The 57,671-nt window shown below is 42.7% G+C and carries 53 protein-coding genes (2 of these 53 cut by a window edge); 22 read left to right on the top strand and 31 right to left on the bottom strand.

Annotated features, from left to right (window positions below):
• From F0227_RS08800 to F0227_RS08790, 3 genes are all read left to right on the top strand, one after another.
• Positions 1–682, top strand: the 3' portion of a protein-coding gene (locus F0227_RS08800; RefSeq protein ID WP_171752822.1) for a fimbria/pilus periplasmic chaperone. It extends 77 nt beyond the left edge of the window; only the last 682 of its 759 coding nucleotides appear in the window; the start codon falls outside the window, past its left edge; its stop codon occupies positions 680–682.
• A gap of 83 nt (positions 683–765) precedes the next feature.
• Complete coding sequence (locus F0227_RS08795) at positions 766–2,355, top strand: fimbrial protein (protein WP_171752821.1); 1,590 nt, start codon at positions 766–768, stop codon at positions 2,353–2,355.
• Between the two features lie 10 nt (positions 2,356–2,365).
• Positions 2,366–3,250, top strand: coding sequence for a hypothetical protein (locus F0227_RS08790; RefSeq protein ID WP_171752820.1), 885 nt, complete (start codon positions 2,366–2,368; stop codon positions 3,248–3,250).
• Between the two features lie 205 nt (positions 3,251–3,455).
• Here F0227_RS08790 and F0227_RS08785 read toward each other — a convergent pair whose 3' ends face one another.
• A complete protein-coding gene (locus F0227_RS08785; RefSeq protein ID WP_171752819.1) occupies positions 3,456–4,382 on the bottom strand; it encodes a D-2-hydroxyacid dehydrogenase in 927 nt (308 codons plus the stop codon).
• Between the two features lie 70 nt (positions 4,383–4,452).
• Between F0227_RS08785 and F0227_RS08780 the strand changes: the two genes are divergently transcribed.
• Positions 4,453–5,040: a DUF416 family protein gene (locus tag F0227_RS08780; RefSeq protein WP_171752818.1), complete on the top strand. Its 588-nt coding sequence runs from the start codon at positions 4,453–4,455 to the stop codon at positions 5,038–5,040.
• 241 nt (positions 5,041–5,281) lie between these two features.
• Positions 5,282–6,247: a transposase gene (locus tag F0227_RS08775; protein ID WP_171752817.1), complete on the top strand. Its 966-nt coding sequence runs from the start codon at positions 5,282–5,284 to the stop codon at positions 6,245–6,247.
• 277 nt (positions 6,248–6,524) lie between these two features.
• On the opposite strand, the gene F0227_RS08770 is transcribed toward F0227_RS08775, so the two are convergent.
• Positions 6,525–7,574, bottom strand: coding sequence for a hemolysin family protein (locus F0227_RS08770; RefSeq protein ID WP_171752816.1), 1,050 nt, complete (start codon positions 7,572–7,574; stop codon positions 6,525–6,527).
• 268 nt (positions 7,575–7,842) lie between these two features.
• Between F0227_RS08770 and hupA the strand changes: the two genes are divergently transcribed.
• Entirely contained in the window at positions 7,843–8,115 is a 273-nt protein-coding gene (gene hupA / locus F0227_RS08765) for a nucleoid-associated protein HU-alpha (protein WP_171752815.1), read from the top strand.
• A gap of 48 nt (positions 8,116–8,163) precedes the next feature.
• Entirely contained in the window at positions 8,164–8,865 is a 702-nt protein-coding gene (locus F0227_RS08760; protein WP_171752814.1) for a DUF1481 domain-containing protein, read from the top strand.
• 88 nt (positions 8,866–8,953) lie between these two features.
• Here F0227_RS08760 and purD read toward each other — a convergent pair whose 3' ends face one another.
• Positions 8,954–10,249, bottom strand: a complete 1,296-nt coding sequence (gene purD, locus F0227_RS08755) for a phosphoribosylamine--glycine ligase (protein ID WP_171752813.1) — start codon at positions 10,247–10,249, stop codon at positions 8,954–8,956.
• Positions 10,250–10,408: 159 nt separating this feature from the next.
• Positions 10,409–12,001: a bifunctional phosphoribosylaminoimidazolecarboxamide formyltransferase/IMP cyclohydrolase gene (gene purH, locus F0227_RS08750; RefSeq protein ID WP_171752812.1), complete on the bottom strand. Its 1,593-nt coding sequence runs from the start codon at positions 11,999–12,001 to the stop codon at positions 10,409–10,411.
• Positions 12,002–12,399: 398 nt separating this feature from the next.
• Between purH and zntR the strand changes: the two genes are divergently transcribed.
• The 3 genes from zntR (at position 12,400) to F0227_RS08735 (ending at position 14,392) form a co-directional block, all read left to right on the top strand.
• The gene (zntR, locus tag F0227_RS08745) at positions 12,400–12,798 is read left to right on the top strand and encodes a Zn(2+)-responsive transcriptional regulator (protein WP_171752811.1); all 399 of its coding nucleotides are present in this window, start codon (positions 12,400–12,402) and stop codon (positions 12,796–12,798) included.
• A gap of 102 nt (positions 12,799–12,900) precedes the next feature.
• Complete coding sequence (locus F0227_RS08740) at positions 12,901–13,692, top strand: helix-turn-helix domain-containing protein (RefSeq protein WP_171752810.1); 792 nt, start codon at positions 12,901–12,903, stop codon at positions 13,690–13,692.
• Positions 13,613–14,392 (top strand): hypothetical protein, encoded by a 780-nt coding sequence (locus tag F0227_RS08735; RefSeq protein WP_171752839.1) that lies wholly within the window; start codon positions 13,613–13,615, stop codon positions 14,390–14,392. Before F0227_RS08740 ends, F0227_RS08735 begins: the two co-directional genes overlap by 80 nt.
• Positions 14,393–14,529: 137 nt before the next feature.
• Here F0227_RS08735 and F0227_RS08730 read toward each other — a convergent pair whose 3' ends face one another.
• Together F0227_RS08730 and F0227_RS08725 are read right to left on the bottom strand one after the other, a co-directional pair.
• Positions 14,530–16,506 (bottom strand): GGDEF domain-containing phosphodiesterase, encoded by a 1,977-nt coding sequence (locus F0227_RS08730; RefSeq protein WP_171752809.1) that lies wholly within the window; start codon positions 16,504–16,506, stop codon positions 14,530–14,532.
• Between the two features lie 176 nt (positions 16,507–16,682).
• Positions 16,683–16,892: a hypothetical protein gene (locus F0227_RS08725; protein WP_171752808.1), complete on the bottom strand. Its 210-nt coding sequence runs from the start codon at positions 16,890–16,892 to the stop codon at positions 16,683–16,685.
• Between the two features lie 206 nt (positions 16,893–17,098).
• Between F0227_RS08725 and F0227_RS08720 the strand changes: the two genes are divergently transcribed.
• The 4 genes from F0227_RS08720 (at position 17,099) to F0227_RS08705 (ending at position 18,947) form a co-directional block, all read left to right on the top strand.
• Complete coding sequence (locus F0227_RS08720) at positions 17,099–17,365, top strand: DUF5062 family protein (protein WP_171752807.1); 267 nt, start codon at positions 17,099–17,101, stop codon at positions 17,363–17,365.
• Between the two features lie 120 nt (positions 17,366–17,485).
• Positions 17,486–18,016 carry a Crp/Fnr family transcriptional regulator gene (locus tag F0227_RS08715; RefSeq protein WP_171752806.1) on the top strand — a complete coding sequence of 177 codons (531 nt, stop codon included), beginning with the start codon at positions 17,486–17,488 and terminating at the stop codon, positions 18,014–18,016.
• Between the two features lie 84 nt (positions 18,017–18,100).
• On the top strand, positions 18,101–18,715 hold the full coding sequence (locus F0227_RS08710; protein WP_171752805.1) for an NAD(P)H-dependent oxidoreductase: 615 nt from the start codon (positions 18,101–18,103) through the stop codon (positions 18,713–18,715).
• 19 nt (positions 18,716–18,734) lie between these two features.
• On the top strand, positions 18,735–18,947 hold the full coding sequence (locus F0227_RS08705; protein ID WP_171752804.1) for a hypothetical protein: 213 nt from the start codon (positions 18,735–18,737) through the stop codon (positions 18,945–18,947).
• Between the two features lie 114 nt (positions 18,948–19,061).
• Here F0227_RS08705 and F0227_RS08700 read toward each other — a convergent pair whose 3' ends face one another.
• The 5 genes from F0227_RS08700 to prmA all read right to left on the bottom strand — a co-directional run bounded on the left by F0227_RS08700 (position 19,062) and on the right by prmA (position 23,233).
• Complete coding sequence (locus tag F0227_RS08700) at positions 19,062–19,226, bottom strand: hypothetical protein (RefSeq protein ID WP_171752803.1); 165 nt, start codon at positions 19,224–19,226, stop codon at positions 19,062–19,064.
• A 341-nt stretch (positions 19,227–19,567) separates the two neighbouring features.
• Entirely contained in the window at positions 19,568–20,710 is a 1,143-nt protein-coding gene (locus tag F0227_RS08695; protein ID WP_171752802.1) for a GGDEF domain-containing protein, read from the bottom strand.
• Between the two features lie 213 nt (positions 20,711–20,923).
• Complete coding sequence (gene fis / locus F0227_RS08690) at positions 20,924–21,220, bottom strand: DNA-binding transcriptional regulator Fis (RefSeq protein WP_171752801.1); 297 nt, start codon at positions 21,218–21,220, stop codon at positions 20,924–20,926.
• A gap of 24 nt (positions 21,221–21,244) precedes the next feature.
• A complete protein-coding gene (dusB, locus tag F0227_RS08685) occupies positions 21,245–22,213 on the bottom strand; it encodes a tRNA dihydrouridine synthase DusB (protein WP_171752800.1) in 969 nt (322 codons plus the stop codon).
• 132 nt (positions 22,214–22,345) lie between these two features.
• Entirely contained in the window at positions 22,346–23,233 is an 888-nt protein-coding gene (gene prmA, locus F0227_RS08680) for a 50S ribosomal protein L11 methyltransferase (protein WP_171752799.1), read from the bottom strand.
• A 200-nt stretch (positions 23,234–23,433) separates the two neighbouring features.
• Between prmA and greB the strand changes: the two genes are divergently transcribed.
• A complete protein-coding gene (gene greB, locus F0227_RS08675) occupies positions 23,434–23,910 on the top strand; it encodes a transcription elongation factor GreB (RefSeq protein WP_171752798.1) in 477 nt (158 codons plus the stop codon).
• Positions 23,911–23,977: 67 nt separating this feature from the next.
• On the opposite strand, the gene F0227_RS08670 is transcribed toward greB, so the two are convergent.
• Entirely contained in the window at positions 23,978–25,255 is a 1,278-nt protein-coding gene (locus F0227_RS08670) for an LssY C-terminal domain-containing protein (protein WP_345775799.1), read from the bottom strand.
• A gap of 218 nt (positions 25,256–25,473) precedes the next feature.
• On the opposite strand from F0227_RS08670, the gene ompR reads away from it, so the two are divergent.
• Positions 25,474–26,193 (top strand): two-component system response regulator OmpR, encoded by a 720-nt coding sequence (ompR, locus tag F0227_RS08665; RefSeq protein WP_171752797.1) that lies wholly within the window; start codon positions 25,474–25,476, stop codon positions 26,191–26,193.
• A gap of 54 nt (positions 26,194–26,247) precedes the next feature.
• Entirely contained in the window at positions 26,248–27,558 is a 1,311-nt protein-coding gene (gene envZ, locus F0227_RS08660; RefSeq protein ID WP_171752796.1) for a two-component system sensor histidine kinase EnvZ, read from the top strand.
• Between the two features lie 84 nt (positions 27,559–27,642).
• Here envZ and recG read toward each other — a convergent pair whose 3' ends face one another.
• Positions 27,643–29,721: an ATP-dependent DNA helicase RecG gene (recG, locus tag F0227_RS08655; protein WP_171752795.1), complete on the bottom strand. Its 2,079-nt coding sequence runs from the start codon at positions 29,719–29,721 to the stop codon at positions 27,643–27,645.
• A 237-nt stretch (positions 29,722–29,958) separates the two neighbouring features.
• Between recG and queD the strand changes: the two genes are divergently transcribed.
• Complete coding sequence (gene queD, locus F0227_RS08650) at positions 29,959–30,318, top strand: 6-carboxytetrahydropterin synthase QueD (RefSeq protein ID WP_171752794.1); 360 nt, start codon at positions 29,959–29,961, stop codon at positions 30,316–30,318.
• A complete protein-coding gene (queE, locus tag F0227_RS08645) occupies positions 30,312–31,007 on the top strand; it encodes a 7-carboxy-7-deazaguanine synthase QueE (RefSeq protein WP_171752793.1) in 696 nt (231 codons plus the stop codon). Before queD ends, queE begins: the two co-directional genes overlap by 7 nt.
• 73 nt (positions 31,008–31,080) lie before the next feature.
• On the opposite strand, the gene accC is transcribed toward queE, so the two are convergent.
• The 6 genes from accC to F0227_RS08615 all read right to left on the bottom strand — a co-directional run bounded on the left by accC (position 31,081) and on the right by F0227_RS08615 (position 38,380).
• Positions 31,081–32,424 (bottom strand): acetyl-CoA carboxylase biotin carboxylase subunit, encoded by a 1,344-nt coding sequence (gene accC, locus F0227_RS08640; RefSeq protein ID WP_171752792.1) that lies wholly within the window; start codon positions 32,422–32,424, stop codon positions 31,081–31,083.
• 15 nt (positions 32,425–32,439) lie between these two features.
• Positions 32,440–32,892 carry an acetyl-CoA carboxylase biotin carboxyl carrier protein gene (gene accB / locus F0227_RS08635; RefSeq protein WP_171752791.1) on the bottom strand — a complete coding sequence of 151 codons (453 nt, stop codon included), beginning with the start codon at positions 32,890–32,892 and terminating at the stop codon, positions 32,440–32,442.
• 67 nt (positions 32,893–32,959) lie between these two features.
• Positions 32,960–33,412 carry a type II 3-dehydroquinate dehydratase gene (aroQ, locus tag F0227_RS08630; RefSeq protein WP_171752790.1) on the bottom strand — a complete coding sequence of 151 codons (453 nt, stop codon included), beginning with the start codon at positions 33,410–33,412 and terminating at the stop codon, positions 32,960–32,962.
• A gap of 339 nt (positions 33,413–33,751) precedes the next feature.
• Positions 33,752–35,692, bottom strand: a complete 1,941-nt coding sequence (acs, locus tag F0227_RS08625; RefSeq protein WP_171752789.1) for an acetate--CoA ligase — start codon at positions 35,690–35,692, stop codon at positions 33,752–33,754.
• Between the two features lie 201 nt (positions 35,693–35,893).
• On the bottom strand, positions 35,894–36,529 hold the full coding sequence (locus F0227_RS08620) for a 3'-5' exonuclease (protein ID WP_171752788.1): 636 nt from the start codon (positions 36,527–36,529) through the stop codon (positions 35,894–35,896).
• 24 nt (positions 36,530–36,553) lie between these two features.
• A complete protein-coding gene (locus tag F0227_RS08615; RefSeq protein ID WP_171752787.1) occupies positions 36,554–38,380 on the bottom strand; it encodes a DUF294 nucleotidyltransferase-like domain-containing protein in 1,827 nt (608 codons plus the stop codon).
• 210 nt (positions 38,381–38,590) lie between these two features.
• On the opposite strand from F0227_RS08615, the gene F0227_RS08610 reads away from it, so the two are divergent.
• Together F0227_RS08610 and F0227_RS08605 are read left to right on the top strand one after the other, a co-directional pair.
• On the top strand, positions 38,591–39,757 hold the full coding sequence (locus F0227_RS08610) for a 3-phenylpropionate MFS transporter (RefSeq protein WP_171752786.1): 1,167 nt from the start codon (positions 38,591–38,593) through the stop codon (positions 39,755–39,757).
• A 238-nt stretch (positions 39,758–39,995) separates the two neighbouring features.
• Positions 39,996–43,427 carry a PAS domain-containing hybrid sensor histidine kinase/response regulator gene (locus F0227_RS08605; protein ID WP_171752785.1) on the top strand — a complete coding sequence of 1,144 codons (3,432 nt, stop codon included), beginning with the start codon at positions 39,996–39,998 and terminating at the stop codon, positions 43,425–43,427.
• Between the two features lie 25 nt (positions 43,428–43,452).
• Here the strand turns inward: F0227_RS08605 and F0227_RS08600 are convergent, their stop codons facing one another.
• The 9 genes from F0227_RS08600 to aspA form a co-directional block, all read right to left on the bottom strand.
• Positions 43,453–43,602, bottom strand: coding sequence for a hypothetical protein (locus F0227_RS08600; RefSeq protein WP_171752784.1), 150 nt, complete (start codon positions 43,600–43,602; stop codon positions 43,453–43,455).
• 129 nt (positions 43,603–43,731) lie between these two features.
• The gene (locus tag F0227_RS08595; protein ID WP_171752783.1) at positions 43,732–44,751 is read right to left on the bottom strand and encodes a hypothetical protein; all 1,020 of its coding nucleotides are present in this window, start codon (positions 44,749–44,751) and stop codon (positions 43,732–43,734) included.
• 69 nt (positions 44,752–44,820) lie between these two features.
• Positions 44,821–45,903, bottom strand: coding sequence for an OmpA family protein (locus F0227_RS08590; protein WP_171752782.1), 1,083 nt, complete (start codon positions 45,901–45,903; stop codon positions 44,821–44,823).
• A gap of 331 nt (positions 45,904–46,234) precedes the next feature.
• Positions 46,235–47,938, bottom strand: a complete 1,704-nt coding sequence (locus F0227_RS08585; protein ID WP_171752781.1) for a sodium:solute symporter family protein — start codon at positions 47,936–47,938, stop codon at positions 46,235–46,237.
• A 12-nt stretch (positions 47,939–47,950) separates the two neighbouring features.
• The gene (locus F0227_RS08580) at positions 47,951–48,217 is read right to left on the bottom strand and encodes a DUF4212 domain-containing protein (protein WP_171752780.1); all 267 of its coding nucleotides are present in this window, start codon (positions 48,215–48,217) and stop codon (positions 47,951–47,953) included.
• A gap of 188 nt (positions 48,218–48,405) precedes the next feature.
• Positions 48,406–49,041 carry a response regulator transcription factor gene (locus F0227_RS08575; RefSeq protein WP_171752779.1) on the bottom strand — a complete coding sequence of 212 codons (636 nt, stop codon included), beginning with the start codon at positions 49,039–49,041 and terminating at the stop codon, positions 48,406–48,408.
• A gap of 189 nt (positions 49,042–49,230) precedes the next feature.
• The gene (locus F0227_RS08570) at positions 49,231–51,030 is read right to left on the bottom strand and encodes a protein-disulfide reductase DsbD (RefSeq protein ID WP_171752778.1); all 1,800 of its coding nucleotides are present in this window, start codon (positions 51,028–51,030) and stop codon (positions 49,231–49,233) included.
• A 219-nt stretch (positions 51,031–51,249) separates the two neighbouring features.
• Positions 51,250–52,551 (bottom strand): anaerobic C4-dicarboxylate transporter, encoded by a 1,302-nt coding sequence (locus F0227_RS08565; protein WP_171752777.1) that lies wholly within the window; start codon positions 52,549–52,551, stop codon positions 51,250–51,252.
• A gap of 120 nt (positions 52,552–52,671) precedes the next feature.
• Positions 52,672–54,117, bottom strand: coding sequence for an aspartate ammonia-lyase (aspA, locus tag F0227_RS08560; protein ID WP_171752776.1), 1,446 nt, complete (start codon positions 54,115–54,117; stop codon positions 52,672–52,674).
• 347 nt (positions 54,118–54,464) lie between these two features.
• On the opposite strand from aspA, the gene F0227_RS08555 reads away from it, so the two are divergent.
• Positions 54,465–54,998 carry an FxsA family protein gene (locus tag F0227_RS08555; protein ID WP_171752775.1) on the top strand — a complete coding sequence of 178 codons (534 nt, stop codon included), beginning with the start codon at positions 54,465–54,467 and terminating at the stop codon, positions 54,996–54,998.
• Between the two features lie 22 nt (positions 54,999–55,020).
• Here F0227_RS08555 and trmL read toward each other — a convergent pair whose 3' ends face one another.
• The 3 genes from trmL to F0227_RS08540 all read right to left on the bottom strand — a co-directional run.
• Positions 55,021–55,500 carry a tRNA (uridine(34)/cytosine(34)/5-carboxymethylaminomethyluridine(34)-2'-O)-methyltransferase TrmL gene (gene trmL, locus F0227_RS08550; protein ID WP_171752774.1) on the bottom strand — a complete coding sequence of 160 codons (480 nt, stop codon included), beginning with the start codon at positions 55,498–55,500 and terminating at the stop codon, positions 55,021–55,023.
• Positions 55,501–55,626: 126 nt separating this feature from the next.
• Complete coding sequence (gene cpxA / locus F0227_RS08545; protein ID WP_171752773.1) at positions 55,627–57,006, bottom strand: envelope stress sensor histidine kinase CpxA; 1,380 nt, start codon at positions 57,004–57,006, stop codon at positions 55,627–55,629.
• Positions 57,006–57,671, bottom strand: the 3' portion of a protein-coding gene (locus F0227_RS08540) for a response regulator (RefSeq protein WP_171752772.1). It continues 27 nt past the right edge of the window; the window shows 666 of its 693 coding nt (coding positions 28–693); the start codon falls outside the window, past its right edge; its stop codon occupies positions 57,006–57,008. The genes cpxA and F0227_RS08540 overlap by 1 nt, the downstream gene beginning before the upstream one ends.

The raw sequence follows: 57,671 nt of genomic DNA, 5'->3' as shown, positions 1-57,671 counted from the left end.
AAATGTACACGCTGCCGTGAATATTGAGCGTACAAGAGTGGTTATAAATAACGAGCAAAAACAGAATAGTTTCCGTTTGGTCAACGAAGGAGAAGATGAAGTGGTTGTTCAGTTATGGACCGACTATGGCGATGTTACCGCCTCTCCATCTTTGGTGAAAACCCCAGTATTTCTACAACCACCAATTTTTCGCTTGCAACCGGGAGAAATTCGTAGTGTACGTGCGATTGTAGATCGAAGCCAGTTGGCAAAAAATCATAACGAACAACTTTATTGGATCAATATTTATCAGGTTCCTCAGTCGCTGTTTAATGATAATGATAGCTCGCAAGATCGCTTACAGCTTCCATTGAGGCTAAGGGTCAAATTGTTGGTACGTCCAGACGGCGTTGAGAAACTTGAAAAAGCTTCGGCAGAAAAACTGTTGTTTGCCATCTCTCCTAGCGCTAACGCTGATTTGAGTAACAAAAAAACACAATATGACTTGTTGATCAGTAATCCAACTCAGTGGTACATCACTTTTTCGTATTTAGCTTTAGATGGCAAAGAAGTGGTTGCTCCTTTTATTGCCCCTGGGGAACAGATAGCCGTGCCCGATGTGCCGTTGGATGTGAGCAAAGTGAGTTACGCCATTATCAACGATAATGGCAATAGCTGGCAGTACCAACAGGTTATTAACTGAACAATCAGTCATCAGTCACTCGATAACCAGCCAAGATTTTTTATCACAGTAAGGTTATCTGACTAATTAATTAGAGTATATCTATGAAAAACCATCTTACATACTTGATGATCATTGCGAGCTTACTTTTGCTGCCAAAAGAAGCACTTGCACGTTGTGGTTATAGGATATCCGAGTCAAATATTTTTTCTATTACTTTGCCTGTAGAGAGCGCCCTTGACGTTAACTATGCGATCAATCCTGGTGGAGATCTCGGTACTACATACGGATATAGAGCGCCAGCTAGAGGACGTGGGGCAACAGCGGGTGCTCATTATCCCGCTTCTACATCAATCACGGTAAACCTTAATGAAAATTTCCAAAGAATAGGGAGCGTAATTGGCCGTATTAATCTCAGTTATACCCAAGGGAAAGGGTTTGACAAAGCGTGGGGTGGGACGGTGAGAGATTTTGGTTACAACAGTAAACACCTGTTATTTGAATGCCGAACTGCTCACACCTTATCTGGTATCTGGAAATGGCCAAGCCTGTATGAATACTATGCGCTTAATACGGGGTGGACAGGTACAACGTTTGTTAAACCTGTACCTCGCAGTCAAGCAGGAGGACTGGATGGGGTATATTACACCCGCTATAAATATCTAGGAATTAGAGTGGTAAACAGTAAGGATGGTAAGCCTTATAGACACACATGGCAGAAACGATCACTAGCAAAAAGTGATCTTGTTTGTGCCAGATCTTTTTTTCCAATTATAAATACATACGCTAAAAAAAGTTGTTATGCCACTCAAGATGCGTGGAGCCGTGTGTTTACTCCAGCATCGGCTTTTAGTGGCGTTACCATCGAATTTATTCGCGTTAATAACCCCGATAAGAATGCAATTACCAGTGAGAGTTTCACCTACACAGGTGTTAATAATCGACAGCCTATCGCTTACACGCTTTTTCAAAATGACAGCCATGGTAATCCTGGACGCCCGCTTTTTAATGGCTCAAGAGATGGCTATGCCAATAAAAGGGTAGGAGCAAAAGCTGATTTTTCAGATCTATCTGGTAAGGGTGTCATCGCGAAAAGTAATTCGCACTACCTAAATTACCCAATGGTATGGCGACCAACTGTCAATATTACTCGTATTAATAGTTGCCGCATTACCGACTATACCAAGACGGTGGACTTTGGTTCGATTGGTGCGGTTGAGTTACGAGACGGTGCGGTTAGGGAAAAAGATTTTAGTATTACCGTGGCCTGTGCTGATAACGTAGGTGGTTCAGGAACTATGAGTAATCAAGTCGCGATGGGGTTATTGGTAAAAGGTGATACCGCAACAAGAAAAGCTCAACAACTGGGTTTGAAAACCTCAGGAGGAGGATTAACTTATCTACTGGATAATGAATATGGTCGTTCGGGTGTCGCGCAAGGGGTCGGAATTCAAGTAAAAAAAATCGGGTCGTCTAATTATTTAAACCTTCTCGCAGACAATAGTATAGGCGGTGGTAACAATAAAGGCTGGTATGGTTATCGGGATCTATTACCTAGCCCTAATGGAACCACTTCTGACGGCATTAAAATGTACAGCGGTAAGTTTTCTGCAGAACTAAAAAGAATAGCTAGCCAATCTGTTATTGCTGGATCTGTTAATGCTCAATTAGAAATTATTCTTGCTTTGCAGTAAGCGATAGCAAATGTTGAAAAAAACAATGCATAAGTATCTCGCAAACAGTCGCTGGTGGCTTGTGATAGGTGTCATTCTGATTTCGTGGGGGTACTTACCTGTAGTAGTTGCTAATTCGTGCACTGTTTTTCAAAGAAATGGTGTGATGGTCTTTTCTGACGAATGCAATATAGATCTAAGAAGACCTTCAGGCTCCACATCCATAGTACTTCAATTTAAGTTTGTTGACAGTTCGTTCGATGTAGCCATTGAAGAGTTGACTAGAGTAAAAACAAAGACAGACATAAATGTAGCAATGCAATCTATAAAAGGAGGTTATAGGCTCTTTGCTGGGCCTATACAACCTAAGTACAGGTCTCAGTATAAAACGCAATTAAGAAAGCTGGGCTATCAGGACTCACTGATAAAGTGGCTTCCCTTTATTTTCAAAAATAATATAGATGAAGTGAATCACCCAACGACACAGCCCCAAAAAGATGATACTTCACTGGCAAAAGCAAAAGCGGTAGCAGAACAAAAAACAGCAGCAGTATCGCCCTCAGTCGCGAATAATCAAAACAAAAAAGTGTGGTTTAAAGGCGTGGGTTCGTCAGGCGAGCGACACTTTTACTTGCCTATGTCGAGTTTGGAGACACTCTCTAAACTGAGTTTTGAACGAGCCAAATGGTTCTGCGGTAGCCTTTCCGACAAAAGTCGTATTGCCAATCAACAAGAGTATGTGGCGCTTCTCTCTTCCGATTTTTTCATCAATGAACTGAAAGGCAGCATCGCTTCACCATTGTGGCTGAACGAGCAAATTGTAGTGACACGAGTCGGCAACCAGGTAGAAACCCGACCATCTCATTATGGTGTCAATTACCCCACCGTTTGCACCGCAGACATCATCGCAGGCTAGCTCTTACTATAAGGACACACACCTAACTAAGTAAAAGTTTCCTATTAAGGTCACACACCCGAGCCACTCAAAAAATTTTTGCTATCGAACTGAATTATCGACAATTTATCAAGGACACACGCCTCAATTTATAAAGAATTTATAAAGGACACACACCGTATCTCATGAGTTAAATTTTATTCGGAAAACATTCATTCGACGTTAATTAATATCCTTTGTCGAAGTCGATTCGGTTGTTAAGCTGAAAACCATCCCGCCATAGCAAGTAATTTTGTATAAATATTTCAAACACCAACTCGGGAAAACTGTTGGCAGCGATATGTGGCGTGACAGTGACGGATGGGTGGTGCCAATAAGGACATTGTTGTGAGATAGGTTCATTTATGAAAACATCCAAATAGGCATGTTGAATTGCCCCATTATCTAGTGCCGCGAGGAGATCTTCTGTGACCACAGCATCGCCTCGACCAACATTGAAGAACAGTGCTTTGGTACAGTTTTCAAAGAGAGACTGATTAAATAGCCCTGTTGTAGCTGTAGTTTTAGGTAAGGTTGAGACAATAATATCAGCTCGCTTAAGTTGTTCATTTACCTGCTCAATATGAACGACTTCGTTAAATGCTGATTCCTTTGGTGGTATTCCTGTACGGTTTACACCAATAGTATGAACACCAAAGGCGGCCGCAGTCTTGGCTAGATGATTACCAATAGAACCCGTCCCAAAAATAAACATTTGTTTTCCGCTTATGGTTCGATATCGATGAGGTTGCCATACTTTTTCACTCTGTTGTTGGCGATATAGATCCCAGTGACGAAAATGCTCAATGGTATAGCCCAACACATACTCTGCGATCTGAGGGCCAAAGATGCCCTTAACATTAGTGAGTAGGTAGTCAGGATCCTGAGAGGAGTGAGTAAGTGCATCAACTCCCGCGTACATTGATTGAACCCATTCTAGTTGTGGGAAAGAGTCCAGAATAGAAGCAATTTTAGGAGGGGAGGCCAGTAAAATATTAGCTTCACTATTTTCCTCGGTGATAGCTAAGTCAGGTAGATCCGCTTGAGAAATCAAGGTGTGGAACTCTTGGTCGTATTCGGTAATTATTTTTACTTTATTGGTGAAATTATCCATATGCTTTCTTTTCCCCTCTCCCTTTATCAAGTACACTTCTGCTGTCTGAAAATTCAACGTTAGAGCTCTTATGTTACAGAATCCTATTCAAGTTCGCCTTGAAAAATTTGAACCATGGCAACAGATTACTTTTATGGTTTCTTTATGTGAACGCATGTACCCAAACTATGCAGCGTTTTGTGAAACAACAGAGTATGCCGATGCTAGGGTTTACCGAGATATTCTCGATAGTATCTGGGAGTTGCTTACCGTTAAAAAAGCGAAAATTAATTTTGAACGCCAATTAGAGAAACTCGAAGAGCTAATACCCGTTTCTGATGAATTTGACTTTTATGGTGTCTACCCAGCCATTGATGCTTGTGTTGCATTATCGACCTTATTGCATGGTTTGTTAGATAGAGATTATCTATTTGAAAATATGCAAGAAATTAGTCAGATTTCTGTAGTAACAGTGGCACAGCTCGAAGAAGCACAAACAGGTGATCTCATTGATAATGACAATCAAAAAGATAACGAAGCTGTGTGTGCTGAATGGGATGTACAATGGGCTATTTATCGTCCACTACGCGAAGCCGAAGAGCGCGATATAGACTTAATCAAAGACTTAAGAGCAGAACTCCGTGATGAAGCTGTCAGCAATATCGGGATAGAAGCATAATCTATATTCGGACAAACCTTAATACGGACACACACCTCAACATTCACGTCGAGTCCCTCTTTTTGAGGGACACACACTTCAATATTTCAATGTAGACACATATCGCAAAGTATATTTTAGGACCTGTTAGGTCTTAGTTACTTTTGTCGTATTGGTCTAAAAAAATATTGTTTCTCGTTAAGCCGAACAAAATGCCACATTACTCTTCTTTTTATCTTTACAACTTAAAAGGTGAGAAGTGATGACAACAGCTCGAAAACAATTGGTGTCAGTCGAATCAACTCCCTATTATCATTGTGTTTCAAGGTGTGTTCGGCGTAGTTTTCTTTGCGGTACGGACCCTCATACAAAACAGAGCTATCAGCATAGAAGAGACTGGATCGAAAATAAGATTTATTCCTTGGCGAAATCTTACTGTATCGATATTTGTGCCTATGCCATCATGAGTAATCATTACCATTTAGTCGTGCATATCAACAAGAACAAAGCCCTTACGCTCTCTGACCGTGAAGTCGTTGAACGTTGGATGCAAAATCATAAATTGCCCTTTTTGGTTCAACGTTGGTTCTCTGAACAGCCGTTGAGTAAAGTAGAGACGCAAATGTGTTTGTCCATTATCGAAAAATGGAGGAATCGACTTTGGAGCCTTAGTTGGTTCATGAAAGAGCTCAATTTCGATATTGCTCTCAAAGCTAACCAAGAAGACCAATGCTCTGGACATTTTTGGGAAAGCCGTTTTAAAAGCCAAGCGCTACTGGATGAAAAAGCATTAGCTGCAGCAATGGTATATGTCGATTTAAATCCAGTAAGAGCGGGAATCTCAACACAGCCGGAGCAATCTCAATACACGTCAATTAAAGCCCGATTTAGAGCTCTGAAAGAGCAAAAGCAAACCGCGCCATTATTGTTTCCGTTTATTGGAAATGTAAGTAACAAAGAGTATGTGCAAGGAATCCCTCTGCGATTGCAGGACTACTTAGAGCTGGTTGATTCTACTGCGAGACAATATCGAGCAGAGAAAGCGACACTAAGTGCTGATTCTCTCTCAATATTACAAAAGCTGACTATTAGTCAGCAAAGTTGGTTTAATGTTTGTACTTATATGGAGCGCCGTAGAGTTAGCGCGATTGGTGATATTAGTCGACTTGAGCATGCTAAGCGATATTTGCATAAATCAAGAATTCACCTATTCAAATTGGATGGCTGACCAAGAAATCAGATACTCCAGACTACATGCCCAAAGCTTGCGTTGGTAAGCTCTTCCTGCTGCGCCATTATTAACTATTATCTATAGAAATTAATATTAATCGTACAATATCTAACGCTAACTCTTGTTAAGTCCTCAAACTCATTACTTTTATTTATCTATCTGCTTAAACTAAGCTCTTAGAGTTATTGCATTCTACTTTTAGGCGACTGTCCCTATTTCCAGTTTTAAGAGACTGTCCCCAGATAAAAGTGTGTGTCCTTAAAGCAGAACGATCTTACTCATCACTCTGCTTAACGTCGTGAGTTTTCTTCCAAATTTCCCATCGTTGGTAGGCGAGTTGCTGCATGTCAGTGGTTTTGTCGGCCTCATCAATGATCTCTTCTCCTAATAGATGCTCGAAGATATCCTCTAATGTCACTATACCTTGAATAGTTCCGTATTCGTCCACCACCAGAACCAATTGCAAGCGGTTTTTCATCATGTGATCAAATGCTTTGGGTAAAGCCATGTTGTTTAAAAGCACATTGATTGGCCGCATTACCGCACCAAGCTGCTTCTCGCCACACCCCATTTGCTGCAATTTAAATAGTTCCAACCTATGTACAAAACCGATGATGTTGTCTTTTTGTTGGCTATAAATAAGCGGACGCGAGAAGGGAATGTCCTTATGACGATCCAAGAACTCATTTATGCTCTGCTCCGCTTCAACCCGGAAAACTACCGGTCTTGGTGTCATCACTTGAGTGATGGGAACATCGCTGATAGAGAGTAGATTACTCAGTATTTTTGATTCACCTTCGTAAAATTCGCCGCTTTCGTGTGCCAATAACGCCATTGCTGAGATTTCATCTCGTAGTTTTGGTGGTGTGTGTCCTTTGGCTAGTCGCTTGGTTATTTGCTCAGATACCCAAACAAATGGGGTGAGTCCCCAAACCATCCATTTTAGTATGTTTGCTGCCATAGGAGCGAGTTGACGCCAGTAGGTCGCACCAATGGTTTTTGGTACGATTTCAGACAACAGCAAAATACCTAAAGTCAGCACGGCAGAAAAGACACCTAACCATTGGTTGCCAAATATTTGTGCGGCTTGAGCACCAGCACCGGCGGCACCAATAGTATGAGCAATGGTATTTAGCGTCAAAATCGATGCCAGAGGGCGATCAATGTCGTTCTTTAGTTGGGTGAGTTTTTCCGCAGAAGGGTGACCACTCTGCTTTAACTGAGCAAGATAGCTCGGCGTTATGCTGAGCAAAATAGCTTCCAGTACCGAGCAAATAAATGATACGCCAATAGACAATGAGATGTAGATAGTTAAAAGCAGCATGAATTTGTGACAAATTTCCTGTTTAGAGTCCGAACTTGGATATATTTATGACATCTATATTACCTCTTAGTTACGGTAATTACAGGCTTTATAGGTAAACTTACTGTCATTTTTATATCGTATAAAGCAACAAATTGTGAGTTATTACTCATATTCTGTCTAAATATGGTTGTTTTAAGAAAAAGTTTACAGACAACCCTTTGCCAGACGGGGGGTTTATGCTTTAGAGTGGGTTCAGATTTCGATAACACATGAGAAGGGAAACCTAATGAACAAGACCCAATTAATCGACTTTATCGCTGAAAAAGCGGATCTATCAAAAGCTCAAGCTAAATCTGCTCTAGAAGCGACACTTGAAAGTGTGACTGATACACTTAAAGAAGGTGACCAAGTTCAACTAATTGGCTTCGGTACTTTTAAAGTAAATCACCGTGCTGCTCGTACTGGTCGTAACCCTAAGACTGGTGATGAGATTCAAATTGCTGCTGCAAATGTACCTGCATTTGTTGCTGGTAAAGCACTGAAAGATTCAGTGAAGTAATTTAGATACGCCGGATACAGATATTGTATCCGGCGTGGCTTTATCTCTATGAAAAAATTCCTCTTACCTACGCTCCTCACCGCTGTTCTTTTAGGCTGCTCCTCCGACCCTTCCATCGATAGTTCAACGCGACTAGTTACCAATATGACGGGTGGTCAATCGTTAGGAGATAGCGTTAGTTATTTTTGGTACACCGAACAATATAACTTTCCTCTTTCAGCGGCAGATTTTGTGACTTCAGGAGATTATGGTTGGTACAAATCCGATTATCGCTGGAGACGTGATGGTGTAATTCGAGAAGTCGTCCGAGAGGGAGAACAGTTGAAACTCAATAAAGGCTTAATACCTTATAAATTGCATTTGCGGTTTAATGATAAAGGTGAGGCGGTTTACCAACAATACCGAGTTGATGGTAAGGTGCTTCCTATTCCACAAGAAGACATCGCGTTTGTAATCAATAATGCTGATACGCTTCGTGAAACCGTGTTAGAACAAAATAGTAATGGGCAGAAGCTAGTTCAAGGCTACTGGGACGGCAAAGTGTTTACTACCTGTTCAGGTAAGGAATATGCTCGATTTGAGATAAATCAGGCTTTGCCTAATTTTGTAATTAATCGTCTTGCCAGTCTTGATAGTTATGCTGCATTTTTAGCGGCTACCACGCCTTCTACATTGACAGTAATAGATATGTATAATTTAGCGGACGATAGCTTTGATTGTGTAGAAAGACCAAATTTGATCAAAGACTAAGACAAGCATCATTATTCAATAATATGATGGATATGAGAAAGGCACTTATTACAGTGCCTTTTTTAATGGTCGTTATATTGCAGCGAGGTTAGCCTTGCTGTTCCTGCTCCCGCGCTATCGCTCTATAGCCAATATCATTGCGATAGAATGCACCGTTCCAGCTTACCTGCTTTGTCAGCTTGTAAGCACGTTGCTGAGCTTGTGAAACGGTCTCACCAAGGGCTGTTGCACACAGTACTCGGCCACCATTCGTCGTTACCTTACCTGCTTCTTCTCGGGTTCCGGCATGGAAGATTTTTTCACCTTCGATTTCGTCAGTCGGTAAACCGGAGATGACATCTCCTTTTGCGTAATCGGCAGGGTAGCCACCTGCGGCTAATACTATGCCAACTGCAGCTCTTGGATCCCAGAAGGATTCACAGCTATCAAGTCTCTCTTCAATCGCATCTAAGCAGAGATCCACCAAGTCTGATTCCATTCTCATCATGATCGGTTGTGTTTCTGGATCACCAAAACGACAATTGTACTCAATTACCTTAGGAGTACCGTGCTCATCTATCATCAAACCTGCGTACAAAAAGCCAGTATAAGGGTTGCCTTCTTCGTACATCCCTTTCACCGTCGGGTAAATCACTTCTTCCAAGATTCTATTGTGAATATCAGCAGTGACGACCGGCGCAGGTGAATAAGCTCCCATTCCACCAGTATTAGGCCCTGTATCGCCATCTCCAACACGTTTATGGTCTTGGCTGGTGGCCATAGGAAGTACAGAGGTGCCATCGACCATAACAATGAAGCTGGCCTCTTCACCTTGCAAAAATTCTTCAATGACGACGCGACTACCAGCTTCGCCAAATACGTTATCAGCCAACATATCTTTAATGGCGGCTTCCGCTTCTTCCAGAGTCATTGCGACAATAACCCCTTTTCCAGCGGCTAATCCGTCTGCCTTGACGACAATTGGCGCACCTTGCTGGCGAACATACTCAATGGCAGGGTCGATCTCAGTAAAATTAGCATACGCACCGGTAGGAATGTTATGACGAGCGAGAAAGTCTTTAGTGAATGCTTTCGAGCCTTCTAACTGAGCCGCTGCTTTGGTTGGTCCAAAGATAGCAAGCCCTGCTTCACGAAAGGCGTCGACCACTCCTATGACAAGCGGAGCCTCAGGGCCAACGATTGTTAAGCCTATATTTTTTTTCTGAGCAAATGCCACCAATGCCTCAATATCTTCTACACCGATGTCGACATTTTCAAGGTTCGCTTCTAATGCTGTACCTGCGTTTCCAGGGGCAATAAAAACTGTCTCAACGTCTGGGTTTTGCGCCGCTTTCCAACCAAGAGCGTGTTCACGGCCACCTGCACCTATAATTAATACGTCCATTTTTTAATCCTTACAGCAGCACCATTTTAAGTCATTTTGGTTGAGCACGCTTTCTACCATTTTTTGTTCGCGTGCTCTCCCTTTTATCTAAAAATGATTGGGCATCAATTGCTTAAAAAACTCTATTCATAACAACAATAAATAGAGATAAAGAGAAATCTAGTGACGGAAATGACGCATTCCGGTAAAGATCATCGCCATTCCATGTTCATCCGCCGCAGCAATGACTTCATCGTCTCGCATAGACCCGCCCGGTTGAATAACACATTTAATGCCTGCCTCTGCAGCCGCATCAATACCATCTCGGAATGGGAAAAAGGCGTCAGATGCCATAACACTACCTGCGACTTCTAAGCCTTCATCGGCCGCTTTTATACCCGCGATTTTCGCTGAGTAAACGCGACTCATCTGTCCTGCACCAACGCCAATAGTCATGTCACCTTTTGCATAGACAATCGCATTAGACTTAACGTATTTAGCCACTTTCCAGCAAAATAGTGCATCTTTTAGCTCTTCATCGCTAGGTTGACGCTTGGACACAATTTTTAGGTCATCAAGAGAAACCATACCCTGATCTCGGTCCTGAACCAGCAAGCCACCATTCACACGTTTAATATCAAATGCGGTTGTTTTGTTTGTCCATTCACCACACTCCAGTAAACGCACGTTCTTTTTGGTCGCAACAATCTCGATAGCTTGTTGAGAGACCTTAGGCGCGATGATTACTTCGACAAACTGACGTTCAACGATAGCTTGCGCAGTCTCGGCATCGAGTTCTTGGTTAAAGGCGATAATGCCGCCAAACGCTGAGGTTGGGTCCGTTTGATAAGCACGGTTATATGCCTCAAGAATATCTTTACCCAACGCAACACCACAAGGATTGGCATGTTTCACAATCACACAAGCGGGTTCGGAAAACTCTTTAACACACTCTAGAGCAGAGTCCGTATCGGCAATATTATTGTAAGAAAGGGCTTTACCTTGAATTTGCGAAGCGGTAGAAACAGAGGCTTCTTCAGGATTGCTTTCAACATAAAAAGCGGCAGCTTGATGACTGTTTTCGCCATAACGCATATCCTGTTTCTTCTCGAACTGTTGATTGAAAGTTCGTGGGAAAGGTGACTCTTCATCCCCTTCTTTGTTGGCGCCATAAGAAGGAACCATAGTGCCGAAATAGTTAGCAATCATTCCGTCGTAAGCGGCAGTATGCTCAAATGCGGCAATGGCAAGATCAAAGCGAGTATCTAGGGTAACAGACTGTTGGTTCGCATCCATCTCATTAATTACGCGTGTATAGTCTTTCGCATTGACGACAATTGTCACGTCTTTATGATTCTTCGCGGCACTTCTCACCATGGTCGGCCCGCCAATATCAATGTTCTCCACCGCGTCAGCTAAAGTGCAGCCTTCTTTTGCCACTGTCTGGGCAAATGGGTACAAGTTAACCACAACCATATCGATAGGGTTGATGCCATGCTGAGCCATAATGTCATCATCTTGTCCACGGCGACCTAATACACCACCATGAACTTTAGGGTGTAACGTTTTTACCCGGCCGTCCATCATTTCAGGAAAACCAGTGTAATCGGATACTTCAGTAACGGGGATTCCCTGCTCTGAGAGTAAGCGAGCGGTGCCGCCAGTAGACAATATGTCTACGCCTCGTTCAGAGAGTGATTTTGCAAACTCAACAATACCTGTCTTGTCTGATACGCTGATCAATGCGCGGCGAATAGGGCGAACATTATTCATTACTTCCATTTTCCTCAAGTTCTCCGAGTGAGTCGATATAAAGATATTTGCCAAATAGGGCTTAATTACTTCATTATATCCATCCAGTAGTGATGATACCTTTTTAAGCTGATATGCCAGCCTTGTCTAGGGTATTTATCGTTATTATTCATATAGCATCGCCATGAGAATCAAAGCGTTACTATATGGTATAAAATGACCTTACAGATTGTGGATAATCGTTAATAAGCACTTTTGGTAAAGACCTTATGAGTCAACTCATTTTCTATCGTCTATTTGATGGCGCGTATTCTAACTAATTTGGTTGTAAAATGCTCGCGCAATCGATTGCTTTTTTCGTGGTTTATTCAATTCAGTCTATCATTTGCAGTAAATAGTATGAAAAACAAGGCAGTAATATGTTGTTAATTGGAGAACTGGCTAAAACCGCAGGAGTGACGGTTGATACGCTTCGTTTTTACGAAAAAAACGGTTTAATTGAGCCAAAAGGCCGCAGTGAGTCGGGATATCGTCTTTATGATCAAAACAACATTGAACAGGTAAAGTTTGTATTGAATGCCAAACAACTTGGCTTAAGTTTAGAAGAGATCAAAGAGTTACTCGATATTCGACTGGAAGCGACGCAGCATAGTTGTGCGGAAGTAAAAGCAATAACCAGTGCAAAACTGACAGTAATTGATGAGAAAATAGCGGAGCTGACAAAAATCCGTACTGCGTTAAAAAAGATCAATGATGCCTGCTGTGGACACAATGATGATAATGCCAGCCATTGCTCAATATTAGAGGCGTTAAAATAAACTGGCTAAAAACGAGGAATTTGACCGAAGTGACTATAATTTACCTAGCGGTTAACTTAAGATCAGGCTTAATTAATTGCACCACTAACAGAGGCGCTGACTTTGAGTGCTAAATATAGCTACTTTGCGTGGCAAATGACGGTTTCTAATCCAACCGATAAGCTGATTTTATTGCTACTGGCGGATTATGCGAATGAAAATGGTTATAGCTCTATTTGTCTCAATGATGTATGTCATTTTTGTTCGTTAAGCGATATCGGTATGGCAACACACCTAACGTCATTAGCTGAGCAAGGATTCATTGAGAGAATTCGCCGTGACGGTCAAGGTAAGCAAGAGACGTTAACCTTTAAACTGAATATTGCATCACCGGTGGCTAACCAACAACCTGCTGTGTCAGATATGATGCCAGTACAGAGTGATAATAGCCTCTCTCAGCCTGCAATGGACAATAATCAAAGCTCGGCTATACCTGTGTATTCAATGCGAGAGACGAACAGTGGTGGATTTCCTGCCAGCTCTCAGTATGTGGGAAGTAAGCGTAGTGAAGGCAATGCCATCTCAACCTATGATTTAGATGAAAACAGCATTCCAACTTGGGCTGAACGTGCATTTCGTTTTTCTGGAATAGCAAATGATCACACTGTAGTGTGGCGGAATTTTGTTATGCACCATAAAGCGCGTGCGAATGAATTGATGACCATTTCTAGAGTGGAATCTAAGCTTCAGAACTGGCTAACCAATGAGAAAAGATATGAAAGGCAGCAAACCGGTCGATCAACACCTTCAGGAGATGGAGGAAAAGCTAAAGCAGCTGGGTATCAACAGAAGCTTAGCCCATCTGAGCGTTTCAGGCAGCAAGTCATCCAAAAAGGACACAAACCTAAGTTCTGATTCTTCTATACAGCAAGAAACAGATAGTGGGCACGCTTTGCAAGCAAGTGAAGTGCCCCCTGCGTCTTATCAAGGCGCAGCGAGTCAAGAGACATCTGTTCAGCCTGCTCAACAAACCAGCGTTGGGCAGCATTTTGATGCTGATAGTGGAGAGCTTACTGATTGGTGTATTAGCGTATTTGGAACGCTGTTTTCAATCTATGAGTCAAAATGGGAACACGTCCATGGTAGTGAGCCAAATATCAAATTCATCTTGTTTACTGAAGGGTTAACGGAAGAGGACTTTGATCGGCTATTGCGCCACTGTCGAGAACGCATTCAACGTGGAGAGTATTGGCCTCCATCCACTGGTGAACTGCAAGTTCTTAGTAAAGAGCTAACCACTGAAGAGAGAATGGATAGCCGCGTTAGGGTGTTAAACCGTGCACCAAGCAATGAGCTAGAAAAATGGTTAGTACAAAATAAACTGTATGAGTTAAAACGCGTGCCTGAGTACAAGCTTGATGAGTTGTTTAAACGTTACTATCTGGAGGCGAAAAGCCTTCAGGAACGCGGGATGCTAGTGACTGAACTGCCTCGCAACTTGTTGGCAGAACATTCAGTTAAGAACTTAAATGATCTAAAAAGAGAAGAGTTTGAAGCTAGCCATGGTAAGCAGCTTGACCCTCGAATTCAGCGAATCTTGGATGCTAAAAAGTAACCGTTAAAATCATAAAAAGCGCCAAATCATGATAGGTTTGGCGCTTTTTTATTTCTGTTTTTGTCTTTTTATTTTGAGTTAAAGTTAAGTAATAAACCATTCGAACGAACGGTTAGATCGACGTCGGCTGTCAATTTCTAGTACGCAGTCACGATACTATTTTCATTGGTACAGCAGGCCAAATTCTCTTTCTCAGAGTCGTGTTTACTTTTTACCTCGGTACACTCCTGCAAGAATATGCCCTTTGCAATTAACTGCGACATAAGTTCTGGACGAGAAAATAGATAACCTTGATATAACTGACAGCCACGTTGTTGCAAAAACAGTCGTTGCTGCTCCGTTTCGACCCCTTCGGCGATAACTTTAACCCCTAGAGCATCTGTCATCGCCAATATCGCATCTACAATGGCGGCATCGTGATGATCATGGAGAATATCCGAAATAAACGATCGATCTATTTTTAATGTATCAATAGGCAGCCGTTTAATATAACTAAGGGAGGAGTAACCAGTACCAAAATCATCAAGGGAAATGCCTATTCCCATCTGGCGCAATGTTTCCATTTTTCGAGAGACATCTTCGATATTTTGAATGACAACACTCTCTGTGACTTCTAAAACAAGATGAAAGTTCTCCTGATCGAAGGACTGAACAACTTGCAGAATTTGCTCGACAAAGTCCTCTTGCAAAAAATGGCTTGGACTAATATTGACCGCAATTTTTAGCACTTTGTCAGTAAAACATATGTCGTTAAAAGACATGTCATTAAAGGACAGACCCTTTTGTGCATTTAATGAGTGCGTATTTGAGGAGAGATCACTTTGGGGCTGTTCAGTTGGTAAACGAGAGGCGTGTGAATGAGTATTTTTCACTTGAGAGAACGCCTGTGAGCATTCAACAAGCGCTTGGCGTAACACATAAAGACCAATTTTATCGATGAGTCCTGCTTCTTCTGCAATAGGGATAAATTCATCTGGACCTATAAAATCACGAGTAGGGTGATCCCATCGAAGCAGAGCTTCAACCCCAAACACGTCTCCGTTACTATCAATTTGTGGTTGATAGTGGAGGTAAAATTGTTGCGACTCTAATGCCTCGTGCAACTCTTTGGCTAAATTTACTCTCTCTTCTATTCGTTTCTGCATATCATGGTGGAAGAAGCTAAAACGTCCCGAACCTAGAGATTTTGAATGGTATAGCGCGGTATCTGCTTGTCTTAAAATATCGCCGACAGACTCATTGCTCTGCTCCGGAAATAGTTTAATGCCAATACAGCTGGCTGCTTTTAGTTTATGTTCAGCAAGGTGTATTGGCTTATCTAATGTGTCGATAATATCTTGTGCAATAGTTTGTGCTTTTTGAATGGCACTCTCTTTATCTGAGCTTAACGCGGTTAAAACTAATACAAACTCATCGCCACCTAAACGGCCTAAAAAGTCTTTGTCGCGACGAATTTTCTCTAACCGATCACTGGTGATCTTTAAGACTTTGTCTCCGGTTTCGTGACCAAGTAAATCATTAATTTGTTTAAAATTGTCTAAGTCAAAAAATAACACCGCACTAAAATATTGTTGGCAGCTAGCGCGAGAAATTTCACAGTTTAAGAAGTCCATCAGTGCAGGACGGTTTGGTAACTGAGTTAAAGCGTCATGCAGGGCTTGATATTTTAGTTCTCGCTCTATTTCCCCACGTTGAACAATTTGTTGCTTTAGTTGGGTATTAGATTGCAGAAGCTCTAGTGAGCGCTCATTAACTCGTTGATCTAACTTAATGGTGAGTTGATCCAAAGACTCACGGGTTTCCACCAACTCGCGAATACTAGGAAGCCAGCGACGAAAGCCCATGGCGAGAATAATAAAGCCCAGTAGCGTTCCAAGTACTTTTTCAAGGAAAGCTTGAAACTCAGTATCACCAATAACAACTAGATAGTTTAGAGAAGGAAAGTTATCTGTAACATCAATAATTAGGCTAAATAGCAGCAACCCAAATCCAGCAACAACTAACTTAATGCCGGACTGCTGTTTAATTAAATTGTGGGTAGTTGCTTTTAAGATCGTAAAGAAAACCACTGTAGCAAAAAGTGCTGCAACGGTTTCTATAAAAATATCAAACATTTACTGTGTTACCTATCACTGCGTTAAAACGATATGTAGTTATTATTGTCGAGTGGATACTGACATATTTAATACATTTCGACTATTAAAACAGCAGTTTTTATTCTTCAAATTAATGAAAATGCTAATAGGTACGTATTTTTGCAAGAATTAGTGAACTGACGGACGCTATCTTGTTATTTATTCAGCTCTTTTTCAATATCATCGGCAACCTTAGACGTGCTTTCACCAACGGCTTTAACCGCGTCGCGAGAAGCGTGCCCGATCGATGTCGTGATCTCTTTGGTGGAGTGTCCAATGGTTTTTCCTGTCTCTTTAATTTCTGCACAGGCAGATACAAAAAGTACAGCGCTAAGGGCTAATACGGCTGTGCTTGCTGATTTCATAATGAAGCTTCCTAGTGAGCGTGATGTTCAATGACGACTGCGGGTAAAGATATCAGCATTTCGTAGAGATAGAAATAATAGAGGATATCGGATTTTCTATAGAAATATTAAAAGTACAACGCTTAGTATTTGCTATTAGTTTAAAAACAAAGCGCTTTTTTTAATATATACTCATTGAACAATTTGATGATATCTATGGTGAGCATGTGTCGAAAACGACCAAGATAATGAATGAAGATAAGCTGTTCAAAAAAGCATTAGAAGTGGGCAGTAAGATGGCGAAAATGCAAGGCTTTCAGCTGTTTGATGACGCAACTGCACAACCCATAAAAGCTAAGGCACTTTACTTGTTCTTAGTCGAAGTAAAGCAAATCACTCCTCTCCCAGCCGATAAAACCGACGGCAAAAATATTAAAAAACGACTGGCTCTGTGGATACACAGCGCATTGCCTGATAATGATCCGTTAAAGTAATGAACATTACACCCAAACCAGCTGATGGCGGGTTTGGGTGTGTCTCTTTCTATATTTTAATTTATTATTTTTAGTACAGACCCTGGCAGTAAAGTTAAATATCATTAATGGGGTAAGCCTATGAACACAGCCCGCGTTATCTGGTCGGCGTTAGAGCCCCATGCAGTAAAAACTGAACTCAGTAAAAAACAGACCATTATTGAAGAAGGTGTGGTATGTGATACCGTCTATTTTGTTGAAACTGGGTGTATTCGCTCTTGGTTCAACCAAGACGGAAAAGATATCTCCTTTCAGTTTTTTATGCAGGGCAGCATCATAACGGCTTGTGATAGCTTATTATTCAGCGAACCTAGCCCGTTTTCCTATCAAGCTCTGTTACCTACAACCTTACATTCCATGCCCATGGTGGATTTTAAGCAAATAATTTCTCAGTCTCCGCAGTTACAAGAAGCCGGGTTTAAACTCGTCAGTGAGAGGTTAAGGCACTACCAACGGCTTTTTCTATCCCGCATTAAAGATACGCCTCAGCAACGTTATCAAGAGTTACTTAAAACCCATCCTGAGATCATCCGTATGATCCCGCAACATTACATCGCGTCGTATTTGGGGATTACATCTGTGTCATTAAGCCGAATCCGATGTAGAAAATAGAGCAATTGATAACATATGTTATCGTTGCTGTGGCTCCTGCTGCTCTAAGATGTCTCGCGTCGCTGTTTTGTAAAAGAGGTATATATGCGAGTTCTTGTAGTGTTTAATCATCCTTACGAGGGAAGTTTCTGTAATGCCCTGTTAAATTCCGTTATGAATGGTTTAACCTCCGCCAATCATGACATTGATTTGATCCATTTAGATAAAGATAATTTTGACCCAGTGATGAGAGCAAAAGATCTGCAAGCTTTTGCGTTGGCACGAACTGAACCTGAGAAAGCACAACAACGTTTAGACCCTCAAGTACTTCAATATAAACAACGTATTGAGCAGGCTGATCATATTGTGTTTATCTTCCCGGTTTGGTGGGAGTTGATGCCAGCACTAATGAAAGGCTTTATAGATAAAGTCATTTTTCCGGGCATCGCATATCAATATAAAGATACTGGATTAGGGATGTATTCGCTTTTAGATAATCTAAAAGGAGTCACGATGATCACGACAATGAATACCCCCTCTTTTGCTTATCGTCTTCTGTTTGGTAACGCCATTAAAAAAGCCATGCTTCTTGGTACTTTTTGGAAGATTGGCGTGAAGAATCGAAAATGGATAAATTACGCGCAAGTAAAGCCTGCATCAGATAAAAAACGATCTCGCTGGCTTAACGAGTTAGAAAGCCATTTTTCATTAATTAAGTAACGCCAAATGGTGATAATAAATGAAAGAAGATAGTGATATCTTGTTCAGTGATAGCAAACCATGTCCATTTTGCGGAAGTTCAATACTATCTGAAGAGTGGGCGCTTCCTCCATGGGGAAGTAGGATTTTAGAAAAAACTATAGTATGTAATGATTGTGCCAGTTGCGCCCCTGAGTACATATGGAATAGAAGAGCCTCTATAAAGCAGCAAGAGCCAACCAAGGAAGAGTAAATGGCTATAGTTATTAGGCTCTAATCGTTTACCGTCACCCTCTAAAGTTCGTCGCCATTCTCCGAATGTATACTCGTCTCATACGATAAAACGCCCACAAGGGCGTTTAAATGTTTACGACTCATCTTGCTGTAATTGCGCTAACTCTTCTCTCTTATGGCTAGAGAGTAATGACAACAGAAACAGGGCAACCTCGGTATTGTTAGCATGATCCTCCGTTGAATTATCAGCGACCGCACAAAGAATAAAATCTTCAACTTGTTGGTAAAAATCGGACATAAATGCCTCCATCAATATCAATAGCGAACACCAGAAAGACTCCAGTCCTTGATATTTAACTGAACAAGGTTTTTATGTACGAAGTAGCCAGCTATAGTTGCCAGTTTAACTCACCAATATTTCATTACTACGGGTTAAAGAGCCCGAGCAAATTTTATAGGTGTGCTAACAACGCACATTAGATACTAGAGGTTGCTAGTGTTCATGTGCCCAGAAATGAATGCGAGGTCTCTAATCCCGACACTGGATGTTGCCAGTGCTTAGTAAGAGTATAAAAATGAAGAATAGTGTGCAATAAGAGTTTGATTTGTTAGGTTATCAAAGGTGCTGAAACTCGTTAGTTAGTGTTTAACTATACAATCACGTCCTTTGGTTTTCGCATCATATAAAGCATTATCCGCTCTGTTAACTAAGGAGCTCCAGTCATCACTATTCTGAGCCTTTGTTAAGCCAATGCTCACGGTGTATTGACCAGATGAGAGTTCTGCCTCTGAGCGATTTTTAGTGTAAACCTTAATTCTATCAGCTATTTGCATTGCTTGGGCTTCATTGGTATTCGGCAAAATAACAATAAACTCTTCTCCCCCGTAACGAAAACAAACGTCATTTTCTCTGCATGATTTTATAAGGATTTCACCAAAGTGTTTTATCACCTTATCTCCATAGTCATGACCAAACGTATCGTTAATCACCTTAAAGTGATCTATGTCAGCAAGAAGTATCGATATATTACTTTCATGTTCTTTATGGATAAAACGAGGAATAAGCTTTCGTAGACCTTTTCTATTATAAAGTCCCGTAAGTTCATCTGTGATAGAGGAGTAGTAGATCTGTTTTAATAATCGATCGGTTAACATCCAAAATACAGTAAATACCAAGCTGATAATGGTGATGGTGGTGATAACAAAGGACAATTTATGTATATCTGATGTTGAATAGTAATCTAAGATCTGCCCGTCTGATAAGGTTACTATGGCCCGAAAAGTCATGTACAAAGCATTTATGATTAAAGTCAGATTCAGTAGAAGCCTGGCCTTATCATTGTCTTTCCTTGTCCCTGAATGGTTTGCGTAAATAGTTAGTACACATATGGCAACAACTAAGACACTTCGCGTTTCAATCCTTGATGTAACAGAGGGAGAGAGAATGGTATTGTGAGCAAAGAAACCAATGGCAAAAATAGTCACTATAATCGACACTAAAAGTAGAGAGTGATTTGCCCCTCGCAATATTGTTATTCCTGCAAGTAATAAACAAAAAGCTATGGTGTATGTGCAGTTTGAGAAAAAAACCACATATGTTGAAGATTGAGTAAAACCTAGTGCTAGAGGAACAATGCTTAAGCCCAATAACAGGACAGCATAACCCACTTGATCAACTCCCACTGCTATCCCTGCAAACATGTATCTGTGAGTTATTAGCAGTGCACTAGCGACTATGATTGCTAATAAGGAGCTGTAGATTGCTAAGGTGTATATATCCATAAAGTCACCAACTACAATGAACTTAATCCTCTTTTAATCAGTATTACTTATTTTTTATTAACAAATCTATTTGTATTAACAATAATTGCTTGTTGGTTGAGGCAGATCAGTTTGTAAGTAAATGTGAGTAGAAGGTTTTTCTAGCAACAAAACAAAAAGCCTAAACAGCGGTGCTATTTAGGCTTTCAAAATCATTTTGTTAACTAATCTAGATTAGTTCATGCCGTATTTTTTCAGCTTCTTACGAAGAGTGCCACGGTTAATGCCCATCATGTTAGCTGCGCGAGTTTGGTTACCGCGAGTGTATTGCATAATGGTGTCTAGTAGCGGCTGTTCAACTTCTGCTAATACTAATTCGTAAAGCTCGCTCACGTCTTGACCATTTAACTGAGCAAGGTAGTTTTTCAAAGATGCTTTTACAGAGTCACGCAGAGGTTTCTGAGTGATTTGATCTTGTGAAGTTACAGTAGTTACTGTTAGTGGTTCGGAAGTCAAATTTTGTTCGAACATATTATGTCTAGCTCTTCTCGTAATTTATGATGCAAATTTTACAAAGTAACCTTCTAGCGCATCAAGCTGCTCATGAGCAACATCAATGGCATTGAAGGTACGGCGAAACTCACTGGCTTGCTCATGTTCTTTTAAGTACCACCCAACATGCTTACGAGCAATTCGGGGGCCAAGAAACTCACCATAAAATTGATGAAGCTCTTGAACATGACCAAGTAAAATTGCCTTTACTTCCTCTAAAGGGAGCGCGGGCATCGTGGTGCCGTTTTCCAAATAGTGTTGGATCTCTTTAAAAATCCAAGGACGACCTTGGGCAGGCCGACCAATCATTAAAGCGTCTGCACCGGTGTAATCCAGTACATATTTTGCCTTTTCAACACTGTCGATATCCCCATTGGCGATAACGGGTATTGAAATGGCGTTTTTTACCGCTTTAATACTGTTGTATTCTGCCTCGCCTTTGTACATGCAAGCTCTTGTTCTCCCATGGAGTGCCAAGGCTTGTATGCCACAGTCTTCGGCCATTTTTGCAATTTCTACACAGTTTTTATTGTCTGTGTCCCAGCCAGTACGGGTTTTCAGTGTGACTGGTACATCTACCGCATTAACCACCGCAGAGAGGATATTTTTAATCATCTCCGGATGCTGCAGTAGTGCTGAACCTGCAAGTTTCTTATTTACTTTTTTTGCAGGGCAACCCATATTGATATCGATAATTTGTGCACCATTATCAACATTAAACTGAGCGGCTTCTGCCATTAGCTGTGGATCTGACCCGGCAATTTGTACTGAGCGAATGCCCGATTCACCTTCATGCACCATGCGCTGTTGGGATTTTGACGTTTTCCATACACGCGGGTTAGACGACATCATTTCACTGACCGCCATGCCCGCGCCGTATCGAAGGCACAACTCACGAAAAGGTCGATCAGTAACTCCGGCCATCGGCGCGACGATCAAATTGTTCTTAAGTTGGTGTTTTCCGATTCTCAAAACGTCTTCACAGTTCTGTACCAGCAAGGGCGCGCATTTTACGCATTTTTTTGATGCGTGAAAAGACTAAATTTTGAGCATTTACATTTTGTTTTGTAAATTGTCTAAAATTCAATCAATTACTGGTGCTGTTTATTGGCTTTTTTTGCCAGAGATACGACACCACTCCTGCATTTCTGCAATTGGGTCGATGGCAAATTCATCTTTATAAAAATTTGCGACGTCTTCAGCTTGTGTATCTAATACACCTGACATGGCAATTTCACCGCCATTTTTGACTAATCCTTTGATTACTCCAGAGAGTTCTCTTAATGGTGCAGCCAAAATATTGGCGACAACCACATCGGCGATCAGTCCTTCTGGCTGGTCTTGAGGTAAGAAAAGTTGCAATTGGTCTGCCACGCCATTTCGCTCTGCGTTATCTTTAGAGGCGATGATGGCTTGAGGATCAATATCGACACCAATGACTTTCTCTGCCCCCAATTTTATGGCGGCAATAGCTAAAATTCCTGAACCACAACCAAAATCAATAACGGTCTTTCCTTTGAGGTCGGTTTTTTCTAACCATTCTAAACAGAGAGAGGTGGTTGGGTGGGTGCCAGTACCAAATGCTAAGCCGGGATCCAGCATAACGTTGATGGCGCTAGGGTCTGGCACTTCTTTCCAGCTTGGGCAAACCCACAGGCGCTCACCAAACTGCATTGGGTGGAAGTTATCCATCCATTCCCGTTCCCAGTCTTTATCTTCTAGTTGCTCAACCTTGTAAGCAAAGTCAGCGGTTAGCATATCTGAGGCTTTAACTTGTTCGATGACTTGGTTGGTATCTACTTCTGCATCATAAAGGGCAACGATGTCCGTTTCTCCCCATAGACGAGTTTCGCCCGGTAAGGGTTCAAAAATGGGATTGTCTTTGGCGTCCAAAAAGGTCACGGAAAGTGCGCCAGTTTCATCCATCAACATATCGCTGATGCGCTCAGCATTTTTATCAGTGGCGTTAAATTTTATTTGAATCCAAGGCATGGGAATGATTCTATGGGTAGCTTAAATTGCCATGGAGTTTAGCAGAAATCTGTTTAGCGTCCTCAATTAATCGTCATTAAAGTGTCTGTCCTCGATTCACTCGTTACAATAGGGGAAGAGAAAAAGCGGTTATCTTGGTACTATTTTGGTAAGTGCTCGATAAACATAAAACGAAGATACGTATATAAATTAAGGTAAGTATGAAAACCAAGCTAATTACTCGTGAAGGCTATAACAAGCTAAAAAAAGAGCACGACTATTTATGGCATGAACGGCGACCAGAGGTGACGAAGATAGTGACTTGGGCTGCAAGCTTAGGGGATCGTTCAGAAAATGCGGATTACACCTTTAACAAGCGATTGCTTCGACAGATCGATCGGCGGGTTCGTTTTTTAAGAAAGTTTTTGCCTGAGGTTACCATTGTGGATTATTCGCCTCAGCAAGAAGGCAAAGTCTTTTTTGGTGCTTGGGTTGAGATAGAAAATGAGGCGGGCGAAATAAAGAACTTTCGTATCGTTGGCCCTGAAGAGATTTATGGCGATGCTAAAGACTATATCTCTATCGACTCTCCAATGGCACGTGCTCTGTTAAAAAAAGAGGTGGACGACGAGTTTGTGGTTCGCACGCCAGAGGGTGAGAAAGAGTGGTTTATCAACTCAATTGATTACAAGCAGTAACACGGATTACCACGACTGGTATATCAAGCCGCTTAACCTAAACGGTTAGCCTGTTTACCTCCCCTATTTATTGGCTAAGGGCAAGGGAGGTGGACGTGTCATTTATTACCAGTATGTGGCCATCGGTAAAATAGTCGAGTTGTTGGCTTGGTGGTATAGGGTGCCCAATAGCAACCAACTCTGAAAAGTGAGTGGTTAGACTGGTTTTGATTTGCATAGCGAGTTTGTCGCGTTGTTCATCCACATCAGGATCAATACTGTGCAAAATAGTGAGCATGCCAAGGTAGGGAGTAATTTTAAGCCCATTGTCGTAGCTTATGGCCCCCAGCCATATTGGCTGGTTTGAAGTGGCATCAATCCCTGCATTCCACCAGCGAATATGGCTGCGATGTAATAAATTGCCGGGTAACTGATAGGCCAACTGTTGAGGTTGATCTTGCCAAAATAGGTCCGAAACAGGTGGGGTGTTTGCCATTAGTAGCGCAATGTAATCTGTCCATCCAATATCGTGCCGAGAGAAGGTTTTATTTTCTATCCAACCTAGTCTGTTCATCAATGGTGCAGGTGAGGCACCAATAAAAATAACATTGATCGCTTGTGCGTCATCATTTATTGATGGGGACGGGTAAGCCTTAAAGCTAATTTGTTCAGTTTGCAACGAGATCGTTGCGTTATTGCTGCTGGGTTGAAAGTCATCAGCAGACCAAAAAAAGTAGTTGTAGTTAGCGCTCAACATTCCAAGTAAAAAAATGGAGAAGCTTTTTAACGCAATATTGCGATACTTGTATTTTATGCCGACATAAAGAAACAGTCCGGCGGCGAATAGAGCGAGTAAACTATACTGGTGGGCGAGTAAAAATGTTTTAACCTTGCTTAACGCGGCAACATTATCTACTCCATAAGAGAGCAAATACCCCCATACAATAAACTGTCCCACACCAAGTATCAGACCTATAGAAGAATAAACGGTAAATCGTCGCCAGCGAATAGCATTGGTGCCTGCCATAAAAGGCACGACCCAAGCGACAGGGCCGAGTAGCCTTGCAAATAGGAGAACATAGTTACCTTTTTTGACCATTAACAGTCGGCATTTGGCCATGGTGCGGCGTAGTTTTGGTTGCCAGTTAATCAGTTTTTTACTGCCTTTTCGGCCGTATTTTTTACCTATTTGATAACTGAGTTGGTCACCTAAAAAACCACCTAACAGGACTGAGAATACCGCCAGATAACTGCCTTGATGCAATTGATAACCGGCAGCAATTAAAAATGGTTCTCCCGGTACAATTAAATTGGGTCCTATCAGCGCATCTAAAAATGCGCCTAGAAAAAGGCTAACTTGGCTCACAACAGTACTCTCAACAGTAAAGTAAGATATTTAGGATGCATTGGAAATAGGGTGAGTATAGTGGTGGCGACTTAATGGTTTATGAGCCACTTATTCAGTTTGAGTTCATAATTGACACAAATTTTAACAATTGTTTTCATGATTTTTACTAAACAAATGTGATATTTGAGTATGCTTTTTAGTGCTATAACCATTAACTGAGTGATGGAAGAGTTTGAATGCAAGAGAATAATAAAATTTTAGTTGTAGATGATGACGTAAGATTACGCTCATTACTTGAACGTTATTTTTCCGAGCAAGAGTTTCAGGTTCGGGGTGTGGCTAATGCAGAACAGATGGATCGCTTATTGCAGCGTGAAAATTTTAATTTGATGGTATTGGATTTAATGCTTCCCGGTGAAGATGGCTTATCAATCTGTCGGCGACTAAGAAAAGCAGGGAATACTATTCCTATTGTTATGCTGACTGCGAAAGGTGATGAAGCTGATCGTATTCTCGGCTTGGATCAGGGAGCAGATGATTACTTGCCTAAGCCATTCAACCCTAGAGAGTTGTTATCGAGAGTCAATGCTGTACTTCGTCGTCAAGTCGTCGAGGTGCCGGGTGCCCCAAGCAGTGATGGTGAGTATGTCGAGTTTGGTGATTTTCGGTTGGATCTTGGCACCAGAGAGATGTTCCGTGGTGATGAGGCTATGCCATTAACGTCTGGTGAGTATGCTGTTCTTAAAGCCTTGGTTAATAATCCGCGTGAAGCGATGTCCAGAGACAAGCTAATGAATATGGCCAGAGGACGAGAATATTCAGCAATGGAACGTTCCATTGATGTTCAAATCTCTCGATTACGCAGAATGGTAGAGGAAGATCCCAGTCATCCACGCTATATTCAAACAGTATGGGGATTAGGTTATGTTTTTGTCCCTGACGGAAAAGATGTTTAAATTGATTTGATCACAGCCCCGAGCTCTACCCTCGGGGTTTTATTTGAGGCCACTATGCCATTTAAGAGCTCCCGCACTCGAGCAATTGTACTGTTTGTATTCGTGCTTATCGCCAGCCAGATTTTTTCGTACTTCACCGTTATAAATTACGCTTTATTGCCGAGTATTCAGCAGTTTAACCAAATACTTTCCTATGAAGTAAAACTGATGCTGGTAGAAGACGTTGAGTTAGAGAAAGGGGTTTATCTGGAAGCGCCTTCTAAACGAAAACTGTTGGAGAAACTGGGGGTAACGGCTCATGTAAGTAGTGAGCCCATTCATCTGGAGTTTGATCGTGCTACCAGCATCGACTTCTTAAGTGAAGAGATGAGTGAGTATCTCGATACCCCAACAGAAGTAAGACTGGCCAGTGGTAAAGAGAGTTATATTTTATGGTTGAAATTAGATGCCTTACCCGATTTATTGCTGAGAGTCCCCCTATCTGAACTGCAACAAAAAGAGTTTATTCTGTTGTTTTTTAATAGCTTATTTATGGCTGTGATTATTTTTATCGGTGGCTGGCTATTTATTCGAGCTCAAAATAGGCCATTAATGAGTTTAGTTAACGCGGCAAATATGGTGGGAAGAGGGGAGATCCCTCCTCCAATTAAAGAGAGGGGAGCCAGTGAGATTAAAGCGGTGAGTCAGGCTTTTAATCAAATGTCAGAAGGTATTCAACGCCTAGAAGATGACAAAGGTTTATTAATGGCAGGTATCAGCCATGATCTGCGTACTCCATTAACGCGTATTCGTCTGGCAACAGAAATGATGGAGACCAAAGATGACTACTTGGTTGAAGGCATTATTCAAGATACAGAAGAGTGCAATGAAATCATCAATCAATTTATGGATTACTTAAAACCTGCCAACTTGGCAGATTTTCAAAGTGTCGATGTGAATGAACAGATAAAAGGGGTTGTCTCTGCAACCGCGACAGACAATAAACTGGACATCCACCTTGATTTGATGGAACACGACAGCACGATTCAGGCTTGCCCGACCGCAATTAGGCGCGCCATCACCAACTTAGTTGTTAATGCTTCACGGTATGGGGAAGGGTGGATAAAAGTCTCATCGGGGAGAACCGCGGATAACCATTTTATTTGGATCAGTGTCGAAGACAATGGCCCCGGTATTGAGCCTAGCCAAGTCGGAAAACTGATGGAACCTTTTACTCGAGGAGATAGTGCCAGAGGCAGTGAAGGTACTGGGCTGGGTTTAGCCATTGTTAAGCGCATAATACGCCATCACTCTGGCGCCATATCTTTTAATAATCGCCATGATGGAGGGCTCAAAGCCCAAATCAGTTTTCCTGCAGGAAAGTAACCTCAGCTCGGGAGAACTGAAGCCGATCACTGAGGTGCTCAATACTTTAGTGAGTCAAGCTTTAGTGAGTGAGATTTTGCAGAGTTAGGCTTTGGCGAATATATCTCGTTCGCCTAACCAACGTTCAATAATAGCGTGAGCGTTTTTAGGGTAATTATCGTGAATATAACGTGCCATTTTTTGGATCTCAGGAATAAGCTGCTGATCTCTTACTAAGTCGGCAATTTTAAAATCCGCCAGGCCAGTCTGTTTTGTTCCGAGTAATTCACCCGGTCCTCGTATTTCTAGGTCTCTCTGCGCAATGATAAAGCCGTCGTTACTCTCCCTTAATACCCCAAGGCGCTTTTGTGCTGTTTTTGATAGTGGTGCGTGATAGAGAAGCACGCAATGGCTGGCAATTTGCCCCCGACCTACTCGGCCTCTCAACTGATGCAATTGCGCCAAGCCAAGACGTTCTGGGTTCTCTATGATCATCAAACTGGCGTTAGGGACATCCACACCAACTTCAATCACGGTAGTAGCAACTAACAGGTGCAATTGGTTCTCTTTAAATTGCTGCATGACCGCTTGTTTTTCGGCTGGTTTCATACGGCCATGTACTAAGCCAATACGTAACTCTGGCAAGCTTCGCTGCAACTCTTCCGCGGTATCTGCGGCAGCTTGTGCTTCTAACACTTCGGACTCATCAATTAAGGTACATACCCAATAGGCTTGTTTACCTTCATTCAGGCAAGCATTTTTAACGCGTTCAATGATATCTTGCCGTTTGGTATCAGGGATCGCCACCGTTTGTATCGGCGTACGTCCCGGCGGTAACTCATCAATTACTGACGTTTCTAAATCCGCGTAAGCGGTCATTGCCAGTGTCCGTGGAATAGGAGTGGCGGTCATTATTAACTGGTGAGGGAATGCTCCTTGAGCTTCTCCTTTCTCTCTCAGCATGAGGCGTTGATGAACACCAAAGCGATGCTGTTCATCAATGATTACCAATGCCAGATGGTTAAACTCTACATGTTGCTGAAACAGCGCATGAGTACCAACTACCATTTGCGCCTCACCAGTGGCGATTCGTGATAACTGCTGCTGTTTGTTTTTTCCAGTGAGTTTTCCTGCAAGCCATCCCACACAAATCCCCATAGGTTCTAACCACTGAGTAAAGTTTACAGCGTGCTGTTCTGCAAGCAGTTCTGTCGGAGCCATTAATGCAACTTGGTAACCCTGTTCGATCGCTTGTAAGGCTGCTAATGCCGCCACTAAGGTTTTTCCTGAACCTACATCTCCTTGCACCAAGCGCATCATTGGGTGAGGCTTGCTTAGGTCTGCTTGTATCTCTTTGACCACACGGGTTTGCGCGGCGGTTGGAGTAAAGGGCAATTGAGAGAGTAACTGCTGTTGATACCGTTGAGCATAAGGCAATGCAATGGCGTTATCTTGTTGGCCTTTGCTGCGCACCGCAAGCATAGATAGGTTTTGTGCCAACAGCTCCTCAATAATCAGCCGTCTTTGCGAGGGTGTTTTTGCTAAATCAAAATCGTCTAAGTTGGTGGTGGATGGAGGCCGATGAATGTGGTGTAACGCCTCTGCCAAGGTTAATTGACGATCGTATAAGCCAGAAGGCAATAACTCTTCGACCGCGGCTTTATCCAATAGGGCTAATGCCTGCTCCGTTAAATTACGTAAGGTGAGCTGCCTTAACCCATCTGTGGTGGGATAAACCGGTGTTAGGTTCTGTTCGCTCGCGGGGGATTTCTCACCATGAAGAAAGGTGTAATCTGGATGGGCAATCTCTAGCCCATAGTTACCACGCTTAACTTCACCGTAAGCTTGAACTTGTTTACCTTGAGCAAAGTTGTTTTTCATTGCTGCGGTAAAGTTGAAAAACCGCAAGGTAACCGTACCGTTGCCATCGCTAATTTTTACCGTCAACATTTTTCGGCGGCCAAAAATAGTATCAACAGCCATGACTTCGCCCTGAACGGCGGCCCACAAACCGTGGTGAAGTTGGGCTATGGGATAAATGCGGGTGCGGTCTTCATAACGAGAGGGTAGGTGAAACAAAAGGTCTTGAACCGAGTTAACGCCTATTTTGCTCAACTTCTCTGCGACTTTCGCCCCGACACCTGATAGTGAAGTAACAGAAATTGTAGATAAAAGTTGCGCCATAACAAACTCGGTTTTAAATGTGATATCAGAGACATTCAAGCATTTAACTGTCTATTTGTACAGGGAATCATGAATAAAAGCGCCATGTTCAAGTGACTTGTTCTAAGGAGATGAAATGATAGACTGTGTGGGCTTTTATAAGCCCTGTCGTAGCACCAGGTTAAAAACAGACTCACTCTGATATTCAGTGGTGAGTTTTTGTGCTGCATTGTTAATTATCTATAGGACAATGCACTTATGTATCGAATTAGTAAATCGTTTCAGTTTTGCGCTTCTCATCAGTTACGCAACTTACCGGAAGATCATCCTTGTACCCGTCTGCACGGTCACAACTATAAAGTTGTGGTTGAGCTGGCAGCAGAGACTCTAAATGAAAGCGGCTTTGTTCGTGATTATCGCCAATTATCTGATCTAAAAAATTACATTGATGAGCATTTGGATCATCGTCACCTAAATGATGTGTTGGGTGATGACAACACCACAGCAGAACAGTTAGCAAAGCACCTGTTTGACTGGTGTTATGCACGATGGCCTGAAGTTTGTGCGGTGAGTGTATCTGAAACAGAAAAAACGTGGGCAGAGTATCGACCATGTTAATCATCTCTGAAATTTTTGGCCCGACAATTCAAGGGGAAGGAAGCGCAATAGGCACACCGACCGTTTTTGTTCGTACCGCAGGGTGTGATTTTCGTTGTGGTTGGTGTGACACCCTTTATGCGGTGGATAATCACTATCGTTCTCAGTGGGTAGAAATGAGCGCGGATGAGGTGATGGCAAAAGTGGTCGCTCTAAGTGACGGTAAACCCCTTTTGATTACCTTATCGGGCGGGAATCCAGCCACGCAGGATCTTTCTCAGCTTATTAAGTTGGGTAAAGAAAAAGGCTATAGCTTTGCTTTAGAGACGCAAGGAAGTGTTGCGGCGCCTTGGTTCTCGATGCTTGATCAGATTACTTTTAGCCCCAAGCCTCCGTCGAGTAAAATGAAATTTATTCGAGAACGTTTTGAGCATTGCTTAATTAGTGCCGGTGATGTTGAGGTGAGTATTAAAATAGTTATTGCTGAGGATAAGGATCTGCAATGGGTGAGTGATATTCGTGATCGCTATGTGGATATTCCGATTTACTTGCAACCGTGCAATACGGATCTAGATGGTGAGGCAGACATAGCAAAGTTAACAGAGAAAACCAGAACCTTAGTGGAAGAAGTGACCAAGCGGCGCTGGTTTGATGTAAAAGTGTTGCCACAGTTGCATGTGTATTTATGGGGCAATGAATCTGGGGTTTAATTAAGCCTAGTTTGAGAGCAGAACGCGAAAAAAACGGCCTCAATTGAGGCCGTTTTTAGTGAGTAGCTGTCTCTTATTGAAGACCAAGTTTCTTCTCAAGGTAGTGGATATTTGCGCCACCGTGTTGGAAGTTTTCGTCATTCATAATTTCTTGCTGCAGCGGCACGTTAGTTTTAATGCCTTCAACAATCATTTCACTCAGTGCGTTCTTCATACGAGCAATCGCCACATCGCGATTTTCACCAAAGGTGATTAGCTTGCCGATCATTGAATCGTAATGAGGTGGAACCGTATAGCCCGTGTAGATATGAGATTCCCAGCGAACTCCCATTCCACCCGGAGCATGGAAACGGTTGATTGTTCCCGGACAAGGTAAGAAACGTTCAGGATCTTCGGCGTTGATTCGGCATTCAACCGCGTGGCCACGGATCTTAATATCGTCTTGAGTAAAGGAGAGGGGTTGTCCTGCTGCAACACGAAGTTGCTCTTTGATTAGGTCAACGCCAGTCACCATTTCTGTAACAGGGTGCTCTACCTGAATACGAGTATTCATTTCAATAAAGTAGAACTCGCCGTTTTCATATAAGAACTCAAACGTACCAGCACCACGATAACCGATTTCTAAACAAGCACGGGTACAGCGTTCACCGATGTATTTACGCATTTCTGCGGTAATACCCGGAGCAGGTGCTTCTTCAACGACTTTTTGGTGACGACGTTGCATTGAACAGTCACGCTCACCAAGGTGAATTGCACCACCTTGACCATCGGCAATCACTTGAACTTCAACGTGACGAGGGTTTTCTAGGAATTTCTCCATATAAACCACATCGTTGTTGAAGGCTGCTTTAGCTTCTGCACGAGTCATAGCAATTGCTTCAACTAGTTCAGGTTCGCTGCGAACAACACGCATACCACGACCGCCGCCGCCGCCAGATGCTTTGATAATGACTGGGTAGCCAATACGTTTAGCGTGGGCTTTGTTTAGTTCTGCATTGTCATCTAATGGGCCATCAGAACCCGGTACACAAGGAACGCCTGCTTTTTTCATTGACGTAATAGCAGATACTTTATCGCCCATGATGCGAATCGTTTCGGCTTTCGGGCCGACAAAGATAAATCCGCTGCGCTCTACTTGTTCAGCAAAGTCGGCATTTTCAGATAGAAAGCCATAACCAGGGTGAATAGCGATAGCGCCAGTTACCTCAGCTGCTGAAATAATACGTGGGATGTTTAAATAACTGTCGATCCCTTTTGCTGGACCGATACAGATAGCTTCGTCGGCAAGCAATACGTGTTTTAGGTCTCTGTCTGCCGTTGAGTGAACGGCAACCGTTTTGATCCCTAACTCTTTACATGCGCGAAGAATACGAAGTGCAATTTCACCTCGGTTCGCGATGACTAATTTATCTAGCATATTGGCTAACCTCTATTATTCGATAACAACAAGTGGTTGATCGAATTCTACGGTTGCACCGTCATCAACAAGAATAGCGGTAACCACACCTGATTTGTCCGCTTCAATTTGGTTCATCATTTTCATTGCTTCAACGATACATAGTGTGTCGCCAGCAGAAATAGATTGACCAACTTCAACGAAGGCTTTCGCTTCAGGGCTTGGAGAACGGTAGAAAGTACCTACCATTGGAGAAAGAACTTTATGGCCCGCAGGTTCAGCTGGAACCGGTGCTGCTGCTTCTACTGGTGCCGCTGCAGGTGCCGCAGGCGCTGCTGCTACAGGTGCTGCTGTATATTGAACGGCAGCCGCTGGTGCGTTGCTGTATCGATTGATTCGTACTGACTCTTCACCTTCAGAAATCTCAAGCTCAGCAATGCCAGACTCTTCAACCAGTTCGATTAGCTTCTTTATTTTACGAATATCCATCTTTTCTTTCTCTTTATCTGTTAAACGTTTCTCGCTACTTATGACAGAGCGAAACGATATTAGTTCTTTATGAGTTTGACTGAAGCTGATTAATCGCTGCAGTCAATGCGAATTGGTAACCTTGGGCACCCAGTCCACAAATTACGCCCACTGCCTTATCTGAAAGGTATGAGTGGTGGCGAAATGGTTCACGTGCATGAACGTTGGACAAGTGCACTTCAATAAATGGGATTGCGACCCCAAGTAAAGCGTCCCTCAAAGCAACACTGGTATGGGTAAATGCTGCCGGATTAATAATGATAAAATCGATGTTATCCCGAGCGTCGTGTATCGCTTCGATCAGCTCATACTCTCGGTTTGATTGAAGATGTTGCAGCTCTGCACCCGCTTGTTGAGCATGATTAGATAGGTCTGCGACAATCTGTTCCAGAGTCTGAGAACCATAATGACCCGGCTCTCTAACACCTAACAGGTTAAGATTTGGCCCATTTAAGAGCAGAATGCGTAACTTTGCTGTCATCTTGGAGTTATCTTCCTTTAACGTGGCTACAAATTAGAATGTTCTAATTATTTGCGAGCAAATGTGTTTTTTCCAGTCAAAATTCAGTCAATCATCGTTTTAGACTCCGATTATAGTTAATTCACAGCAAATAGCAGCAATTTACTGGTCTAATCTCCATGGTTGAGTTTTTTGATTTGTAACCGGGTTAACACTTTTGACAATCAATGAGGCTGAAAAACGGTGTTTATGTCGCCAATTGCGAGTGAAGTAATGGGAAAATGACAAGAGAAGTGAAAATGGAGAAAGTAAAAACCGCCACAATTGCGGCGGTTTAATGGAGTAAAGTGCGTTCGCGAGCTACGACATCTCTGCTTTTTCTGCGATCAGTTTGTCGACAACGCTTGGATCTGCCAGTGTGGAGGTGTCTCCAAGGTTACCTGTATCTCCGGTTGCAATTTTACGAAGAATACGACGCATAATTTTACCTGAACGAGTTTTTGGTAAGGAATCGGTCCAATGCAAAACATCTGGGGTAGCGATTGGGCCAATCTCTTTACGAACCCACTCTTTTACCTCTTTATGAAGTTCTGCACTTGGGAACTCGCCATCATTAAGGGTGATGTAAGCGTAAATGGCCTGACCTTTAATGTCATGAGGTACACCAACAATTGCCGCCTCGGCGATCTTATCAAACGCCACGAGTGCTGATTCGATCTCTGCTGTACCCATACGGTGTCCAGAAACGTTTAATACGTCATCGACACGTCCGGTGATCCAGTAGTAGCCATCTTCATCACGTCGCGCACCATCTCCGGTAAAGTACATGCCTTTAAACGTCGAGAAGTATGTCTGTTCGAAGCGGTCGTGATCACCATATACGGTACGCATCTGTCCCGGCCATGAGTCCAAAATCACTAGGTTACCTTCGGTAGCTCCGTCAACGATGTTACCCATGTTGTCTACTAGCGCGGGTTGTACACCAAAGAAAGGACGAGTCGCTGAGCCCGGTTTTAGTTCTGTCGCACCCGGTAACGGAGTAATTAGGATTCCACCCGTTTCGGTTTGCCACCATGTGTCGACAATCGGTGATTTTTCGTTGCCAATGGTTTTGTAGTACCACTCCCACGCTTCAGGGTTAATAGGTTCACCTACTGAGCCCATAATGCGCAAGCTGTCTCGGCTGGTGCCTTCGATCGCTTCATTGCCTTTCGCCATTAGTGCACGAATAGCCGTTGGAGCGGTATAAAGAATAGACACTTTGTGTTTGTCTACCACTTCACTCATGCGGTTAGTATTTGGATAGTTAGGGACACCTTCAAATAAGATGGTTTTTGCACCATTAGCCAATGGACCATAAACCAAGTAGGTGTGTCCGGTAATCCAGCCCACATCGGCGGTACACCAGAAGGTATCCTCTGGATGGTAGTCGAAGACGTACTTAAAGGTCATGGCCGCATAAACTAGGTAACCGCCGGTGGTATGGAGTACCCCTTTTGGCTTGCCTGTAGAGCCTGACGTATAAAGAATAAAGAGTGGATCTTCTGCTTTCATCTCTTCTGGTGGGCAGTTGTCCGATACATTAGCAACCGCTTCGTGCCACCAAACATCGCGATGTTCATGCCAAGCTACATCTGCACCTGTACGTTTAAAGACCAAAACTTTAGAGATGTTTTTGATTTCAGGATTAGTTAACGCTTCATCAACATTTTTCTTGAGTGGAACCGCACGTCCTGCGCGAATACCTTCATCAGCTGTGATGACCACTTTCGCGTTGGAGTCGATAATACGGCCCGATAAAGCTTCCGGAGAAAAACCGCCAAACACCACGGTATGTACCGCACCAATGCGGGTACATGCCAACATAGCAACTGCGGCTTCAGGCACCATTGGCATATAAAGACAAACGACATCGCCTTTGTTTACGCCCGCCTCTTTCAATGCATTAGAGAAACGGCAGACTTTTTCATGCAGTTGGTTAAATGTGATGCTTTCATCTTCTTCTGGATCGTCGCCTTCCCAGATAATGGCAACGTCATCACCTTTATCCGCTAAATGACGGTCGATACAGTTTGCCGATACATTCAACGTGCCATCTTCAAACCATTTTATACCAACATGGCCGGGGTCGAATGAACTGTTTTTAACTTGGCTGAATGGTTTTATCCAATCGACGATCTTGCCGTGTTCACCCCAAAAAGATTCAGGGTCACTAACGGACTGTTGGTACATTGATAAATAGGTGTCGTTGTCAACGTGGGTCTGAGCCTTGATATTTTCTTTGACCGGATACACACTCATTGCTTCTCTCCTTGTGATTCAGCAAACTTCCGTTGAGTTTATTTTATTGGGCTTTTGACTATCAGAGGCGTGGTTTTGCACACCTTTGTTATGTTCTTGTATAAGCATAGTCGCTTTTAGTGATGTAACTGTCGGTTATAGTGGGTGTTTTCTCAATTAGACTTTAGGATAAATTAGCAGCTTAGCTGACCAGTGAGTGAGCTAACGCAAATAGGCCGATGTCAGTGCGGGTAAATCACCATAGGTAAGCCGGACATAAACCAAAGCCGCGGATATCGCATCCTGCAATGCGTCATGTTTATTATCCTGTTCCGGTAGATCTAAATGTTTGCAAATGGCGTCTAAGCTCAGGTCAAAATAGGCGTTAGGTAAATGACGTTCTAGCTTTTCATGATAAATGTGGCTGACTTCGACTAATTGGTTTGGCAAAGGAAAACCAAAGTGTTTTTGACAAGCGATATCGAGAATAGTCTTGTCGTAGCGAATGTGGTAACCCACTAATGGACGGTTGCCGATAAATTTTAGCAGAGCGCTAATGGCGTCTTTTTCACTCATACCATCTATCAGGTCTTGGTGACGAATACGATGAATCCTTACGGAGCCTGAATCTAAGGATTGCGGTGCGCGTAAACGGACATAGAAAGGTTGGCTGGTGATGATTCTATTGTCGATAATTTTTGTGGCAGCAATGGTCACCAGCTCTGCCCGAAGGGGGTCTAAGCTGGTGGTTTCACAGTCTAATGATACATACTCTTTATGATCGCAAGGCAAAAATAGAGGCTGATAGGGTGAGCCTTTAAGTTTGTAATGCCACCACTTTCTTGATAGCCAGTTCATATCTACTACTTAAGACCTATAGGCCTAATCTCTGATTTGATAGTGGTAACCAAGCCACTGTTTAAATTTCTTGACCACATGCAAACTATGACGAAGAAGATCTCGTTCAGTTCTGTCTAGCAGCTTGAGGTCTATTTTATTGTGACTGTGCTGTTGTGATAGCTGTTGTGCTAAGCGAAGTTTAAAAAACAGTTTTAGTGCTTCGGTTAAGTTGTCTGCGGTTTCCTGCTCCAGAACTTTGTGTTTTTGTAGCGCTTCGATTCTTTCAAAGGTGTTGTTCTCTTTTAGGCTGTTTTCTAGCGCAAGAGCCCGGACGCCATGAACAATTGGGAAGATCCCCCCCTGTTTTAGATCCACTCCTGACTTGGAAGCTTTCACATTACCAAACAGTGTTAGCGGAATAGAGAAGTTGAGTGCTGGTCGGGTGAACTCGGTTAAAATAAGTTCCTGATTGGCCATTAAGGTGATGAGGTGTTGCTTGATTGGTGTCAGTAGAGAGTGGTTTCCTGCCACCGCGTGAGCATCGGCCACGATGGCAATTTTCATTACCTGCTCTGCATGTGCTTTGTTCACCCATGCAGATAAAGTTTTCTTCCAGTTGCTTTCTGACTTGACCCATGTTGGGTTATTGACCATTACTTTCCCGGGACACAGAGGGTAACCTAACTGCTGCAAAACATGCGTTAAGTTGTTCATCGTCTGTTCCATTTCTGGCCAGTTAAAGCCATCTTTTACGATCAGGGCGTTATCTTGGTCGGTTTTTAGAATTTGTTCGCCTCGACCTTCGGAGCCGAGAACAACCAAACATATCTGTTCTCTTACTGCGGGTGGAATAGTCAGTTCGAAGGCTTTCTCGATAATTTGTTCATTAACGGCAGAGATTAACTCCATGATAAATCGAGTTCGGATGCCATTTCCTAACAAGCTGTCGACCAGCTGTCTCTGTTTGTTTGCCGCTAGAGCGAGCTCTTCTATGCTGGTGGCTCGGGCGATACTTAAAGTCAGTACATGGGAGTGAGTAGAGAAAGCACTGAGTATCTGTGTCATATCTAGCATGCCAACGGCATCGTTGCCATCGCAAACCATCACTCGTTTCATGCGGTTTTTGGTCATGGTGATCATGGCGTTAAACAGGAAGTCACCATCATCAACATGGAACACTGGAAAAGTGGCGATATCACCAACTTGTGTATCAAGAGGGTGATTGTCTAGCATGACGGCGTGCAGCATATTAGTGCGGGTTACGATTCCGTATGGATGTTGGTTGGGTTGATTGAGAATACGAGGATCATTGTCGTCCAGTCTCACTAGTGCGGCATCAATGCCGTTCTCTTTTAGTTGTTTCGTGACATCAATAAGTGGCAGCGTTGGTTGCAGTATTAATGGTGGATGATATATCGAGTTATCCACCTTGGTGAGAATAAACTCCGCTAAGTTTTGCTGCTGCTGAGCCGCTTCAATCAGCTCTTGTCGCTTAGCGAGGTTATTGTCGAAGTAAGCCGCAAATTCGCCATTAGCGCTATAAAGATCTAGGAATACTTTTTTTGGTAAAAGGTAGGAAAGGGTATCTTCTAAGGCGATGTATTTATGCTTATTTAAGTCGTCGAATTGAGAACGTACATCAAAAATATCATCGTTGGCATAGTGAGCAAATATTTCGCTGTCGTCAGCAGAGCGTTCTTCAACGGCCCCTTTAATGAGGATAAACAGGTATTCACTTTTTGCACCAGACTTTAATATCGTCTCTGTTTCACGATAGTAGGCCACGTCCAGTGAAGAGCGTAGTAGTTTTTGTTGATCTTCCAGTAGCCGATCAAATGGTGGCGACTGCATATTAAATTTGTCAGGCATAGCTCGATAAGTACCAGTGAAATAACCTTACTGTAAGTCTGACTAATTTGCTGTTTTCATCCAGACGACTTTGGTCTAATACGCCATTTTTTTTGTAACAAACATGAATGAGTTAGGAGGAAATAAAATAACTCAACAATTTCCTTTTTTGCGAGAGATAAGCACTGCATAATATGCGCGACAATTCTTATCTCAAAGTTCAGGTTTATTATGTTCTCTCCGACCCCTTATGGCTGGATTTCACAGTACTTTATTGGCTTCTTTTTTGCCTATGGGGTGTATATTCCGTTTTGGGCGCTTTGGTTTGAAGACCAAGGTGTATCAGCGGGAGATATTGGCCTACTTATGGGGATAGCGTTTGGCGCCCGTTGCGTTGCCAACCTAGTGCTAACACCAAGATTACATAAGGTAGAGTATCTGCTTCCCGCGATTCGTTGGCTAAGCTTTTTGTCGGTAATCTTTATCTGGTTCCATTTTTTTACCGGTGGAAATTTCTGGCTGATGGCATTAGCCACCATTCTATTTAATGCTTGTTGTGGTCCTGCAATTCCGCTGTCTGATGCAATGGCTAACTACTACTCCAAGATGAAGATGCTCGATTACGGTCGGACGCGCTTATGGGGGTCAATTGCCTTTATAGCCGGCTCCACCGTAGTGGGTTATCTGGTTTCTCTCTATGGCACAGATATGATTGTGCATACGGCATTGGCTGGTACTGCAGTCGGTCTGCTCTTGGCGATGAGAACGCCGACACCAGCACCAATTACGACCGATGAAGAGAGCAGTGAACGACCAAAATTAATGGCTCTACTTGCTGATAAAGAAGTGTTGAGATTTATTGTTCTGCTTTCTTTGTTGCACGGTAGTCATGCGGCTTATTACAGTTTCAGTTCGATCTACTGGAAAGGCGCAGGGCACGCAGAAAGCATTATTGGCTATTTATGGAGCCTTGGTGTTATCGCAGAAATTACCGTGTTTGCCACCAGTAAGCGCTTGTTCGCTGGTTTGAGTTTACGTACGTTATTTTTGATAGCCTCAGTAGGTGTGATCGTCCGATGGAGCCTGACGGCATTAACGACCGAGTTGTGGGTGCTGGCTTTCGTACAGATGCTGCATGGTGTGACTTTTGCTGCGGCGCATATCGCTGCGATTCAATATATTCAGCGGGCAAAAGAGAGCGAGGTTGTGCCACTTCAAGCCCTCTATAATGCTATTCCAATGGGCGCGTTTACCGCCTTAATGACGGCATTAACCGGCTGGGGATATGAGTTATATGGTGCCAATGTTTTTTGGGGCATGGCGGCAATGGGGGTGATGGCTCTATTTGTCAAGGTGGAGAAAAACAGCTCTTTGACCGAAGCGAAAATGTCGAGTTAGCGCTTATGTCTGCAAAATAGCAATGATGATTAAAGCATGGTGAATGTTGTCTGACTTCCTATGCTTTTTTTAGGTCACTCTCTCCTGCCTGATATTCTCTTTTCTAAACTGACCTGTATTAAATTTCTCTGTTTTAAGGATCTCATTTAACGTCAGCCTTGCTGCAACTTGAAACATTTTGGGTATACACTAACTGGCGAGATTCCAATAGCTCGGTTTTTTATATAAGGATATATAAATGCAAGGTTGGCTGGTTGTTCCCGTTACGCTTACTTATCTCGGGATTCTGTTTCTTATTGCTTGGTACGGAGATAGGCAAACCAAGTGGTTGTCTAATTGGCGCCCTTGGATTTATAGCCTTTCCATTGCCGTCTATTGTACCTCTTGGACATTTTACGGCACCGTGGGGCAAGCCAGTAGCAACCCATGGTCTTTTTTACCCATTTATATCGCCCCGATAATTGTGTTCGCTTTTGGCTGGCGGATACTGGCGCGGCTAATTCTTATTGCTAAGCGTGAACATATCACCTCTATTGCTGACTTTATTGCCGCCAGATATGGGAAATCCCAAGGGTTAGCCGTCACTGTGACCCTTATTGCTGTCGTCGGAATTTTACCTTACATCGCCCTTCAGCTTAGGGGTATTACCATGGGGCTTGATATCCTCGCCCCGGATTTGAATAGCCAATTGGGTTATCAAGACAGTCATATATCATGGTTTGTGGTTGGGGCTTTGGCGGTCTTTACCATGTTGTTTGGCACGCGACACATTGATAACACTGAGCATCATCGAGGCATGATGATGGCTGTTGCGTTTGAGTCAATTGTTAAACTTATGGCGTTTTTGGTGGTGGGGTTATTCATTGTTTACCTTGCGATAAGCCGTTCAGAGATTAAGTTGATTGATATGGCGATTGAAAGTTATCAGTCGCCAAATATACCGGGATTGGTTATTCATACCCTGTTAACCATGGCCGCGATCATCTGTTTGCCAAGGCAGTTCCACACTATGGTGGTGGAGAATGAGAGAGCGCAAGACCTGCATGTTGCGAGAAAGGTGTTTCCAGCTTACTTGATTATGATGGGGTTATTTGTTCTGCCTATATCATGGGTTGGACAGAGCTTGTTATCTGGTAGTCCGGCAGACACCTATGTGATCAGTTTGCCTTTGGCATTTGGCGCTGACGATATTGCGTTATTGGCCTTTTTAGGTGGCACATCGGCGGCGAGTGGTATGGTGATTGTTTCCACCATCGCATTGGCCATAATGGTCTCTAATGATCTTGTTTTACCTCTTCTGCTACGTCGGATGCGCCTTTCTCAGCGAACCCATCTCCACTTTTCCGGTTTACTACTTAATATTCGTCGAGCATTAATATTACTTATCTTATTTGGTGCTTGGGGTTTTTACATGGCGCTGGATAGCATTCGATCATTATCGGTTATTGGCTTGCTCTCTTTTGCTGCAATTGCACAGTTTGCCCCGTCATTGATTGGTGGAATGTACTGGAGACTAGGAAATAAAAAAGGGGTTTATGTTGGTCTGTTAGCTGGCTTTACCATCTGGCTTGTTACCTTGATGAGCCAGACTGATATGCTAGCGGGGGACTCTGGCAGTAATTTATTGTTGTGGTTGATACAGCCACCAGAACTGTTAGCCAGCTGGTTGTTAACCGATTCTGATTGGGGAATGGCGCTAAGCCTGCTCATTAATGCGTTCTGCTACATCGCCATTTCTCTGGTTACTAGAGCCAGTTTAAGTGAACGCTTACAGTCGGCAGCATTTGTAGGTACCCCATTACCTGAAAGTGAAAATGTCAGTCTCTATCAAAGTCGAGTCACTGTGGCTGAGCTAGAAATGCTGGCATCTCGTTTTGTAGGTCGACCCAGAGCGCGCTTATCATTTAATAATTTTTGGCGTCAGCAAAACAAAACACTGCTTCCTAATCAGCAAGCTTCTTCTGGGTTAATTCGTCATACAGAACGATTGCTCGCTGGTGTGTTTGGTGCCTCATCTGCGAAGTTGGTACTTACTTCTGCATTGAAGGGTAAAAACATGCAGTTGGAAGAAGTGGCAACCATAGTGGATGAAGCATCCGAACTGTATGACTTTAGTCGGGGTCTGCTACAAGGGGCGATTGAGCATATTAGCCAAGGTATTACCGTGGTGGACAAGCAGTTGAGAATGGTTGCTTGGAACCAAAGGTATCTTGAAATGTTTGAATTTCCGGCGGGTCTAGTACAAGTCGGACGACCGATAGCTGACGTGATTAGGCACAATGCTGAGCAAGGTTTGTGTGGCCCCGGTGATCCTGAAGAACATGTAAGAAAAAGGGTCTATCACTTAGAGTGTGGCACTCAGCATACTTCTTCCCGAACCTATCCTGATGGACGGGTTATTGAGGTGCAAGGTAATCCGATGCCTGGTGGTGGCTTTGTTATGAGCTTTACCGATATCACGGTATTCCGTCAGGCAGAGAAGGCATTAAAAGAAGCCAATGAGAATTTAGAAAGTAGAGTTTTAGAGCGAACGAAAGAGTTGGAAGAGCTGAACAAAAGGTTGGTTTCTGCTACTCAAAACGCCAATACAGAGTCACAGTCTAAAACCCGTTTTCTTGCCGCGGTGAGCCATGATCTTATGCAGCCATTAAACGCAGCACGTCTTTTTGCCTCATCACTCTCTGAAACCGCAAAGGAATCAGAAACTAAGAAGCTGTCAGGCCATATTGAAAGCGCACTTGGCGCGGCTGAAGAGTTGATTGGTGATCTGCTTGATATCTCCCGTCTAGAGTCAGGAAAGCTTGAAACCAATATTAAGAATTTTTCAATTGATGAAGTATTGCATAATCTCAATGCAGAATTTAGCGCACTGGCAAAGCAGCAGCAGATCGATTTTCACATGGTGCCCTCCAAACTGATCGTTAATTCTGATGCCAAGTTACTCCGGCGGGTGCTGCAAAACTTTTTAACTAATGCGTTTCGTTATAACCCGAGAGGAAAAGTATTGCTCGGGGCGAGACGTGTGAATGGTGACGTTAGAATCGAGGTATGGGATAACGGCAAGGGGATCGTTCCAGAAAAGCAGACCGAAATTTTTGAAGAATTTACCCGGGGAGATCCAAGCCATGTGTCACAGGGATTGGGGATAGGCTTGGCAATATCTAGAGGGATAGCGCGAGTATTAGAACATCAGATTGGATTACGTTCATGGCCAGAAGAGGGGACGGTATTTTCTATCACCTTATCTCGTGGTAGCGCGTTACCAGAGTTACTGGAGGTCACTCCTCAACCTGTTAGCCCACCATTGCAACATGTAAAAGTGCTCTGTGTAGATAACGAGCTGGATATCCTACTTGGAATGCGTAACTTGTTAGAACGCTGGGGTTGTGAGGTAAAAACCGCTCAAGATCTGGTTGAGAGCATGAAGATACTTGAGCATGAGTGGATTCCTGATGTTATTTTCTCTGATTATCGACTGGATTATGACCGAACTGGATTAGAGGTGTTACAACAGTGTCGTTTAAGGTTAGGAGATAACTTTGAAGGGGTTATTATCAGTGCCGATAGAACAGAAGATATGTTAAGCGCCATCAAATCTAATGGGTTTAGCTTTATTGCCAAACCTGTCAAACCGTTAAAACTACGAGCGGTGTTGAATCGAGTGAGTTGATTCTTATGGTGTGTAGAATCTAGCGTCAAAAGGAAACATAACCATTAGAGATAAGCTCTATATTACTGAGCTTAAGTCGCTGCTGTTTATTATCGTAGGTAAATTGAGATTCAATCAGTACTAGATCGATAAATACCACTAGAAATAGAAACAGAACCAAAACAAGTTTTATCATCTTATTATTACCATGGATCAGTTAGGGTTAGACAATCAAAGCCACACCTAAAGAAGAGGTAGCATTCGAGCGTGTTGTGACTCCAATGCTAACCTTGCTATTCTCTCTGTTTTTTGTGACTAAGAGTCTTTAGTTGTTGCCGCGAGAAGTGCAACTGGCATAGTAGGGTCTGCCTGTTGTTATCACTTTTTCATTTAGAACTCCGTTGACTTTTACCGCGATTGCACCAGTAATTGGTGCTACAGTTTTGGTGTGGTAGTGGTTTTCCGCTGGCCAACCATAGTTGGCTCGTAACGCGCCTCTGTAGGAGACTAAATTGGCAAGTTCGGGTGCTGTTACTCTATCCCAGTTCTTTTTTCCTGCGAACTCTATTTCATTCAGATAATTACACCATAGCTCATATTGTCCTCCGTCAAAATTGTCAGGATAACCCTGGAAGAATCGGGCAAAGTTCGTTAATCCTGCTGGGGTATAGCCAATTTCACTATCTTCTCCTGAATAAGTTTTATATGGGCGTGGGACCGCGGGATCTGAACTGTGAACTGGGGTAAAACCAGCTTGTGCATTAATAAATACTATACTTGGATTTGAGGTAAACCAGTTTCCGCGATCATCGCTGATGAGTTTCATGCAGCCATCTTTAGCATTGGTCAAGTTGTTATCATTTATTTGGCTACCACAAACACCAGCATTGATAGTGCCTGCATCACTGCTACCTAGAACGTTTAGGTCATATGCTGGACTTCTTATGCCGGTATGCTCAATAGAGTCTGCAAATAGTTGTACGGATCCTGATGCCATTCCTTGTACTAAGTTGCCAGTGACGGACGCAACGGTATTGTTACTACTGCTTATCGTGACTTTATTCGTTAGGTCGTAATCAAGCCCGTCATCAAATGCACCGATTACTTTTAATCTTAGTGATGAGTTGACAAACATTTCTTGAGGGGATGTCACGACAGTGCCGTAATCATGCGGCACGATAGTTAAGCTATGTAAGTTTGCTGTTGCTGGGGGGCGAACGACGGGTGGAGGGGCTGTAATTTCTGAGGCGGAATTATTAGGATTGGAAAACGCATCTTCATTATTACAGCCAGTAATAATAAAGAGTGAGCTAATCAATAGCGTTACAAATGAATATATTTTCATTGGGAAGACCTAAATATTAAAAGCATTTAAAAGATGTGGATGTATAAGTGTATTTTTATTAATTATGTCTTATTGTTGGTTATTAAAGTTTGGAATGATAATGTCGACTCTTCTATTTTGCGCTCGTCCTTCAGAGGTGAAATTTGAGGCGATGGGTTGTTCTTCACCTCGACCAATTACTTTTATTCTGCTTTTTTCTATTCCTCTGTTTAATAATACATACGAGACTGATTTGGCTCGTTTCAACGACAGGTTCATATTGTGACTGTAGGAGCCAGTTGAGTCCGTGTGACCCACTATTCTAACTGTTGAGTTAGGGTATTTTTTAAGGAATAAAATCAGTTCATCGAGTTTAGATAAGCTACGGTAACTTAGCTTTGCACTGTTGCTGGAAAAATTATTAGAGTCTAATTGGAGGAAAACAAAGTTATCACGACTTTTAACGATTTTAATGTTGGGCTCGACGCGCTCATTTTCTTCTTTTTTAACGGATGTTTTTTTAGCGGTGAGATTATTGTTAGCAAAGCGATATTTTGCCCCTATCAGTAAACTATGGTCATCATAAGAGCCGGTACTGTCTCCTCCAATACCACTGATTAGTTGATAGCCGGAGTATAAGGATAAATTGGGTTTCGGATCATATCCAAAGCCCATTTCGATTGTAGGAGAAAGCCCGCTGTTTGATTGTTTCACTCTGGTTGTAGAAAAGGTTTTTTCTACAGCCCAGTAACTGGCTGCTAATCTGCCATATAGGCTGAATTGATTGTTGAGGTAGTAGTCGTACCTTACACCGGTTTGCCATATGACCGCATTGATATCAACGTTGGTATCCTTGGTGGAATATTGGGTGTCGAAGTTGTAGGTTAGATCCCAGCTCATGGCTTGATTAAATTGAATGCCAAACAAAATGCCATAACCAAACGTTTCTGGTTCTTTACTATTATAACTTTTATCTTCTGGAAGATTATATTCCCCTTGTATACCAATAAAGGGAACCATGGTTACTGTGTCATTGTTTAATCCTTCGCTAGTGTAACCAGTGATATGAAATAGCGTTGCTATAAATGTGATTATTTTAGCAGTGGATCTTTTGGGTGGGGATAAATTAATTTTTATAGATAAAGGGTGACTAAAAATAGGCTTGATGCTCATCTATTAAATCCTATGGTGTTATTTATTTTTGGGTAAGAGTCACACTTCTTTTAAAACTAATAAATAGGAAAATTCTTCTTTGTTTAAAATTTTATATTTAGGGTTTTACTTGTAAAAAGAGAGGTTTTTTATAGGTAAGGGTTAAATCATTTCTGATTCATTATTTTAGATTAATAGGTTATTTTGTGACTAAAAATGATATAGGTATTTTCTGAAAGAAGGGTAGGTGGACTCAGGTTAAATGGTATTTTATATTGAGAGAGGAAATAAAAAAGAGCAAGCTAAGTTAGCTTGCTCTTTGAGTTATCTTGGATGTTAAATCCTTCGATAATTAATGATCGTGCGCTGCGCCAGAGCCTTTAGGGTAACGAATTGACTCAACCATCTCTTGTACGTCTGCTGGAACTTCTGCAGTAAACTTGTTCACTACAATTGATACAACGAAGTTAACACACATACCTAGTGTACCAATCCCTTCAGGGCTGATGCCAAACATCCAGTTGTCTGGTGTATTCGCAGCAGGGTTTACAAACTTAAAGTAAATAATGTAAGCCGCTGTGAATGCGATACCAGAAAGCATACCGGCAATTGCCCCTTCTTTGTTCATCTTCTTATAGAAGATACCTAGGATAATTGCAGGGAAGAAGGACGATGCAGCTAGTCCGAAGGCGAATGCAACCACCTGTGCTACGAACCCTGGAGGGTTAATACCTAAGTAGCCCGCACAAACAATGGCAAAGAAGGCGGCTAAACGTGCGGCGAGCAGTTCCTGTTTATCCGTCATGTTGGGCCTAAAGCCTTTCTTCAACAAGTCATGCGAAATGGAGGTTGAGATGACCAAGAGCAGACCTGCCGCGGTAGACAATGCAGCCGCTAAGCCACCCGCTGCTAGCAGTGCAACAACCCAGTTTGGAAGTTGAGCAAGCTCAGGGGATGCCAATACAATGATATCTCGGTTGATCTTCATTTCGTTACGAGAGTCACCAGAATAGAACATTTTACCGTCGCCATTCTTATCTTCCCATGCTACCAGACCTGTGCTTTCCCAGTTTTTGTACCAGCTTGGTGCTTCTGCTGCGGCAACACCTTTCATGTCTGGACCGTTAATGGTATCAATCATATTTACACGAGCGAATGCAGCAACGGCAGGAGCAGTAGTATATAGAATTGAGATGAATACTAGAGCCCAACCCGCAGAGATACGCGCATCAGATACTTTTGGTACCGTAAAGAAACGGATGATTACGTGAGGAAGACCCGCAGTACCAACCATTAGAGCCGCACAGATAAAGAATACGTCAACCATACTCTTGGAGCCGTCGGTGTAGGCGGTAAAGCCAAGCTCTTGCGTTAAGCCATCCAGTTTATCCAGTAGATAGACATCGCTGCCTGCCATGGTTGAACCGAAGCCAAGTTGCGGAACCGGTGAACCTGTCATCATCAGTGAAGTAAAGATTGCTGGAACCATGAATGCGAAGATAAGTACGCAGTACTGAGCAACCTGAGTATAAGTAATGCCTTTCATTCCACCTAATACAGCGTAGAAGAAAACCACACCCATACCTATGATGATACCCATATTGATATCAACTTCTAGGAATCGAGCAAATACCACGCCCACACCACGCATCTGTCCAGCTACATAAGTAAATGAGACGAAGATGGCACAGAAAACGGCTACCATACGCGCTGTACGTGAGTAGTAACGATCCCCGATAAAATCAGGCACGGTAAACTTACCGAATTTACGTAGGTACGGAGCTAAACATAGTGCCAACAATACGTAGCCACCTGTCCAACCCATAAGATATACACCACCGTCATAACCGATAAACGAGATGATACCTGCCATTGAAATAAATGAAGCTGCTGACATCCAGTCTGCTGCGGTTGCCATTCCGTTCGCGACAGGGTGTACACCACCGCCAGCTACATAGAATTCACTTGTAGAGCCTGCGCGAGCCCAAATTGCGATGCCGATATATAGCGCAAATGTAATACCGACTAAAATAAAGGTCCAAGTTTGAATATCCATTTCCAAAGCCTCTTAGTCTTCCTGTACGTTGTATTTTTTATCGAGCGAATTCATTCGCGCAACATAAACAAAAATCAGCGCCACAAAGGTATATATTGAACCTTGTTGAGCAAACCAGAAACCTAGTTTAAAGCCGCCAAATTGAATTAAGTTCAGAGCATCTACAAACAAAATTCCTGCGCCATAAGAGACTAAGAACCAGATTGCAAGTAGCGACCCCATGATGGTCAAGTTTTCCTTCCAGTAGGCTTGAGCGTGATTCGATGATTCGAATGCCATGGCCTTCTCCTTCCGTTGTGTTATTGGTGTTAATAAACTGTTACGGAATTTAGATTAGCAGCCTTATTAGAATATCTCAGTGCAACTTTAGTCGGGGGCTAAAATAGATAAACGCCCAATATATGGGCGTTTATGAAGGGTGAGTTAGAAAATGACCTTGTTAATAAGATGTTAACTTAGCCGAAGGTCTAACCTTCTGGTTCAAGTTGTTGTAGAAGGATCACAGCTTGAGTCCTGTTTTGGACTCCTAGCTTACGGAATATGGCGGTCATATGCGCTTTTATGGTGGCTTCAGAGACATTTAACTCATACGCAATTTGCTTATTGAGCAGCCCGTCGGACAACATGCCAAGCACACGATATTGCTGCGGTGTTAACGAGGCAATTTTTTCAGATAAGTCAGTATTAACATGGCTGTTTTTTAGCAGCTCTTCAGGGAAGAAGGGGTCACCATTTAGCACTTGGTTCAACGCGCTAACTAATGCTCGCATGTCACTGGATTTGGGAATAAAACCGAAAGCACCGTGAAGTTTTACCTGTGCAACAACACTGGGTTCTTCATTGGCGGAAATCACCACAATCGGTAGGTCTGGGTATTCTGCGCGGAGTTGAATTAAACCTGACATGCCGTTGGCTCCGGGCATTTTTAAATCAAGCAGTAATAGATCGGGTTCCGCTTCTTTATTGAGTAGTTGTAGTAGGGCATCAAGAGAATCCGCTTCCAATAGATTTGCGCCACTTATCGCCATATGAACTGACTGAAATAGCGCGTTGCGGAATAATGGATGATCATCAGCGATGATAATTGTGTAGGTCGAATCCATGACGTTATACACTCTTTATTATTTAGTAAATATTCAGTTAACAAAGCAAGTATTGTACGCTTTGGTATTTTGGACAATAACTCTAGCTTAAATTTCTGAACAGTATCGACTTTTATCTGATTTTAGTTGCGTATTGAAGCGTCATTTGCAAATAAACAAGGCTAGGGTATAGAAATTCCCTAGCATCATTTAATTTTGTTTATTTAGGTGCTCTATAAATGGTTCCGCTTCCATAAAACCAGTCAATCGAGATCGAGACTGATAATTACCATCAGCGTCCCAAAAATCGATGGTTGGTAGCCCCATCACTTTTAAACGTTTAAACAGTGCAATGTCTGCCGGACTGTTTTTGGTGACATCTGCTTGCAGCAAGATATAGCCTTTTAGCTTCTCTTCAACTTCGGGCGTGTGAAAGGTGTATTTTTCAAACTCTTTACATGCCACACACCAATCGGCATAAAAGTCGAGCATCACAGGTTTGTTGGCTTTGTTGGCCAGAACAAGTTGCTGTTCCAGCTCTTCTACCGATGCGATTCGAGTAAAGCTAATGGTAGGTTGATAGGCATCAGATGAGTGGTTGCCACTCCATTGATTATAAACGGGGAGTGCAGAGGCTAAAATGCCTAACATAGCGACAATACCTAATAAACTCTGTTTCCAGCCAGCAAACTCTAGGCTGTTTTTTAAATGGTATAGCCAACCAAAGGCAAAAATACCTAGTAGCCCCCATAGTGTGACAGCCCACTGTGCTGGAATAATACGTTCTAGTAAGTAAATAGGGGCGGCGAGCAATATAAAGCCAAATAGGATTTTTACCCTGTCCATCCATGCCCCCGCTTTAGGTAGCAATTTATTACCGAATACGGCAACGGTGATCAGTGGAATACCCATACCTAGGCCTAGTGCATAAAGAGCGACTCCTCCCGTTAGTAGGTCGCCACTTTGTGCGACATAAAGCAAGGCGCCAGAAAGTGGTGCAGTAGTGCAAGGTGAACAGACTAAGCCTGAGATGGCGCCCATTAAGAACACCCCGCCAATATTGCCACCTTGCTGTTTGTTACTTTGATTGTTTAACCAGGTTTGAATGGCGGAGGGCAGTTGCAAGGTATACGCACCAAACATAGAAAGTGCCAATAGTATAAACATGATACTTAGGCCAATGAGCACGTAAGGGTGCTGCAACGCCGCCTGAAATTGTAATCCGGCAGAGGCAACAACTAAACCAAGTAAGGTATAGGTTAAAGCCATCCCCTGTACATAAACAAAGGATAAGCTTAACGCTCTAGATTGCGATAATTTGCCATTACCAAGAACGATACCAGTCAATATTGGATACATAGGGAACACGCAAGGTGTAAACGCCAGTCCAATACCCAGAGCAAGAAAAAGTAATGGTGTCCACCAGTTGTCCGCTAGCTGTCCGGCAAGTAACGAATCTTGATTGTCAGATAAGGTGTTTTGCTGAACGGTGTTGTTACTCGCTGCGCTAGTTTGCTCCGCTGATGAAGCCACGGAGGCGTCGCTTGCGGAGAGAGGATTTACCTCTATTAAACGCGTTTCTGGGGGATAGCAGAACCCTGCTTTTGCACAGCCTTGGTACTTAACTATAAGTCGCGCTTTATCATTAATACTGGTAACCGGTACTTGTATGGTGAGCGGCTCGGTGTAAATTTGAACCGAGCCAAAAAATTGATCTTTATACGGCTTTCCTTGTGGCTGAACAAGAGATCCAATCGTGCCGTTTTCGATGCTAACGGAGAATTGATGCTGATACAGATAATACTCTGGTTTTACATCCCAATTTAAGTAAACGGTACTATTTACCTGATTGGAGGAGAAAGGGAATGCCTCATTAACAGTAACAAAACGACTGTTGCCATTATCAAATGAAGAAACTGCGCTCTGTTGATCGTTTTTGCCAAATAAGGCAAAAGAGGAGAAAGAGATCGAAAGCAGGCTAATAAATACAATGGATAAAAATGCGCGCATAAAATGTAGTAAACCCAATTATTACTTATGAAACATCAGACCGATGATCCAAACAATTAGTTTCATCTTATCGTTATTTAATCAAATTTTATACCCAATATATGGCGAGTTATTGGTGCAGCTTAATCGACTATGAGTTAAGTGCAGCGTTTTGCTACGGTGAGAAATAAAAAAGGAGGCAGAGCCTCCTTATATGAATACCTTAAAGTGACTTAACTATTACAGAATAAGACCACCGAAAGCAAAACCAAGCGCAACAGATGTTGCGATAGTAACCACACCCGGAATGAAGAATGGGTGGTTAAATACGTATTTACCAATACGCGTAGAGCCCGTGTCATCCATCTCAACAGCTGCAAGCAGTGTAGGGTATGTTGGTAGTACAAACAGTGCACTTACCGCAGCAAAAGAAGCAACCGCAGTCAGTGGTGCAACACCAATAGCAAGTGCCGCTGGCATTAGCGCTGTAGTTGTTGCGCCTTGAGAATAAAGCAGCATAGATGCAAAGAATAGAGTAATCGCAAGCATCCAAGGATACTGTTCTAGAAGGTTTGCAGAGAACTCTTTGATTTCAGCAATGTGGCTGGAAACAAAGGTATCACCTAACCATGCAACACCAAGAACACACACACAAGCACTCATACCAGACTTAAATGTCGCAGCATTAGCGATTTGAGATGCGTCAATCTTTGTGATCATAACAATGGCGGTCGCCGCTGTTAACATAAGCGCCATAATGGCATGGTTACGGCCAATAGTAGGTTCTTCGATTAATCCTACTGTGCCACTAATCATTGTCGCGTAGGTGACTACCGCAACGATTGCCGCTAAGAAGATGTAAACGGATGTTTTAGCTGAAGGCAAAATGTCACGCTTTGTTGCGCCTTTCATTTTAATTAGCCCTTTTGCTAAACGCTCTTGATAAACATCGTCATCTTTGAGTTCTTTACCCATTAGGTTGGCCACAAAAGCACCGACCATACAGGCAATGAATGTTGTTGGAATACATACCGCAAGTAGTGTTAGGTAATCAACACCTAGCGGCTCAAGAATCCCAGAGAAGAAAACAACCGCGGCTGAAATTGGTGATGCTGTAATCGCGATTTGTGAGGCAACAACGGCAATAGATAGAGGTCGTGATGGACGAACTCCTTGCTCTTTTGCTACTTCGGCGATAACCGGCAAGGTAGAGAATGCCGTATGACCTGTACCCGCAAGCAGTGTCATTACGTAAGTAACGATTGGTGCGTAAAAGGTAATGTGTTTTGGATTTTTACGTAGAAATTGCTCAGCAAGATCAACCAGCCAATCCATACCACCAGCAACTTGCATAGCCGCGATTGCAGTGATAACTGACATGATAATTAGAATAACGTCAACTGGTATGCTACCAGCGTCTAGTCCAAGTAGCATGGTAAGTGCGATCACACCTGCACCACCAGCAAAGCCGATACCAATACCACCGATTCTTGCCCCCAAGAATATGAATAGTAGAACGACCAATAATTGAATCATAACCATAGGTTGTACCTCAAAGTTTTATTAAAATGTGTAGTAAAAGAATAAAAACTGGATTTAAAAAAGGGCTTAAAGTGTAAGCCCTTGTTAAATTTGAGGAATCCTTTCCGTTGCTTATCCCTGCTAATCGTAGCGTTTCGCTTTATATTGCGGCTTCATTAGATTGCCGACAGAGAAAATGTCGTTAAGCTCATCTTCTGTCAGTAGTCCTCGTTCAAGTACTACTTCGCGAACACTCTTGCCGGTATCTGCGCAGATTTTGCCGACGATATCGCCTTCGTGATGGCCAATATATGGATTCAGGTAGGTCACAATACCAATAGAGTTGAACACAAACGCTTCACATACTTCTTTGTTTACTGTGATGCCATCTACACACTTGTCACGTAGGTTAATACAAGCATTTTTAAGAAGGTCGAGTGATTCGAACATGCTTTGTGCAATAACTGGTTCCATTACGTTAAGTTGTAATTGACCACCTTCAGCGGCAAAAGAGATGGTGGTATCGTTACCCATCACTTTAAAGCAGACTTGGTTAACGACTTCTGGAACCACAGGGTTAACTTTTGCAGGCATAATAGAAGATCCTGCCTGTAGCTCTGGTAAATTGAGTTCGTTAAAACCAGCTCTTGGTCCTGATGAAAGTAAACGAAGGTCATTACAGATCTTGGATAATTTTACGGCTAAGCGTTTTAGTGAGCCATGAACCATTACGTAAGCGCCACAATCTGAAGTTGCTTCTATCAGGTTCTCCGCTGGAACGCATTTTAAACCTGATACATCAGCAAGGTGCTTAACGGCAAGAACTTGGTAACCATCAGCCGCATTTAGACCAGTACCAATAGCGGTTGCACCTAAATTCACTTCTAGCAATAGTTTGGATGTGTATCTTAAGTTACGAATATCTTCGTCTATGGTGACGGCCCACGCTTTAAACTCTTGTCCTACAGTCATAGGAACAGCGTCTTGAAGCTGAGTTCTGCCCATTTTCAGAACTTTATCGAACTCTTGGCTTTTTAGTTCAAATGCCCCTTTAAGGTATTCAACGGCGTCAATAAGCTTTTGTATACTGTTGTATACAGCGACGCGGAATCCTGTCGGGTAAGCACAGTTGGTCGACTGGCTTTTGTTTACATGGTCATTTGGGTTAATAAACTCGTATTGACCTTTTTCTTTTCCCATTAACTCTAACGCAACGTTGGCAATTACTTCATTAGTGTTCATGTTGACTGATGTACCTGCGCCACCTTGGAATACATCCGAAGGGAACTGATCCATGCATTTACCACTTTCAAGAATAACGTCACACGCTTGAATGATGTAATTTGCTACTTGGCTAGGAATAACGCTCAGCTCTTTGTTTGCTAATGTGGCAGCTTTTTTGGTCATTACCATGCCGCGAACAAATTCTGGTACGTCAGAAATGGTGTTGTTGGAAATATTGAAGTTTTCGATAGCTCGAAGAGTGTGAATACCGTAGTAAGCATCGTTAGGAACATGACGTTCGCCGAGTAGATCGTGCTCAATACGTGTTGCTGGTTTTGCTTTTGGATTCTTAATTTTAGTCATAATTTTAGCCTTTGGATAATTATGCTGACATTGTTTTAGTTTCTGGCCATTTCTGTGTCAAAGAATCCATTCGACAGATTTTTTGGCTCCTAATCCTTCCGGGCTTCAGGCGCATAATACTTCTTTATAGTTAGAAAAGTAGTAGATGGATCACCTTTATTGTCAATAATATGTCATTTTTTTTTCTATATGTACGTGATATCACATATTTCTATATAAGCGATTTTTTGTAGGATATTTTAGTGTGCTCCTGTAAGGCTAGATTATTTATTCGTCGCTTGATAGGGTATGCTGTAAGCTAACAAAACCTCATAGCATGAGGTGAATAATATTCTACTGGAGTGCCTGTGTTTCCTATCTTACTGTTGCTGTTTATTTGTGTTCCTGTCATTGAAATTGGCCTATTTATTCAAGTCGGTGGATTTCTGGGGTTATGGCCAACAATGGCATTGGTGTTGGTGACGGCTTTTGTGGGAGCATCGTTGGTACGAAGTCAGGGGCTTCAGACGCTAATGTCAGTACAAGGTCGCCTTCAACAAGGTGAAATACCGGCTCAGCAGATACTTGAAGGGGTAATGTTGGCGGTTGCCGGCGTGTTGTTATTGACTCCCGGTTTTATGACAGACGCATTCGGTATGTTGGTATTGCTTCCTGCGCCTAGAGCTAAAATTGCCAAAGAGTTAATGAAGCGAGTGAAAGTGAATTCTATCTCTTCGGGCGGCTTTCATGCTCAGAGCGGTTTTGGTCAATCTCCATTTGGACAAGATCCATTCAACTCCACTCAAAATGATAACAATACCTTCGAGGGAGAATATGAGCGTAAAGAGGATGAGGCTGATACAAAGCCAAACAACAATGACGGTAATAACCGCTTAAATTAATTTGGCTCTAATAAACTCTAGATTATATTGCACCTTCAAAACCTTGCTGACGCCATGCTTCAAACGCAATAATGGCTACGGCGTTAGAGAGGTTTAGGCTACGGCTATCAGGCATCATAGGAATTCGAATTCTCTGTTCCATCGGTAAACTTTCAATAAGCTCCGCAGGCAGTCCTCGCGTCTCGGGGCCAAAAAGTAGAACATCGCCATCCTGATAACTCGCATCAATATGGTGGCCAGTGGTTTTTGTTGTGCAGGCAATTAAACGAAAATCACCTTCTCGCTGATCGGTTAAATACTCTATAAATGCCGCTAAATCTTTATGCCTTTTCACTCTAGCAAGGTCACGATAATCTAGCCCCGCTCTGCGAACTTTCTTCTCTTCTAAGTCAAATCCTAGTGGCTCGATTAGGTGAAGATTAGCGCCACAGTTAGCACATAGGCGAATAATATTACCGGTATTCGGCGCAATTTCAGGTTCATATAAAGCGATGTCTAACATGTATCTGTGGTCACTCTGTTGGCAGTATGGATGTACTGATGATGCGAATTGGTTAATGAGGCGAAAGTATAACGAATGCTGCGGTACAAACCAGTACCGCAGTGAAGTTTTTTAACGACAGGATACTTACAGCTGGACGGGAAGTGTAATCGTGACCTTTAAGCCGCCCAAAGTGCTTTTTTCTGCTTTAATTGAGCCATTATGCTGGCGTACAGCGCTTTCCGTTATCGCTAACCCTAATCCTGCCCCACCGGAGTGTCTATCTCTAGCGGTTGACACTCGATAGAATGGCCTAAATATATCGCTTAATTCAGATTCAGGTACCCCATCACCATCATCGCAAACACAAATGCTAAGAGTTTGCTGTTGTAAAGTGAACTGAACATCGATTTTGCCATGAGAATAGTGAATGGCATTGCGCACAATGTTCTCTACGGCACTCATTAATAAGCTTGGATTTCCCGTGATATTGCATTGCGGAATGTCACTATAGACCAGCGCTTTGTTTACTTGCTCTGCTTCAAATTGAGCATCAGCAATCAGTTCCGCCCATAGTGTTGAAGCGCTGTGTTCTTCGCGCTGTTGATGGCTGTTCATTTGCATTCTCGACAGCTCTAACAGCTCACCAATCATTTTCTCTAAGCGTTCTGCTTCGGTATCAATTCGAGTGAGTTCGTCACTGTCCCCTTGTTTTCTTTTTGCTAGTGCGTTTGCCATACGTAAGCGTGTCAATGGGGAGCGAAGCTCATGAGAAATATCAGAAAGTAACCGCTGATGACCTGACATCATTTGGTTAATTGCCAGTACCATCTGGTTAAATGCGGCTCCAGCTTCTCTAAATTCTGAGCTGCCTTTCTCCAATTTAGGATCAACCACAAACTCTCCGTTGGCGACTCGTAAGGCTGCTTGTTGTAAACGTCTCGCGGGTTTACTTAATGCGTAAGCAAGCCACATAAGTAGCGGTGTACTAATGAACATCACCACAAGGAGCAGCTGAAAAGGTTTATCAAATAACTGCAATAAAAACGGCGGCGTTCTGTTGTCCCATTTCTCGCTAAGGTAGAGAAACATGGTTGTACCAGCGATAACTACAGGTTCTGGCCCCACAATTAATAGGCGACCATAGAGACGTTGCTGAGGATGATCAAAGCTGTCCAAACCGGTGATGAAGTTTTGTATGGCCTTACTTTGCATTCGGCTATGTTTCGTAATTAGTGCGCCATTGGTATCCGTTAAGTAGTAGTTTTTCTTATCGTCCCCTCTCTCTTTGCGTGAAAAACGATCTAACTCCATCAGAGAAGCCGTTAGAGAATAACGATCTCCGTACTCTTCCGTAATGTAACCGGCAATTCGCTCTAACTTGTTTATATTCCGTTGTGGTGCGGAATGGATCTGTCTTGGGTCAAACTGCTGTGCGATCAGAACGCCAATGAGAACCAAAAACATGGTAAACCAGAAAATAGCAAATATTCGGCCGTATAGGTTAGAGATTTTAGGAATGCGCATTAATCCTCCTCAACCAACAGATATCCTCTTCCTCTGAGGGTTTTTATTCGAGGCTTTTTATTGGCACGCTCGGGAAGTTTTTTTCGCAGGTTGGATACATGCATATCAATCGCTCGGTCAAAAGGAGCGAGTCTTTTGCCTAATACCTCCATGCTTAATGACTCTTTGGTGACACTTTCTCCGGGGTGTTGCACAAAATAAGCTAAAAGCGCAAATTCTGTTGTGGTGAGATCCAGTGGCGCATCAGCGCAGAATGCTTCCTGCTTTCCTGGATAAACCTTAATGTCTTGGTATTGGATATAGTCGCTGGTTTTATTGGACTTTAATGGCTGAGTTCGACGTAATATGGCTTTAATTCTGGCAAGAAGCTCACGGTCACTAAAGGGTTTTGGCAGGTAATCATCGGCACCGAGCTCTAAACCGATCACTCTGTCGATCTCTTCTCCTTTTGCCGTCAGCATAAGTACAGGGATCTGCCAGTTCTCTCGAAGCTTTTTAAGCATGTCCATGCCGTTCATTTTTGGCATCATGACATCCAATAGAATAAGGTCGATACTCTCATGCACTGATGCAAGTCCTGCTTCGCCGTCATTGGCTTCGGTAACATTAAACCCTTCAAAGGTGAGTACCTCTTTTAGTAATGATGTTAATTCAGTGTCATCATC

The sequence above is a fragment of the Vibrio sp. 99-8-1 genome, assembly GCF_013114595.1.
Classification (GTDB): Bacteria; Pseudomonadota; Gammaproteobacteria; order Enterobacterales; family Vibrionaceae; genus Vibrio.
The sequence above is the reverse complement of the archived record's forward strand: the minus strand, read 5'-3'. Positions and strand labels throughout refer to the sequence as shown.

Excerpts from the sequence above, each read along its gene's own strand:
- accB (WP_171752791.1), bottom strand. The coding sequence starts at position 32,892 with ATGGATATTCGTAAAATAAAGAAGCTAATCGAACTGGTTGAAGAGTCT.
- queD (WP_171752794.1), top strand. The coding sequence starts at position 29,959 with ATGTATCGAATTAGTAAATCGTTTCAGTTTTGCGCTTCTCATCAGTTA.
- zntR (WP_171752811.1), top strand. The coding sequence starts at position 12,400 with ATGTTGTTAATTGGAGAACTGGCTAAAACCGCAGGAGTGACGGTTGAT.
- F0227_RS08710 (WP_171752805.1), top strand. The coding sequence starts at position 18,101 with ATGCGAGTTCTTGTAGTGTTTAATCATCCTTACGAGGGAAGTTTCTGT.
- F0227_RS08615 (WP_171752787.1), bottom strand. The coding sequence starts at position 38,380 with ATGCCTGACAAATTTAATATGCAGTCGCCACCATTTGATCGGCTACTG.
- acs (WP_171752789.1), bottom strand. The coding sequence starts at position 35,692 with ATGAGTGTGTATCCGGTCAAAGAAAATATCAAGGCTCAGACCCACGTT.
- prmA (WP_171752799.1), bottom strand. The coding sequence starts at position 23,233 with ATGCCTTGGATTCAAATAAAATTTAACGCCACTGATAAAAATGCTGAG.
- F0227_RS08585 (WP_171752781.1), bottom strand. The coding sequence starts at position 47,938 with ATGGATATTCAAACTTGGACCTTTATTTTAGTCGGTATTACATTTGCG.
- F0227_RS08580 (WP_171752780.1), bottom strand. The coding sequence starts at position 48,217 with ATGGCATTCGAATCATCGAATCACGCTCAAGCCTACTGGAAGGAAAAC.
- F0227_RS08785 (WP_171752819.1), bottom strand. The coding sequence starts at position 4,382 with ATGGATAATTTCACCAATAAAGTAAAAATAATTACCGAATACGACCAA.
- F0227_RS08575 (WP_171752779.1), bottom strand. The coding sequence starts at position 49,041 with ATGGATTCGACCTACACAATTATCATCGCTGATGATCATCCATTATTC.
- F0227_RS08605 (WP_171752785.1), top strand. The coding sequence starts at position 39,996 with ATGCAAGGTTGGCTGGTTGTTCCCGTTACGCTTACTTATCTCGGGATT.
- queE (WP_171752793.1), top strand. The coding sequence starts at position 30,312 with ATGTTAATCATCTCTGAAATTTTTGGCCCGACAATTCAAGGGGAAGGA.
- F0227_RS08780 (WP_171752818.1), top strand. The coding sequence starts at position 4,453 with ATGTTACAGAATCCTATTCAAGTTCGCCTTGAAAAATTTGAACCATGG.
- purH (WP_171752812.1), bottom strand. The coding sequence starts at position 12,001 with ATGAATAATGTTCGCCCTATTCGCCGCGCATTGATCAGCGTATCAGAC.
- F0227_RS08620 (WP_171752788.1), bottom strand. The coding sequence starts at position 36,529 with ATGAACTGGCTATCAAGAAAGTGGTGGCATTACAAACTTAAAGGCTCA.
- recG (WP_171752795.1), bottom strand. The coding sequence starts at position 29,721 with ATGGCGCAACTTTTATCTACAATTTCTGTTACTTCACTATCAGGTGTC.
- accC (WP_171752792.1), bottom strand. The coding sequence starts at position 32,424 with ATGCTAGATAAATTAGTCATCGCGAACCGAGGTGAAATTGCACTTCGT.
- F0227_RS08715 (WP_171752806.1), top strand. The coding sequence starts at position 17,486 with ATGAACACAGCCCGCGTTATCTGGTCGGCGTTAGAGCCCCATGCAGTA.
- cpxA (WP_171752773.1), bottom strand. The coding sequence starts at position 57,006 with ATGCGCATTCCTAAAATCTCTAACCTATACGGCCGAATATTTGCTATT.
- F0227_RS08705 (WP_171752804.1), top strand. The coding sequence starts at position 18,735 with ATGAAAGAAGATAGTGATATCTTGTTCAGTGATAGCAAACCATGTCCA.
- F0227_RS08725 (WP_171752808.1), bottom strand. The coding sequence starts at position 16,892 with ATGAAATCAGCAAGCACAGCCGTATTAGCCCTTAGCGCTGTACTTTTT.
- F0227_RS08695 (WP_171752802.1), bottom strand. The coding sequence starts at position 20,710 with ATGGATATATACACCTTAGCAATCTACAGCTCCTTATTAGCAATCATA.
- F0227_RS08790 (WP_171752820.1), top strand. The coding sequence starts at position 2,366 with ATGTTGAAAAAAACAATGCATAAGTATCTCGCAAACAGTCGCTGGTGG.
- F0227_RS08795 (WP_171752821.1), top strand. The coding sequence starts at position 766 with ATGAAAAACCATCTTACATACTTGATGATCATTGCGAGCTTACTTTTG.
- greB (WP_171752798.1), top strand. The coding sequence starts at position 23,434 with ATGAAAACCAAGCTAATTACTCGTGAAGGCTATAACAAGCTAAAAAAA.
- F0227_RS08600 (WP_171752784.1), bottom strand. The coding sequence starts at position 43,602 with ATGATAAAACTTGTTTTGGTTCTGTTTCTATTTCTAGTGGTATTTATC.
- F0227_RS08700 (WP_171752803.1), bottom strand. The coding sequence starts at position 19,226 with ATGTCCGATTTTTACCAACAAGTTGAAGATTTTATTCTTTGTGCGGTC.
- F0227_RS08590 (WP_171752782.1), bottom strand. The coding sequence starts at position 45,903 with ATGAGCATCAAGCCTATTTTTAGTCACCCTTTATCTATAAAAATTAAT.
- aroQ (WP_171752790.1), bottom strand. The coding sequence starts at position 33,412 with ATGACAGCAAAGTTACGCATTCTGCTCTTAAATGGGCCAAATCTTAAC.
- ompR (WP_171752797.1), top strand. The coding sequence starts at position 25,474 with ATGCAAGAGAATAATAAAATTTTAGTTGTAGATGATGACGTAAGATTA.
- envZ (WP_171752796.1), top strand. The coding sequence starts at position 26,248 with ATGCCATTTAAGAGCTCCCGCACTCGAGCAATTGTACTGTTTGTATTC.
- F0227_RS08570 (WP_171752778.1), bottom strand. The coding sequence starts at position 51,030 with ATGCGCGCATTTTTATCCATTGTATTTATTAGCCTGCTTTCGATCTCT.
- F0227_RS08775 (WP_171752817.1), top strand. The coding sequence starts at position 5,282 with ATGACAACAGCTCGAAAACAATTGGTGTCAGTCGAATCAACTCCCTAT.
- F0227_RS08730 (WP_171752809.1), bottom strand. The coding sequence starts at position 16,506 with ATGTTTGATATTTTTATAGAAACCGTTGCAGCACTTTTTGCTACAGTG.
- trmL (WP_171752774.1), bottom strand. The coding sequence starts at position 55,500 with ATGTTAGACATCGCTTTATATGAACCTGAAATTGCGCCGAATACCGGT.
- F0227_RS08610 (WP_171752786.1), top strand. The coding sequence starts at position 38,591 with ATGTTCTCTCCGACCCCTTATGGCTGGATTTCACAGTACTTTATTGGC.
- purD (WP_171752813.1), bottom strand. The coding sequence starts at position 10,249 with ATGGACGTATTAATTATAGGTGCAGGTGGCCGTGAACACGCTCTTGGT.
- fis (WP_171752801.1), bottom strand. The coding sequence starts at position 21,220 with ATGTTCGAACAAAATTTGACTTCCGAACCACTAACAGTAACTACTGTA.
- F0227_RS08595 (WP_171752783.1), bottom strand. The coding sequence starts at position 44,751 with ATGAAAATATATTCATTTGTAACGCTATTGATTAGCTCACTCTTTATT.
- F0227_RS08770 (WP_171752816.1), bottom strand. The coding sequence starts at position 7,574 with ATGCTGCTTTTAACTATCTACATCTCATTGTCTATTGGCGTATCATTT.
- hupA (WP_171752815.1), top strand. The coding sequence starts at position 7,843 with ATGAACAAGACCCAATTAATCGACTTTATCGCTGAAAAAGCGGATCTA.
- aspA (WP_171752776.1), bottom strand. The coding sequence starts at position 54,117 with ATGACTAAAATTAAGAATCCAAAAGCAAAACCAGCAACACGTATTGAG.
- F0227_RS08760 (WP_171752814.1), top strand. The coding sequence starts at position 8,164 with ATGAAAAAATTCCTCTTACCTACGCTCCTCACCGCTGTTCTTTTAGGC.
- F0227_RS08565 (WP_171752777.1), bottom strand. The coding sequence starts at position 52,551 with ATGGTTATGATTCAATTATTGGTCGTTCTACTATTCATATTCTTGGGG.